This is a genomic window from Chitinophaga dinghuensis (assembly GCF_003259435.1).
Classification (GTDB): Bacteria; Bacteroidota; Bacteroidia; order Chitinophagales; family Chitinophagaceae; genus Chitinophaga; species Chitinophaga dinghuensis.
Window position 1 is genome coordinate 1 of the sequence record NZ_QLMA01000014.1, and the last position, 44,088, is coordinate 44,088.

Here is a 44,088-nt window from a genome sequence, read left to right on the forward strand (position 1 = left end):
ATAGTAATCCCACCATTTTAATAGTAATGGAGGGCTTATGTCCAGGTCATCCGATGTGGACATAATGCTCTGACCCTTTTCCACTAGTCTGATTGCTTTTACCTTAAAGGCAAAACTGTGTTTCTTTCTTGCACTCATAAAAATGCCCCCAAAAGTGTCTAAACTTTTGGGGGCATTTCAACAACAGCAGCCTCTTTTATTGAAACCTTGGAAACAGCATTAGAAAAAACCTTCCCTCCGGATCTTAAAAAGCAGCTCACAGCAATACTTATTCAACTATAGTTTTCCTCATTTTTTACTAAATAACCACTATCCAAATGATTAACACAGACGAAATGGATGTATACATCCGCACCTTTTTAGCGCGTGATCCTAATGGAACATTTGTACCTGTTTCAGAGTTTCCATCCAATACCCCATTCAATCTTTCGTGGGGTAGCAATGGCACCTACTATCAGGTTTATGAAAAAGCTAATCCTACACCTGTTTATGAAGGTAAGGATAGTACCTTTCTGATGAAGGGTATTGCTTCAGCTACCACCTTTACGCTCGTAGCGTATTTAGGGCAGTTGGTTGCATATAGCTCTCTGACCATTACTGTAAGTAACCCGGTGTTAAGTCCGGAGAGTATGGAAGTATATAATGATGCCAGGGTTAATGGTACACTCAGTGCCAGGCAAACGGTCAGCGATGCTGTACGCACTTCCTTTCTCACAGTGCAAGATCTCAGTACGTTGTCAAGAGTAAATGTAACTGACAGCCTCACGATGCCCGCCACTATTTTCGCTCCTAATAGCAGCATTACCGGTAATGTTGGTATCAATGGTAAGTTATTTTGCCAGGACTCCTTTAATACAAGTAATGCGGATGCCTATATGTTTGGCCGAGGAAGTCGTGCAAATATCAATGAAACTTCTCCTGCCGGTATTATCAATATAGCCCCTGCCGATGGCTTTCTGCTGGCTACTGTACCACCTCCGGCTTATATTGGCTCAGGAGCTACATTTGGTCCTGTATACGATAATGCCAGTATCGGCATTTGGTTTGAAGGAGCCACCTGTTGGTATGTCGCAACCGGCGCCTATGTAAAAACTGCTAAAGGCAATGGCATGGATGGAGGGCAATGGATGTGTACCCCGATCTGTATCCCCCTTAAAAGAGGTACCCGTTGGATGTATAAGTTAAACAATGATAACCTGAATAAGCAGAAAATACCCGGACTCCTTACCTGGGTGCCCATAGGACTTTCTGATACCATCATTAATACTGCCAATGGTGCCAACACTTCCGAAGACTTAATGATTCCTGATTTCCCAGAGACTGCCGCTCCATCCAGCAATATGCAACAAAATAAAAAGAATAAAGCTGTTGCATTTTTGAATTCGTTGGAAAAAGTAATAGGTAAAAATATTGCCGTAGAAGATAAACATATATTGTCAGAACAATTAATGGAGATATAAGAGATATATGGGAGGGGAGGTTATACGTATAAACGTTATGATTAAAATTGACGACTTGCCCCCAATCTTTCTACTTGATCCCTGATATCCTTTACAGTAAAGGATTTGGAAATACTTGAAAAAAGGAAAGGTCGGAGATATCTCCGACCTTTCCACTTTCGTGCCCGGAACTGGAAGATAAACGAACCAGTTCCTAGTGGTAGTAAAAAGTTTATACAGCCTACAGGTTTTAAATTTAGGGATTGCAAGAAATTTCGGGACATGTTTTGCAGGGGCAACCTTAGAGAAAAACTTAGATTACATGAAGGCAATTCAGCTTAAATAAGGTTTTTCAGAGGGGTCAAATTTTAGAGAAATAAAGTAATAGAAGTTTTGATATTTTGCCAGCATCCTTATTGTAAGATACTGGCAAAATGCCAGAAAGTAATTATTCACCTGCAGCTGCTGGTGAGAGGCTTACCTCATTATCCTCATTAAGACCTTTAATCTTAGCCAAGATATGTTTAGGTGATTTTTCACCAAATCTGACAATTACCTCAAGTGGTATTTCTACTATATTATTACCATCATCCACAACTACAAAAAGTTCCCATTCTGTCTGCTGTAACTCTTCATAACTAATACCTAAAGAGTTAGCCAGTTTTTGGTCTTGTTCTTTTGTTCTTGCCATAATAAGTGGTTTTTAGGGGTGTTTTAAAGATTACTAATTTAAGGAATTATTTGTGGTAAAAAGAATTTTTTGGTAGGATTGCTAATTAAAAAATGTAGAACAAAATTTGACAATCAGAATTGGCAGATGTGGTTTTGCTTGTACGGGAAGAATCAAATATTTTTAAATAATCTTGTTGTGGAATGTGGCAGCATGGGGAGGCTCCATACATCTCACTGCTGTGTAAGCCGGCCTTCAGGTGAATCTGGGAGCAAGCACCTTTTTCAGAAATATGAAAATGCAGCCGCGGTCTGTCTTTTTGATAAAAACGATTATCGAACCATTGAGGTTAACCATTAACTAGAGCTGATCACCTTACCAGTAAAGGATTTGGAAGTACTTAAAAAGTAAAAGGTCGGAATTGATTCCGACCTTTTACTTTCGTGCCCAGAACTGGAATCTCAACCAGCTGGTTATCTCCGGAATTGGTTTTTCCTGTCAGTTTGCTGACCAGGATAGGGCAACCTGCAAATACAGTCAAAGGAATGGATGTCAGTAAACTTCCTTGCAGGCTATTCAGATGCAGGGTTGTCATTATCTCGCCCAATATCGGGCTAACCGATGTTATGGGCGAACGAAGATTATTACGTATTAAAATTCCATTACGGTATCTAATCCTCTTTTCAATCCTTTGAACGTACCTACTTTTTCGATGGCGAGTAAAGCACCTTTTACATAAGGTTCAGCACTCGTACCTGCATCGTGCCTTATTGTAAGCTTTTCGTCCGGCAGGCCGAAAATTGTTTCAACAGAAATTACGTGACCAGGAAGTCTTAATGAATGTACCTGCACACCGTTGATGCTAGCACCTCTTGTTGCTTTGTTCCCAACGGTATTATCAATTGGTACTTTTATTTCGGGTTTCTGCACCTGCGATAAACGGTAGGCTAGTTCCGCGACCGTTCCGCTTGGTGCATCTATTTTGCTATCGCTTGCAAAATCTATGATTTCGTAATGAGGAATGTACTTTGCAGCGATTTCGGCAAACTTTTGTAGCAGCACTACTGTAATGGCAAAATTTCCCGCTGCCAGTACCGATGTATCGTTATCGTTAGCCGCCTGGTTAATTTCGGTATAATCTTCGTCCGTCAGGCCGGAGGTTCCTACAACAACCCGTTTCCCTTTTTTCAGAACCGAGAGAATATTGGTCTTGGCAATATCGGGTTTGGTGAATTCGACCAGCACATCAAAATCCACTTGCTCCAGTGCTTCTTCGATGGTTTCAAACACTGGGATTTCCTTACTTTCCAGATGGAGGATTTCGGCTAGGTTTCCACCCTTTTGAGAGCGAGATAACCCGCCAACCAATTCCATTCCCGCTTGGTGGTAAACACCTTTGCTCAATTCTGAACCTGCCCAACCGGTAGCCCCGGCTATAAATACTTTTATCATTGGTTCTAAATTTTATTTGTTCATTATTCTACTTCAAAAATTGCCTGAATGGAAACCGACGAACCCACAGGTAATGAATTAGCTCCGCTCGTATTCCGAGTATGTTTGCCTTTTTCTCCGAATACTTCTACCGTAAGGTCAGAGGCGGTATTCATCAGATCTGCGTGTTTGGTAAAGGTGTCTGTCGTATTGAATGTACCCACAAGCTGCACACATTGTTTTACCCGGTTCAGATCTCCGCCTACGGCTTCTTTCAAGATAGACAGCACGTTCAGCATTGTTAGCCGTGTGGATTCCTTTACCTGCTCTTCGTTTACATCAACACCCAATTTGCCAGGATTTACAATCTTACCGTCTTTCAACGCCACCTGGTTTATGTACACCAAATTGCCCGAACGCTTATACAACTGATAATTGCCTACTGGCTTTGGCAAGGATGGTAATATGATGTTCTTTTGCTTTAATACCTCGTTAATATCTGCCGCTTTTTCATTGATGGATACGTTATGCAGTGCGCTTGCTGATTGACTGCCCTTTAATGCCAATGAAACCTTTGCAAAATTCTTGCCTTGCAATGCTACAAGATAACGTTCGCTTTGGCTTGGTCTTTCTACTGTTTTTAGTGAAGTGAGGCTTGTGGTTCCCAATACTGTATTGCCTTGCGGAATCGTTTTGTCGATATTTTCATATCCCCGAATACCATTGGAAACGATAACCATACCGTGTACAGCAAGACTGTTCCAGAACGATTGCATCGCCAGTTCTCTTCCGGCTCCGCTTCCTGACGACATAAAAACAGTTGCAGGTTTCCCCTCTAAAGCGTGGTTTGACCACAAATCAACCGTCTTTGCAAGAAACTCGCTCATTCCTGTACTGATGTTTCCAAAATATACAGGTGAGCCAAAGGCAATGCCATCATAGGTTGCAAGTTCATTTATAGAAGCAACAGGAATATCTTTTAATTTGGGATTTTGCGAGGCTTTGACTTGTTTGATAATGGCCTTTGCATTGCCCTCGCTTTCTATGCCTCTTGCCAGTTCCTCTGCCATTTCGTAAGTGCCACCGTTATCCGAATGGATAAGAACCAAAATGCTTGCTTTATTTTCCTGTGCCATAGCTATATTAATCATTAATATTGATAGCACGCCTATCAAAAGGAAACGTAATTTTTTCATATCTAACTGTATCTGCATGCAAAATTACTTATGACGTTTTTATTAACTTTGCCAAAAATGATATGCAGAACGCCAAGCTGAAGTGTGGACTTACTGAAAAAAACGCCGGCCAATATACAGATGATATACCGAGCGATGCCTATATCTGGTTTGAAGAGAACTGGCAGCACGACGACTATGAACACAGCCACCAACGTTGCCAGTTAACTTATGTGGAAACAGGCTATCAATATTTTCACATTGATAAAAACATCTATCTCGTGCCTCAAAATCACGTTATTTGGATACCTTCAGACGTAAGACACCGGGCAACATCAGCCGCTAAAACTGTTAACCTAAGAGTGGTACTGTTTAAGACCGTTCCTGCCCAGGGGTTTTATCAGAATATACACGTTTTTTCTGCTCCTGCTGTATTAAAGGAAATGTTATTGTATGCTTCCAAGTGGAATAAGCTGCTTACAGAAGACGAAGAAAAGTCTGTTTTTCTGAACGCTATGCTCAGCAGCCTGCCATACTTCTGCGATGAAAGCGGTTCTTTGCAAATCCCTGTTCCCACCGATATTCGGTTGATACCCGTTTGTAATCATATCAATAAGAATTACCAGTATAATTTTGATACTGAAGAGCTTGCGGATATGGCAAAAATGTCTGTTCGCAGCTTACAGCGCATTTTTAAGCAGGAAACCAACATAACACTCCAAAAATATATGCAGCTCATCCGAATTTTAAAAAGCATAGAACTTATTGATAAAAAACAATATACCCTAAGCCAGATTGCGCATATGGTGGGCTACAAAAGCCTTTCTGCTTTCACATCATCGTATTATGCACTAATGCAAACAAAGCCCAAATCCAAAAAGTGATGATGTCCCACTCCCGATAATCAGAAATCCTCTTTCAACCCGTCTTTGAGTTTTCGGTGCTGAATGCACAGGTCGGCATACATTATTTAGCATTATAGAACCAACAGCAGTGGGAGAAAGCGGAGAAATGTAGATAGGAACGGAATTGAGATAAAAAAGAAAAGGTTGTAAGTTCAATACTTACAACCTTTTCTAGTGCCCAGAACTGGATTCGAACCAGCACACCCTTGCGAGCGCTGCGACCTGAACACAGTGCGTCTACCAATTTCGCCATCTGGGCAACTGATTTTTGTGTTTCAGGGCTGCAAAGATAGGAATACATTTTATTCTACCAAATATTTTTTAAAAAAGACCACAATGAGTTTAATTTGCTTACTTACTAGTAAGTAAGTATTTTTGTGGCGTGAGTATTAAATATTATGTCTGAAACAAAAGAAAAAATGGTCTCCCTCGCAGACCAACTAATTCGTGTACGCGGCTTCAACGCCTTCTCCTATAAGGATATCGCAGAACCGTTCGACATGAAAAATGCAGCCGTTCACTACCATTTCCCCGCTAAGGCAGATCTGGGTATCGGCGTAATCCAACACGAAAGAAACAAATTCGCCACCAATATCGCCAAATGGAAAAAACTCCCTGAACAAGAACAACTCCAACATCTCATTGAGGTCTTCCGCAAACATTGCCATGCCGGAAACATCTGCCTGATGGGATCTCTGTCGACCGACTACAATACCCTGGCGCCTGAAATGCAACTGGAAGTACAGGGAATGGCGGAAGACATCCTCCATTGGCTCTCGCATACCCTCGAAAATGGACGCAAACACAAACAACTCCATTTCCACGGAGAAGCGATAGACCGCGCGCTAATGATAATGACGAATCTCCAAGCTTCCCTGCTCATGTCGCGTGTGCTCGGACCCGAAATATTTACCCGGATTAGTCGCCAGCTACTGGATGACTTAATCCCCTAAAACCATTACTATGAAAAGAGTTGTAGTTACCGGACTAGGTGCTGTTACGCCGCTCGGAAATGATGTAAACACTTTCTGGAACCAGCTGATCGCCGGCGCCAGCGGCGCTGCTACCATCACCCGCTTCGATCCCTCTAAATTCAGAACCAGGTTCGCCTGTGAACTGAAAAACTATGATCCTTCCCTTACCCTCGATAAAGCGGAACTGCGTAAAACAGATCCCTTCACCCAATACGCCCTCTCTGCAGCCGCAGAAGCGGTCGCCGATGCAGGTATCGATTTCTCTGCCATGAATCCTTTTGATACCGGCGTTATCTGGGGCAGTGGCCAGGGTGGTATGCAAACCTTCGAAGAACAGGTAACGGAATATGTGCAAGGCGGCATGACGCCAAGGTTCAGCCCTTACTTTGTACCGCGACTCATAGCAAACATGGCTTCAGGTATGATCTCTATGAAGTATGGCCTGATGGGTATTAACTATACCACGGTATCTGCCTGCGCTACCTCCAACACCGCTATCATGGATGCGCTGAATTATATCCGCCTCGGCAAAGCAAAAGTGATGATTACCGGCGGCTCCGAAGCTCCCATCACGCCCGCTTCTGTAGGCGGCTTCTGCGCCATGAAAGCCATGTCCACCAGAAATGATGATCCTACCGCAGCATCCAGACCCTTCGATACCGAAAGAGACGGATTCGTAATGGGAGAAGGCGGCGCCGCCCTCATCCTGGAAGAATACGAACATGCAAAAGCCCGCGGCGCTAAAATCTATGCAGAAGTAGCCGGTGCTGCCATGACAGCAGATGCCTACCACATGACTGCCACCCACCCGGAAGGACTCGGCGCCTTCCAGGCCATGAAATTCGCCCTGGAAGATGCTGGCCTCAATACTACAGACGTAGATTATCTCAATGCACATGCTACCAGTACTCCTGTAGGTGATCTGAGCGAAATAAAAGCGATTACACGCCTTTTCGGCAATGATCCGGATCATCTGTTCATAAGCGCTACGAAATCCATGACAGGGCATTTATTGGGCGCTGCAGGGGCAATTGAAGCCATTGCCGCTATCTTGAGTATCGATAAACATATAATTCCTCCAACCATCAATACCACGAACCTCGATCCGGAAATACCTTCCAACCTCCGGATAGTCCTGGGTAACGCGGTGGAGAAAGACGTCAAAGTGGCGCTCAGCAACACGTTTGGCTTCGGCGGACACAATGGAATTGTTGTCTTCCGAAAAATATAATTTTAATGTCCGCATCCGGACATACTCTGACCCTTAGCGAACACTTATCTGCCAGTATCTTTCCATAATACGCTGATAGATAAGTGTTCGCATTTCTGGTATTCTTGTTGGCGACATACCCTAAATACTCCTTTATGTTGGTAAACTATCTGAAAGTTGCATGGCGTCACTTGCTGCAAAATAAGGTCCTTTCGTTTATTAATATCTTCGGCCTCGCCACTGGTATGACTTTCGCCCTGCTCGTTTATATGTGGGTACACTATGAACGGAGCTTTGATACATTCCATCAACATAAGGACCGTATCGCCATGATCATGAGAAATGTGCAGTTCAACGGCGTAAAAACTACTTTTCAGGCCACACCGTTGCCACTATACCAGGAGCTGAAAAACAGCTTTCCCGAAGTGGAATATACAGCCCGCACGTTCTACTCAGCAGATCATAGCCTGCTCGTAAATAATAACAAATTCCGTAAAAATGCGATGTTCGCAGATGCGGATTTTCTCCGCATGTTTTCCTTTCCACTCCTGAGTGGCGATATCTCCTCCGCACTGAAAGATCAGAATAATATCATCCTTTCTGCTGCTACTGCGAAAGCGCTGTTCGGCTCCCTGGACGTCATCGGCAAAACATTGCGACTGGATAATACCTACGATATGGTGATTACAGGTGTCGCGAAAGATGTTCCTGAAAATTCATCTATTAACTTCGACTTCCTCGTCAACTTTGATTTCTTTGCTGCGCAACAACATTTTAATGAGCGGGGATTATCATGGGGAGACAACGTTCTGCTAAGTCTGGTCCAGTTACGTGAAGGTACGTCTATGGCAACTTTCACAGAGAAAATAGAAAGACTTCTGGCGCAGAAAGTGCCTGAAACCAAAGACCAGTTCTTCACCGTTCAACCACTCCCTCGCTGGCATCTGTACAGCGATTATGCCAATTGGAAAAATATAGGCGGACGCATTACCTACGTGCGATTATTCCTGTTAGTAGGCATCTTCGTACTGCTGGTGGCCTGTATGAATTTCATGAATCTCACCACTGCAAGATCCGAGAAACGAAGCCGCGAAGTAGGCGTGCGGAAATCTGCCGGATCTACCCGCAAACAGCTCTGGGTACAGTTTATGGTGGAATCGCTGTTAACGTCTGTACTGGCCTTCCTCACGTCTGTTCTGCTATTGATACTGATTTATCCTTTTATCCGCGACCTTGGTTTTGAACACATACACCTGGATGCTTTTAATGTGCAGTTACTGGCAGTAATGCTGCTGATATGCATCGCCACCGGTTTTATTTCCGGCCTTTATCCAGCATTGTATTTGTCGGCCTTCAAACCCATTGCGGTATTGAAAGGCTCCTGGCGCGCTCCAGGCGGCGCTACCTGGTTCCGCCGCGTGTTGGTGGTTACGCAGTTTTCCATTTCCTGTATATTGATTATCTGCACCGTGATCATCTTTCAACAAGTAAAATATGGTCAGCAGCGGAATCCGGGATATAATGCCATGAACCTGATCAACGTACAGGCCAGCGATGATTTGAGAAAGAATTATGATGCGCTGAAGAATGAATTAATGGAGACGAATGTCCTGGAATCAGTGGCGCGCTCATCGCAACCAATGACAACACTGTACAACAGTTGGAGCGATTTCACCTGGCAAGGAAAGGACCCCGCCGCAAATATCGCGCTGGACGTCATCATGACAGATTTTGATTTCGAGAAAACAGTAGGACTCCAATTTACGGATGGTCATGCCTTCCGAAGAAATTACAGCACCGATTCAAGTGGTGTGATCATCAATGAAGCGGCAGCAAAAATACTCGGGTTTAAAAATCCACTGGGACAAACTATCGCAGAAGGCAATCGCCGCTGGACCATCATCGGTATCGTAAAAGATGTACTTCTCACCGATCCTTTCAAACCCATATCACCATTGGTTTTCCTCTTCAATACAGACCATCCGAACGCTGTGCTCTTGCGTTTAAAACCAAATGTAAATACAGCGGTAGCGCTGAATACGTTGAAACCAATTTTCGAAAAATATGATCCTGCCGTACCTTTTGCTTACACTTTCACTGATCAGGATTTTGCCAAGAAGTTCGCCACAGAAAAGCAAGCAGGTAAACTGGCCATCATATTTTCGGTTTTAGCCATATTGATTTCCTGTCTGGGTTTATTCGGACTAGCCATGTATGTGGCAGAAAGAAGAACGAGGGAAATAGGTATTCGCAAAGCCCTGGGAGCTTCTGTTATGAATCTCTGGATGCTATTGTCAAAGGAATTTATCTGGATGGTATTACTGGCTTGCACCATCGCATCGCCTATTGCCAGTTGGATGATGAACAACTGGTTGAAAAAATATGAATTTCATATCGCAATAAACCCTGTTGTATTGATAGGCACCGGATTGATAGCTTTACTGATTGCTATCGCGACTGTCAGTACACAATCCATCAAGGCTGCTCTCGCAAATCCGGTGAAGAATCTGAAGACAGACTGACACGTGTCTCCATAAAAAAATCCCTGTACAGCGAACTGTACAGGGATTTTATATCTTAAGTTGAATTATACTGCTACGTTAAATTCGCGCAGGGTATCATTCAGACTGGTTTTCAGGTCTGTGGAAGCTTTACGCTGACCAATGATCAGTGCGCAAGAAACCTGGTATTCGCCAGCAGGGAATTTCTTGGTATAAGTACCAGGAATAACCACGCTGCGAGCCGGTACGCGTCCTTTGTATTCAATTGGTTCAGGACCGCTTACATCGATGATTTTGGTAGACTGTGTCAGCACTACGTTTGCACCCAGTACCGCTTCTTTTTCCACAATCACACCTTCTACTACGATACAACGGGAACCTACAAAGCAACCATCTTCGATGATTACAGGACTAGCCTGCAGCGGCTCCAATACGCCACCGATACCAACGCCGCCACTCAGGTGAACGTTCTTACCGATCTGCGCGCAAGATCCAACAGTAGCCCAGGTATCCACCATAGTACCTTCGTCTACGAAAGCGCCGATGTTTACATAAGAAGGCATCAGGATACAACCTTTTGCAATATAGGCGCCGTAACGAGCAATTGCATGTGGAACAACTCTTACACCCAGATCCTTATAATTGGTCTTCAGCTTCATTTTATCGTAAAACTCGAACGGAGGCAGCTCCATGGTTTCCATTGGCTGAATGGAGAAATACATCAGGATAGCCTGTTTCACCCATTCGTTCACTTTCCAGCCGTTGGATGTAGGCTCTGCAACTCTCAGATGTCCTTTGTCAACCGCTTCAATCACCGCTTTGACTGCATCTGAATATACGGTTTCCTGTAACAGACTGCGATCCGCCCAGGCTGCCAGTATTTGTTGTTGTAAATCCATCGTCTATTTAAATTTTTTGCAAACATAATGCGAATTTTCGTCTCATGCAATTGTGCGGTGGAAAGGAGCGCCTGCGGCGCTGGATTTTTGCTCGCAGAGCAGCAATGCAGCAAAGCAGCAAAGGCTAATGTTATGTTGTTTGGACATTTCGGCCTGCAATGGCTGTTGTACAGCGCTGGATTTTTGCTCGCAGAGCAGCAATGCAGCAAAGCAGCAAAGGCTAATGTTATGTTGTTTGGACATTTCGGCCTGCAATGGCTGTAGTACGGCGCTGGATTTTTGCTCGCAGAGCAGCAATGCAGCAAAGGCTAATGTTATGTTGTTTGGTCATTTCGGCCTGCAATGGCTGTTGTACGGCGCTGGATTTTTGCTCGCAGAGCAACAGAGCAGCATTGCAGCAAAGACTTAGGTCATGTTTTTTGTCATTTCGGTATGCACTGACTGTTGTACAGAACATTTTTTTAAGATCGGATTCGATAAATTCTTTGCTGCTTTGCTGCCTTGCTGCTCTGCGAGCAAAACCATCCCCGCTACTCCGCTTGCAAAAAAATCGCACCAGCGAGCTTGCGAGCAAAAACACTATTTCACTGCGTCCTTTGCCCCATTGCGTCCTTTGCGAGCAAAATATTAATTTGCGCCCATGAAAATCGGATTTGACGCTAAACGCGCCTTTCAAAACAACACCGGCCTGGGAAATTACAGCCGTAGCCTGATAGATTCCCTGGTTCTGGGCTATCCTGAAAACGATTATTACCTTTTCGCGCCCCGGGAAACAACCATGTATTCATGGAAGAATCATCCCGATTTACACCTCGTCACTCCGGAAAAAGCGATCCATCGCTGGTTTAAATCGGCCTGGCGGAGCCGGTTTGTAGTAGATGAGCTGGCCCAGACCGGCATTGATATCTACCATGGCCTGAGTCATGAAATACCATTCGGGATACATACATCTGGTGTGAAATCGGTTGTTACGATGCATGACCTGATTTTTGAAAGGTATCCGAGCCAATATAATCCGATTGATGTCGTGACTTATCGCCGGAAGGCCCGCTACGCCTGCCAGTATGCGGATAGGGTAGTGGCTATCAGCGAACAAACCAAGGAGGATCTCATTACTTACTATAAAACGCCGGCGGAGAAAATTGATGTGGTCTACCAGAGTTGTGATCCGGCTTTCGCGCAAATCCATGGCCCTGAAGAGATCCAGGCCCTGCGTACCCGTTATCAGTTGCCAGAGAAGTATTTCCTGTATGTAGGTTCTTTAATCGAAAGGAAAAATCTGCTGGGTATTGTAACGGCCATGCATACACTCCGTGGAGCTGACAGGCTGCCGCTGGTCGTGTTGGGCAGTGGGTCGGCCTATAAGAAGAAGGTACAATCCTGGCTGGCAGCCAATAATATGACTGATCAGGTAATTTTTCTCAATGAAAAAGCCCGATTGGCAAATGCTGAATTACCTTTGCTATATCAGGGGGCGGTGGCTTTAGTGTATCCTTCTCTCTTTGAAGGCTTTGGGATTCCTATCCTGGAAGCGTTATGGAGCGGTACGCCAGTCATTACGTCCACAGGATCTTGTTTTGGGGAGACAGCCGGTCCGGCGGCCCTCTACGTGGACCCCTTAGATACGGCCAGTATCGCGGGAGCCATGAAGCAAATACAACACCAGCCAGCATTGGCAGAAGAATTACGTCAAAAAGGATGGCAGCATGCACAGCGATTTACCGCTGAAAAATGTGCAGCAGCCATGATGAACGTCTATTATAAACTGAAATAACCAGGTGAATGGAGATTTTTGAAGATGATATCAGCGCCGCATTGCCGGTACTACGCAATGGAGGACTAATCCTATACCCTACAGACACCATCTGGGGCATCGGCTGCGATGCCACAGACGAAGCCGCTGTGAAAAAGGTTTTCCAACTCAAACAAAGAGAGGAGAGTAAAAGTCTCGTAGTACTCCTGGCTGATATCCGGGATCTGCTGCATTATGTAGCCAATCCCCGTCCTGATATGGCCGAAATCATCGGCGGCTTTACAAAACCCACCACAGTGATCTATGAAGGCGCATTGGGCCTGGCTTCCAACGTGATCAATGCAGATGGCACCATTGCCATAAGGATCGTACAAGACCAGTTTTGCCGGCATCTCATTAAAAGATTAAGAAAACCGCTGGTCTCCACATCTGCTAATCTCAGCGGTGATCCATCTCCTGCCACCTTTTCCCAGGTAAACCCGGAAATTGTGAATGGAGTAGATTATGTGGTAAAGTACCGCCAGCAGGAGGATGCAACGCATACTGCCAGCCGGATTATCCGCATCCACCAGGATGGTAGTATAACCGTAATTCGCGACTAAAGGCGTTATTTCTTACATTTGCGCCCTGGTTTTAGCGAAAGGAACTACATTTAACCGGATTATAACTATATGATTAGCAACAAGCCAATGGATATTCCCTGCTCTTTGCAGGAAAGGAAAATACTGGAAAAGATAGCGCTGGCAGCTAAGGATCTGCGTCTGCCCGCCTATCTCATAGGAGGCTTTGTGCGCGATAAAATCCTTGGAAGAAGAACAAAAGATATGGATATCGTGTGCGTGGGAGATGGTATTGCCCTGGCACACAAAGTAGCTGAATCGCTGGGCGATAAGGTGCCTGTCAGCTTCTTTAAAACATATGGCACCGCACAGGTGAAATGGAATGAACTGGAAATCGAATTCGTCGGCGCCCGCAAAGAAAGCTACCGCCAGGAATCCCGTAATCCGGAAGTAACGGAAGGTACCCTCCAGGATGATCAGAACCGCCGCGATTTTACTATCAACGCTATGGCTATCAGTCTCCGTGAAGAAGATTACGGCTCGCTGCTGGACCCCTTCAACGGCATGGAAGACCTCGAGGCCAAAATTATCCGTACGCCGCTGGAACCTTCCCAAACCTTCAGCGACGACCCCCTGCGCATGATGCGAGCCATCCGCTTCGCCTCCCAGCTGCAGTTTACCATCGTCCCTGAAGCATTTGCCGCTATCCAGGAGAATGCGGAACGAATCCGCATTATCTCCCAGGAAAGAATCACGGATGAATTCAATAAGATAATGCTTTCCCCCAAACCTTCCGTAGGACTGGATTTGCTGTATAAATCCGGACTGATGAAAATTATCCTCCCACAAATGGTAGATTTGGTGGGCGTAGAAATGCAAGAAGGGAAAGGACATAAAGATAATTTCTATCACACCCTGCAAGTGGTAGACAATATCGCTCAAAATACACGCGACCTCTGGTTGCGCTGGGCGGCATTGCTGCACGATATTGCGAAACCTGCCACCAAGAAGTTCGAACCAGGCCATGGATGGACTTTCCACGGCCACGATGCGCTGGGTGGTAAAATGGTTACGCGTATCTTCAGCAAATTTAAATTGCCAATGGGAGATAAAATGCGACTGGTGAAAAAACTCGTAGAGCTCCACCTGCGCCCGATTTCATTGACAAAAGAGAATATCACGGACTCGGCTATTCGTAGATTGCTGTTTGATGCCGGAGATGATATCGATGGACTGATGCTGCTATGCGAAGCAGATATTACCTCCAAGAATAGAGTGAAAGTGAAGCGCTACCTCGAGAATTTTGAACTGGTACGCGCCCGCATGAAGGAAGTAGAAGAATCCGATCGTATCCGCAACTGGCAACCTCCGGTAACCGGCGAAATGATTATGGAGATCTTCGGACTCTCGCCAGGCCGTGTGGTAGGAGAGCTGAAAACGGCTATCAGAGAGGCTATCCTGGATGGAGAAATCCCGAATACTTATGATGCAGCGTATGCGTTTATGTTGGAAAAAGCAAAATCTTTCAACTTAACCCCTGTAAAATAAAATTGGTATTTTTACATTACATAGCTATTGCGTAATGAGTAACAACATTACGCGACATTGAGCGTTAAACCTTTATATATTTATCTAACTTATAACTTATTGTCATGCCGGTTTTGAAATTCAGAGTTTACTGGGAAGAAGATGAAAGCGTTTACAGAGATATTGCTATCAAGCCTACTCAAACGTTTTTACAATTTCATCAGGCAATCCTGCAAGCATTCGAATTCGACTCCAAACATAAAGCGACTTTTTTCCGCAGTAATGACAACTGGCAGCGCGGAAGGGAGATTATCCTGGAAATGGATAAAACCCCCCGTAAGGCAGAACCATTGCTTATGTCTGAAACCCCGATAGGCGCCGCAGTAAAGGACCCTAACCAGAAATTTATTTATGTGTATGATTTTGCCAAAAACTGGAGCTTTTTGGTGGAATTAATCGGTGTTTCCAAAGAGGAGAATATAAAAATCACTTATCCTACCTGCGTTCGCAAGGAAGGTCTGGCCCCTAGTCAATATGGTACCAAAGGCCTCGTAGGGGATAAGCTGGTAGAAATGGAAGAAAAATACGACCTCAATAAAGAAGGAATGGATGAAGAAGGATTTGGTGAGGAAGGTGAAGAAGACTCCATGGGCGGCGACCAGGCAGAAGAGATGGGAGCAGAGGACGATTTGATGTTCTAATATGCAAAAAACAGTCATTGTAATTGCCGGACCCACCGCATCAGGAAAAACGGCCATGGCTATACGCTTAGCCAAACTGTTCAATACCTCGGTGATATCGGCAGATTCCAGGCAATGTTATAAAGAAATTAGTATAGGCACTGCGAAGCCATCTCAGGAAGAGCTGGCGGCAGTGCCTCACTATTTTATTGATTCCCACAGTATCCGGGAAGAAGTCAACGCAGGCATGTATGAAAAACTGGCCCTTCAATACTGCCAGGAAATCTTCAAGTCCAGCGATGTGGCCATTATGTGCGGTGGCACCGGCTTATACATCCGGGCCTTCGCAGAAGGAATAGATGATATGCCGGAAATACCGGCAGCTGTCAGACAAGCCATCATGGCTCAGTATGAAGCGCAGGGACTTTCCTGGCTCCAGGAGGAAATTCAACGCAGAGATCCTGATTTTTATGCCATTGCAGAAGTGCAAAATCCTGCCCGTTTGCTTCGTGCCTTAGAGGTATTAGAAGCAACCGGAAAATCTATCAGCACTTTCCGTACAGCCATTAAACGACAACGCGATTTTCGCATCATCAAAATAGCTATTACTTTGCCCAAGGAACTGCTCCATGAGAATATCAACAAGCGGGTGGATCTGATGGCGACTGCCGGATTGGTGGAAGAAGTGAAATCGGTATTGCCTTATCGTAATCATAATGCCCTGCGTACAGTAGGTTACACAGAAATCTTTGACTACCTGGATGGCAAGCTGTCATTGGAACAGGCTTTAGAAGATATTAAAGTACATACCCGGCAATATGCCAAACGTCAGCTGACCTGGTTTCGTAAAGACAAAGAATACACCTGGTTTGATTCCAGAGAAGGAGATGAGTTAGAAAACTGGGTAACAGGACAGCTTTAGCTTTCACGAAAACGTCTTAAGGCGGCGCGAGCACCCACGAGGTATGGTCTACCACATTGGTAATTCCTTGTCGGCTTGCTCTCACTGCGCGTTATCACCCCTCAAAGAACGGTCTACCACATTGGTAATTCCTTGTCGGCTTGCTCTCACCGCGCGTTATCACCCCTCAAAGAACGGTCTACCACATTGGCAATTCCTTGTCGGCTTGCTCTCACCGCGCGTTATCACCCCCAGAGAACGGTCTACTGTATTCTCAATTCCTTGTTGGCTTGCTCTCACCGCGCGTTATCACCCCTCAAAGAACGGTCTACCACATTTGCAATTCCTGTCGGCTTGCTCTCACTGCGCGTTATCACCCCCAAAGACTGGTCTACCACATACGCAATTCCTTGTCGGCTTGCTCTCACCGCGCGTTATCACCCCCAAAGACTGGTCTATCACATTTGCAATTCCTTGTCGGCTTGCTCTCACCGCATGTTATCACCCCCAAAGTACGGTCTACCACATACGCAATTTCTTGTCGGCATGCTCTCACCGCGTGTTATCACCCCCAAAGGACGGTCTACGACATACGCAATTTCTTGTCGGCTTGCTCTCACTGCGTGTTATCGCCCTAAAGAATGTTCAATCGCATTCAAATTTTATTGGCGGCGCGAGCCCACCGCGCGTGAGCGCCCACAAAAAAAGGGATGCCGAAGGCATCCCTTTTTTTGTTAGACATCCGCTAAAATCTTAGAATTTAAACCCTACAGTCGCCATGATATTACTTCTCTTGAAGTCCACCATTGCAGCAGGAGGATAATAATCCGCAATATCAGTAGTATACAGCTGATAGAAATCTTTACCCTGCGTATAGCTATAAGTCAGATCTACATAGATCCCTTTAGTCCGTACGCCTAGTCCACCACTATATGTTTTGCGGGAAGCATCCACGCTCATGTTGTAACTGTCGTTGGAGTAAGGATTGCCAAACTGTGCAAAACCGCCGCGTACAGCGAAGATGCGGGCAAATTTCACTTCCGCGCCTACTTTGAAGTTGGAAGCGCTTCTGTAGAGGAAGCCGATGGCATCATTTACAGAACGTGCGCCTGCTTTATCATCAGCGAAGTTGTATTTGGATTTGCTATGGTTGACATACTCATAGTCGGCCGCCAGGAAACCGGTTACGGCATCCGGATCTTTCAGATTTCCGAAGAAATAAGAAGCACCACCACTGAGTCGGAGCGGAGCTGTCAGATCGTAGCTATAATCTTTCAGGAGACTATAATCGCCGGCGGTATTGTATTTCTTTCCGCCCCAGCCTTCCGTATCAGAGCCCAGGTCGCCACCTTGTGTGATGTTCATGCTGTATTTGGTAGGAGTGCGGAAGTTCGCGCCGATGCGGAATCTGTCTGTGATTTTGTAGAGGATACCGATATTGGCAGCAATACCGAGTCCGGATATTTTAGTATACTGGTTGTAATCGAAATATTTGAAGTTGTTATTCGGATTACCGGTATTATCATCTTCCGAAACGGAGAGTGTTTCCTGGTAGTTTACGCTTGGAACCACTAAACCTGCACCGATGTATAGTCTGTCGCCGTAATTGGCGCCGAATGCGAAGGTATAGTCATTCACGCCACCTTTTGTATCCAGTGATGCGCGTTGATAGATAGAGGCGAGACCGCCGGTCTGGCGAACCGGAGAGGCTTCTGAAAGCAGGTCGGTTTCACCTTTACTGTTGATGTAAGGATGAATCAGACCTTGTTTAAAGGCTAAGCCTGCGCCGGTAGGCGTATAAGAAGGGTCCATCGGGTTGAAGCCTGCGGCCCAGAGTTGATCTATCCAGTATTCCGTATAGGAAGTAGAGCTAGTCACTCCGCCGATGTTGATTCTGTTATTGAAATTCGCCTGGCGGTTGCTACCGATAGCGAAAGAGAAGTTATTCCAGCTATTAGGCCCGGATGCTCTGTTGGAGGCAAATACGAGGCCGAGGTTGGGCACCTGGAAATTGGTGCGGCTACCTTTCATATCTAATGGATCTGCACTGGGCAGATAGGAAGTGGTATTTTTGGAGATGCCAACGCCACCGGAGATGAGAAACTCGCCGGTTTTAAAAATGCCGATACCGGCCGGGTTGGAAAATGCGGATGAAAAGTCGCCTCCTAATCCTACAGATACGCCTCCTAATGCTTGCGTTCTGGCTGTTCCACTTGGCTGCTGATTGGAAATCATCAGTGCGTCTGTGGGAGACTGCGCCATAGCGGAAACAGTTAATAACAACCCTCCCAGAAGAGGATAGATGCTCTTGATCATAAATTAATACTTAAAATAGAAATGCAGGTACTTTCTCTTTGCTTAACCTAACGGGTCATGTTGGCTAAAAACGTTCTTCAACGTGCAATTCGTATGTGGGTAGAAAAGATAAGCGTAGTTTTTGAGGCTACGCTTATCACAATATGTTTTATTAACGACCACCTCTGGATGGACGGCTGCCGCCTCCACCACCGCCGCCGCCTACTCGGCCACCGCCGCCACCGCCACCGCCACCGCCGCTTGGAGCGCTGTAGCTAGGCTGAGAATAACTAGGTTGACTCTGAGGTCTGCTGTATTCCACGCGGGAAGGACGGGAAGATCCGTTATTGTTGCTAGGTTGGTAAACTGGTCTTTCACTTGGAGACTGCTGGAATACCCTGCGAGGTCTTTCTGTGGAAGCCGGAGTCGTATATCCGCCGCCGTTATTATTGGAAGGCTGATAGTTCACTCTGCTCGGACGACCATAACCAGTGTTGTTACCAATTGGCTGATAACCGCCTCTGTCCGGACGTGGCATAGAACCGCCGGCCATATTACCACTGCGTGCAGGACGATTATAATTGTTGTTTACCCTGTTGTATATAGGCGCGTAGGTAGAACGGCTGTAGTAACCGCCATAACCGCCGTGGCCATAGTAACCGCCCGCATAGTATGGGTAGTAGTATGGATTGTATGCATAGTAAGGATAACCCCAACCGCCACCATAGTAGCCATAGCTCCATGGACTGTAAAATCCACCGTATCCCCAACCGAGGCCAAGACCAAAGGAAGAACCCCAGTAAGGACTGTAGCCATATCCAAAGCTGGAATAAGGATAACCCATTCCATAGCCCATGCCGTAACCCATACCATAGCTCATACCATAGTTGAAGCCACTGGCAGACATGCCATCATAATAACCGTCCATGTAACTGCCTCTGTAACCACTGCCACCGCTTCCGAAGCGATCCAGGCGACGTTCGTAGTCACCCTGCTCATCACTGTAAGTTACATAAGAACCATCACCATCGTCTGCTGCAGGTACTGTACTATAGGTATTATCATCCTGGCGGGAATTGCCATTGGAATAATTACCGGCATAGGCAGGGTTCTGTTGCTGACGGGGAGAATAGTATACATCATCAGGCGTGGACATAGACCTATACGTGCTGGAACAAGCCCCGAGAGCTAATGTTCCTGCCAAAATGAAAAAATATGATATAGGTTTCATTTGAAATATATTTTATGCGTGATCTGTACTGTAAATCTACTTTATTTAAACGGATTTTAGCTGAACAAAGTTACAATATACAACCCCTTCTATATTATTTTGTTGCAACTATTTGCTGCTTTATGATTTTCATGTAGGTTTGTAGCATTTTCTTTTTGAATATTAGTCAAATATTACGCCAGACTATGATTTAATTTTCTTGATATAGGAAAAATTTTATATCAGGATAATTTTACAAACTTTTTGTTTAAATATAAGGAAATATAAATTAGACATTTTATTTATGAGTAAAGAGATCACCGCTCGTTCAGCTGATTATTCCCAATGGTATAACGACTTAGTGCTGAAAGGTGGACTGGCAGACTACTCTGCCGTAAAAGGATGTATGGTTATCAAACCATACGGCTTTGCTTTATGGGAAGCAATGCGCGATGTATTGGACCGCAAATTCAAAGAAACCGGTCACCAGAACGCTTATTTCCCGCTGTTTATCCCCAAAAGCTTCCTCAGTAAAGAAGCAGCGCACATCGAAGGATTTGCCAAAGAATGTGCAGTAGTAACCCACTACCGCCTGAAAAATGACCCGAATGGCGGCGGCGTAGTAGTGGACCCCGAAGCCAAACTGGAAGAAGAACTGATCGTTCGTCCTACTTCTGAAACCATCATTTGGAATACATATAAAGACTGGATTCAGTCATACCGCGATCTGCCACTGCTCATCAACCAATGGGCCAACGTAGTTCGCTGGGAAATGCGTACCCGCCTGTTCCTACGTACTGCCGAATTCCTCTGGCAGGAAGGACACACGGCACACGCTACTGCTGAAGAAGCGGTAGCAGAAACGACCCAGATGCTGAATGTATACGCGGATTTCGCAGAGCATTATATGGCAGTTCCTGTGGTACGTGGCGTGAAAACAGCCAACGAACGCTTTGCCGGCGCCGTAGATACCTATTGTATCGAAGCGCTGATGCAAGATGGTAAAGCCCTCCAGGCTGGTACCTCTCACTTCCTCGGTCAGAACTTCGCCAAAGCATTCAACGTACAGTTTTCCAACAAGGAAAATAAACTGGAATACGTATGGGCTACCTCCTGGGGCGTGTCTACCCGCCTGATCGGAGGCCTCATCATGGTGCATTCAGACGACCAAGGTCTGGTACTGCCTCCAAGAATCGCTCCGCTGCAAGTAGTGATCGTGCCTATCTTCAAAGGAGAAGAACAGAAAGCAAACATCGATGCAAAAGTAAACACCCTCATCGCCGACCTGAAGAAATTAGGCGTTAGCGTGAAATACGACGACAGCGATAATAACCGCCCAGGCTGGAAATTCGCAGAATACGAAATGAAAGGCGTACCTGTTCGTATCGCTATCGGTGCAAGAGATATTGAAAACGGCGTTGCTGAAGTAGCCCGCCGCGATAATAAAACGAAAGAAACACTGCCACTGGAAGGCCTGGCACAACGCATTCAGGACCTCCTGGAAGAAATTCAGCAGAACCTCTTCAACAAGGCTAAATCCTACCGCGATGAACACATCACCCGCGTAGATACCTTCGAAGAATTCAAACAAGTACTGGATGGAAAAGCAGGTTTCGTAAGCGCCCACTGGGATGGTACCAGCGAAACGGAAGAGAAAATTAAAGAGCTTACCAAAGCAACTATCCGTTGTATTCCGCTGAATAATCCGCAGGAAGAAGGCGTTTGCATACTCACCGGCAAACCTTCAAAGGAAAGAGTATTGTTCGCAAGAGCTTACTAATAACAGAGTGCATCCCTATATGCATTCAGGAAATAATTACAATGAGTGTAAATTCACTCATTGTAATTATTTTTAATTTCTTTCCCTCATTCCAAAAGAAAACCAGTAAATTTATCCGATGCCCTCTGTCCGTTACATATTGTTTTGGATGCTGGCCATCTTTTGTGTTAGTACGGTAGCCCGCGCACAGGGCCTGATGATCCGTAACTTCAACGTAAAAGACGGACTGGCAAATGCCACCGTTTATGCTGCGGTACAAGATAAAGATGGGTTTATCTGGTTCTCCACACCCACAGGCGTTAGTAAGTTCGATGGTAAACGCTTCCGCAACTACGCTAAAAAAGATGGCCTGACAGATAATGATGTGGTCAAACTTACCGCAGATTCCAAAGGCCGGGTATGGTTCTTCACCCTCAACGGGAAACCTTCCTTCTACTTCAATAACGTCATCCACAACGAAGAAAACGATACCACCCTTGCCTTCAATTCACATGGTCATTATCTTCAGTATGCCTTCGAAGGAGCAAGCGGAAACCCAATCTGGTTCCTCAACTCCAACAACAGAAGCCTGCTATATAACGGGAAGAAAATAACCTACGATAAACAAGGCCTCTCCGGTAGCGATGTCCGCTTCCTCCTCGCCCGCGACAGTATCTTCCACCCGTTACAATCCGCCTTCCGGCTGGAAACTTTGAAAGACCCCAATAACCCTGATCAAAAAATTATCTCCGTTCCCCCTTTCCCGGTAGATGATCCGGAATTCCGCAGCCGCATTAACAAACATCCGGTAGTCATCCTGAAAAACAGTCTCTATTCTTTCCGCTTTAAAGATGCCATCAGCTTCTTTAACGGCCCGGAATGGGGTATCAGGGAAGATATCAGCGATATCTGCCTCGATAACGATAATCTCTGGGTAGGTACCCAACGCGCCCTCTACCTCATCAAGAATTTCTTCAAAGGAGAACGGAAAGTAACCCGGCTCCTGGAAAATCACTACATCACCTCCCTGCTGAAAGACCGGGATGGCAATATCTGGATAACTACATTCGGAGATGGGGTGTACTATATTCCGTATAAAAACTTTTATTTCAGCTATCTCGATAATACCAACGGACTTTATTCTCACTCTATCTTCAGTATCTGCAAAGACAAAAAAACAGATCTGCTCCTGATAGGTCAGAACGCCGGTATTCTTAATACAATGGATGCACAAGGCACTATTCGCCAGTTCACTTTGGATACCACCACCGGCAGAAACAGCCTGCTCTCCATTCTGCCTTACAAAGAAAATAATGTACTCATCGCCACAGATAATGCGCTGTTTCAGTTCAACACCCTCACGCAGCGCCCCAGCCTGTTGCGTTCTGTGAAAATGCTGAAAGATGTGGACGTTTCCCCTTCCGGAAAAATCCGCATCGCTGCAAAGAATGAAGTCATATCACTGGATAACAATTATGTGATCCCCGATCTGGATATGGTGGTTTCCTCCATCGCTTCTGTTGATGATTCTACTTATTTCGTTGGTACCAATAACGGACTGTATTACTGCTCAGATAACAATCGGCAACTGGTAAGACCAGGAAATAATACCCACCTGAAACAAAGCATCAAGGACCTGAAATGGATTAACGGATTCCTCTGGATAGGCACCAGCGATCAGGGGATTTATGTGATGCATCATGATTCAGTGGTCAGGCATCTTTCTACAGCCAACGGTTTGGCTTCTGATATCTGCCAGCAACTCTACTACGATGGCGTCGGTAAATTATATGTGGCTACGAACAAAGGAGTCAGCGTAATCGATGTAACAAATCAGCAGATTGTCCGGAATATCACCTCCAATGATGGCCTCATGTCGGACGATATCAGAGGCGTTTATTCCGATGATGACATGCTGTATATCGCCACTTCCAATGGCTTATGCTATTTCAAGGGGAATAATCTCCCTGTAGATTCTGTACCACCGGTAATTTATCTCAGTAATATCCGGTATGGCGATAGTACCTTCATGCCGGCAAAGGATTTCATTCATCTGTACCAGCGGAAAGCCTCTTTTGAAGCGGAATTCGGTACAATTGTTTTCGATCTGCCGGATCAGGTGGAATATCAGTATAATTTCTCCGGCGACAGTACTACCGGTTGGGTAACGACGATGTCTAATATCATTCCGTTCCCAGACCTGCAGCCAGGAACGTACAAACTGATGGTGCGTGCCCGGAAATATAAGAGCGACTGGAGTCAGCCACTGAACCTCAATATCAGCATTCTACCGCGCTGGTACCAGCAATGGTGGGCAAGAGGAATACTACTGCTGTTGGGATTACTGGTAATTCTTTTTATCTTACGCTATATTGTACGCAGAATCAAGCAATCAGAAAAGAGAAAGACAGAATATAACCGGCGAATCGCAGAGCTGGAAGCCAAAGCCCTGACGAACCAGATGAATCCACACTTCATCTTTAATTCGCTCAATTCAGTACAACACCTGATTCTGGAAAAAGAAGAAAAACAAGCATTGAATTTTCTGGCCGACTTTGCCACACTGATGCGGCAGATGTTGAATAATTCCAGGAAATCGTATATCTCTCTGGAAGAGGAAATAGCCTTCCTCACCAGGTACCTGGAACTGGAGAAAATACGCTTTGCACATTCATTTAGTTATAAATTCATCCTCCAGGAATCCCTGAAGGACTATACCATCTATATTCCGCCTATGATCATTCAACCAATTGTGGAAAATGCGATCAAACACGGACTGGCGCCGAAGAATAGCAGCGGCTGCCTGGAAATAAGACTGGAAATGGTGGATGACCTGTTATATTGCTCTGTTGATGATGATGGAATAGGATGGGATAAGTCCAATACCCTGAAAAGTACAAGACTGGTAAAACACGAATCAACCGCGCTGAGCGTGATTAAGGAGCGATTGCAGATTATAAAATCTTTTAATGGAAGTGTTGGAAAGTTAGAAATTATTGATAAATTTAAATCGGGTTTCGGCAATAAGGAAGGTACCTTAGTTGAAATCCTGATTCCCATTGTTAAGATGTTATGAGTAATATAAAAGCTGCCATTGTCGACGATGAAGTCCGCAACATTCATATTTTGCGAAATATCCTTGAGAATTACTGTAAGGATGTCACTGTAGTGGGAGAAGCGCAGAATATCCATGAGGCGGCAGAAATGATTAAAAACAACCCCATTGATGTACTTTTCCTGGATATCGAGATGCCTCCGCATAACGGTTTTCAGTTGCTGGAAATGTTCCCTGTACTGAATTTTGAAGTAATTTTCATCACAGCCTTTCAGGAATATGCCTTGCAAGCCATCAAATTTGCAGCCCTCGACTATCTGCTGAAACCAATCAAAGTAAGTGAAGTAGAAGATGCGCTGGAAAAGGTGAAGAAAAGTAAGAAAGGGCGTTTGAATGAATTAGCCTCCATCCTGAAAGACTATGTAAAGAACAATGACAATGCCTTCTCTAAAATTGTAATCCCCGTTAACGACGGCTACAATGTAATTGACCTGAAAGATATTATCTATTGTGAAGCATTCGACAGCTATACCAAAATTCAGCTGATCAATAACGTGTCTCATCTGATCTCCAAATCATTGAAAGAATACGAAGAAATGCTCTCCGATAAAGGATTTTATCGCGTACATAAATCTTTCCTGATCAATATCCACCACATCGTTAAAATTATTAAAGGCCTCGGTACTGCCGTTGTCATGAGCGATCAGAAAAATATTCCTATCTCTTCCCGCAAAAAAGAAGAGTTCTTCACTCAGTTAAAGGGTGTGATTAATCTTTAATTTATATTTTTTAATGATATTTAAAAGCCGGTTAGCTTGCGCTTAACCGGCTTTTTTGTGCATTCACAAGGTAATTTTCGTCGTTGACGGGAAAGCATAGATAATATCATATGTATATCTTATTTTCAATATGGGTTTTCATAGATATGGCTGATTACCTGTGAAGTTTTTTCAGGCAATGCAGGTATTGCTTAAGATAAAAAGGGTCACCAATGGTGACTCTTTTTATTTGTATGAACTGCTTCGGGAGTCCATAAAAAAAGGCGCCTCTAAGTAATAGAGACGCCTTTTTCGTTTATACTGGCTTGACTAAAAGCTTTCCCTGGCAGCGCTGCCAGTTTGAATATTGTAATAATAGATATTGGTACTCTTTTCCGGATATAATCCGATCAGCTGGATGCTGGATTTTTTGTCCAGGATTCTTGCCAGATCATCTGGCGTAGTAACAGCCTGGTCGCCAGCTTTTATAATCAGGAAGCCGGGAGCCATGGATGTTTGTTTTTTCAGGATACCATTGCCGATCGCGCTCACCCAAACGCCCCCACGAATACCGAGTCTGCGTGCATCATCTTTATCCAGTGCGGAAAGATCTGCGCCTAAACGGTCGATCATAGTGGTTTTCACCACGTCAGTATTCCCGGAAAGGTTACGCAGCACCACGTTATCTGCCGTCATTTCTTTGTTATTACGCAGATAGGTGATGGTGATTTTATCGCCTGGTTTGTAGCGGGCAATTTGTTCTGTCATCTGAGACGCGCCAGGAATAGGTACGCCATTGATTTTTGTGATGATATCGCCTGTTTTGAGGCCGGCTGATTTGGCGGAACCGTTTTCCACCACTTCTGTTACCTGTACGCCAGGAGCATCTCTTCTGACACCCAGTTCTTTCAGCTGGTCGTCTGTAAGGGAGGCGATAACAGAACTTGGCATGTAGGAAATACCCAGGTAAGCGCGTTGTACGTTACCATATTTCATCAGGTCGTTCACTACTTTTTTCACCAGGTTTACCGGGATAGCGTAGGAGTAACCTGCGTAAGAACCGGTAGGAGAGGCGATAGCAGAGTTGATACCTACCAGTTCCCCATTGGTGTTGACGAGGGCGCCACCACTGTTACCCTGGTTAACGGCAGCATCAGTTTGGATAAAGGATTCGATAGCGCTGTTGCGGGAACCGCGACTCTTATTAATCCCAATGGTACGGGATTTAGCGCTCACGATACCAGCGGTAACGGTTGCATCCAGGTTTAATGGATAACCTACTGCCAGGACCCATTGCCCAATTTCTACGTTGTCGGAGTTGCCATACAGCAGGTAAGGCAATCCGCTTGCATCAATTTTAATAACGGCCAGGTCTGTGCTTGGATCGGCGCCAATCAGTTTTGCCTTATAGGTTTTACCGCTATTAGGCAGAGAGACGGCTATCTCATCGGCATCATCAATCACGTGATTATTGGTAACGATGTAACCGTCATCGGAAATCAGGACCCCTGAACCCGAAGCCATCTGGCCTGGAATGTAATATCTGCGGCCATCGCCGTTACCATTAAATTCATCGCCGAAGAAATCATCGCCAAAAAGATCCTGCAAAATAGAACGTTTACGTTGCAGGTTATTGCCGTTGGTTACCTGGCGGGGATTGATCTTTGTTTTGATGTGAACCACTCCTGGTACAGCGGTTTTAGCTGCCGCTGTAAAATCAGATGGGGGTAATGCGCCGCTGCTGTGTTCCGTGCCTGGCATATACCGGGCATAATTCACAGGTATGTCAGTAGAGCCATTCTGGAAAATTCCTGCCTGTCTGGGTTGGATATATTTGCTGTACACAAATATGGAGGCAGAAGCGGTCACAATGCTAATAAGGACAATTGTAACAATTTGCTTGAATTTCATATTATAGTGTGTTTAGCGATACGAATAAATTTGTAACTCGCACAATAGGTCAATTATAATGCCTTCGATACAAATTTAATAGTCGTGTTTAATCAAATATCCTTGTCAGTCATCACTTTAACAGTTTTTTATATCAATCGTTAATTTAAATTAAAGATTAACGGATATCAGGCTGACAACCCTTCATTTACTATCTGACAGGATAACAATCTGATGCGACATTTTGTTAGATCCCCAGTAAAAATGCCAGGGTATCCACACCGTCCGCATATTCACTGAGCGATGGTTGTTGTGCATAGCCGAAAGGTATAAAATCCTTTCCCACCAGGCATTGCAGTACTTCATCCTGTTGAAGCGTAGCGGCAAGTGTCTGAATATCATCATAATAGCCATAATTCAGTACGCTCAGTGGGCTGAAGAGAGATTCCGCTTCATGCAGCAGAATAGTGCCATTGGTGATGTAGGGACTGTTATTCAGCAGCAACAGGGCCAGGTTATAGTCGTAGTTGTTTTTGTATTTGTGGTGATCCATCAGGTCACTGTATTTGTTGAGGGCATCCAGTAATGGCTGGAAGTTATAGTCTCTCGGTACAAATATTTTGGTCACATTACGGCATCCCAGGCCAAAATACAGCATAATATCATCTGCCAGGGCCTCCAGTTCAGCCGGAGTTTCCGTGCCGGTTAATACTGCTGCCGAAGTGCGGTTATGACGAATGATATGCGGATATTTAGCGAAATAGTAATTGAAATAGCGTGCAGAATTGTTGCTGCCTGTGGCGATATATGCCTGACAGTCTTTCAGCATGTCCAAAACTTCCGTTTGGCCGGCTATTTCAGGGTACCATTCCTCCATTTTACCAAGGATATGTTTCATGAGGATTTCATCCTTACCGGAGAGCTTCAGTTTAACCTGATGGCCGCTGATAAATCCGCAGAGCCAGTCATGGAACCCAACGAGGGGGATATTACCGGCTGCCACAATACCCACTTTGCGGGGAGTACGGTCTGCTGTTACCGCAGGGTAAGCCTGCAGCCACTGCTGGAGTTTGGAAGGTTCCAGGAAGTATTGGCAGATATTTTCCAGCGCATTGTTGATAAATGCCGGGATAAACCATCCATTGGCGATATAAGCCCTCTCCTTAACCTCTTCCCATTCAGGGCTGTTTCCGGCCAGGTATTGGCCCAGGCGCACCAGCGCTGCTTCTTTTTCTGCTATATTCATGAATCTTTAATAAATAATGACTTGATTAAACCCGGAATATTATATTTTTGTCCACAAAATTAATGGCTTACTACTTAAACAAAAAGTTTACTCTATGGCAATTAAGATAACAGACGAATGTATTAACTGCGGCGCTTGCGAACCAGAATGCCCAAACAATGCAATTTATGAAGGCGGAGTGGAATGGGCCATTGCTGATGGAACCAGTGTTAAAGGATCATACACGCTGATGGATGGCTCCACTATGGATGCTGATCAACGTAATGCTCCAATTAGCGTAGATACCTACTACATCGTTCCAAATAAATGTACTGAATGCCAGGGATTTCATGAGGAGCCGCAATGTGCAGCTGTTTGCCCGGTAGACTGCTGTGTTCCGGACGAAATGTACCAGGAAACAGTAGATGAACTGCTGGGTAAGAAAGATAAACTGCACGTGTAGTTAATATATTCAAAAGGAAGCTAGAACCGCTCTGGAATGGTGCCAGAGCGGTTTTTTTATGCCCCTTTCCACATACGTATATGCCTTTGCCGTTAGGAATTCAGGAACAGACATAGTACCTTTCCGGTGACATAGATTAATAACTAAATCTTATTCCCTATGGCATTAAAAATTAATGATGAATGCATCTGGTGCGGCGCATGCGAACCAGAATGCCCCAACAACGCCATCTATGAACAAGGCGTGGAATGGTCCCTCTCAGACGGGACTTCCCTGAAAGGACAAGTAGTCCTAAAGAACAATGAACCGCTGGATACCAGCCAGCGAAACGCTCCTCTCAGCAACGACATCTTTTACATTGTACCAGACAAATGCACGGAATGCCAGGGCTTCCATGAATCCCCCCGATGTGCAGATGTTTGTCCCGTGGACGCCTGCGTCCCGGATGAAATGTATCAGGAAACGATGGATGAATTACTCGGTAAAAAGGAATTTCTGCATGCGGAGTAACACTCGATAGTTTTGCCGGAGCCCGGCCCCTGGCCGGACTCCCTTCTTCCCGCTATTATTTTCCGGCCTTCTTGTGCGGCAAAAAACTTTCCTTAACTTTACCCGCTTATAGCTCAGTCATCTTATGAAGAAAAATATTGCTTTAGTTGCCGGTGGCTACTCCGGAGAATATGTAATCTCAGTACAAAGCGCTGTTACCATCGAGAAAAACCTGGACAGCAACAAGTATGCGGTCTATAAAATTATTGTTACCCGCGAGGGCTGGACTTACACCGCCCCTGATGGCAAACAGTATGAGGTGGATAAGAATGATTTTTCCCTGCTGATCGACGGGAATAAAATCAAATTTGACTGTGTCTTTATCGGTATTCATGGCACTCCTGGCGAAGATGGCCGCCTGCAGGGATACTTCGAAATGCTGGATATTCCTTACACCAGCTGCGGAATGGTTACTTCTGCACTTACTTTTAACAAAAGCTATTGCAATAAAGTAGTAGCCGCATTCAATGTGGTGAATGTTTCCAAATCTGCTCATATCTTCAGTAACCAGCCTTACAATACACAGGATATCCTTCAGCAACTGCGTCTGCCGGTATTTGTGAAGCCCGCAGAAGGCGGTAGCAGTATCGGGATGTCAAAAGTAAAAACGGCTGAAGAGCTGCAACCTGCTATTGACAAGGCTTTTAAAGAAGATACTCAGATTTTGATTGAAGAGTTTGTGAAAGGGAGAGAACTGACTATCGGCGTATATCGCGCTGGTGGAGAGTTGCACGTACTTCCAATGACAGAAGTAGTAAGCAGCAAAGAGTTTTTCGACTACGAAGCTAAATATACGCCAGGCGTTTCCAATGAAATCACGCCGGCTCCTGTACCTGCAGAAATCACTACCCTTGTACAACAAACAGCTTCTAAACTCTATAATCTGTTGAACTGTAAAGGCATCACCCGAATCGACTTTATTTGGGACGAAGCCAATAATAAATTATTTTTCCTGGAAGCCAATACCATGCCTGGTCAGTCTGAAAACAGCCTGATCCCGCAACAGGTCAGAGCTGCAGGAATGACGCTGACAGACTTCTACGGCGCTGTGCTGGAAGAAGCTATGAAGCGCTAACCTGTAACTGATTTATCACTTTTAACGTAATAAACTGTGTTTAATTTTATTACTAAACGTTCTTTTGTAGTCAATCTGATAGCGGCTATAGCCATGTTTTTCCTGCTGGCTGTTATCTTCTTTACAATGCTTCCTATTATTACCAAGCATGGTAAGCAACTCACCGTTCCGGATGTAAAAGGTCTGAATGTAAAAGATGCCATTGCCAAGCTGGAAGCGGCTGGATTTGATGCAGAAGTGAGAGATTCCATCTACATTGATAGTATTCCGCCACTCGCAGTATGGGCCCAGACGCCCGACAAAGGGGCCGAAGTGAAAATGGGAAGAACCATTCACCTGACGGTCAACAAAACGGTAGCCCCTATGGTGGCTATGCCAGACCTGGAAGGTCTGACTTTCCGCAGTGCAGAAATGATGCTGAAAAGTTTGCGCCTGAACGTAGGAGATACCATCTACAAACCTGATTTCGCTACCAATACAGTACTGCAACAGCTCCTCAATGGTAAAACGCTGAAACCTGGTACCATGGTGGCAGAAGGGACTAATATTACCCTGATTCTCAGTAGCGGCAGAGGAAGCGTGGAGAACCCAGTACCTGATTTCATCGGATTGACCTATGCGGAAGCCAGGGAAATCCTCAGTGCAAGTAATCTCAACGTAGGTTCTGTAATTATAGATTCTGGCGTGTCAGATACTTTAAATGCTTATATCTACAAGCAGTATCCTACCCGCAAGAATGAAATAGGCGATTTCAATATGGTCAGAGCAGGGGAAGCCGTAGATCTGTACCTGTCTGCCACCAAGCCGGTGAAAGACAGTTCCGGAGCCGCTCAGCAGCCTCCTGCAAATGAGTAGGGAAAAATTGGTTATTTTTACTGGCAATCAACAATCATTAAAAAAGAAAAGTATGCAAAACATAACTGCTGAAGACTTAAAAGCGCGCCTGGATGCCGGAGAGCAACTGACACTGGTGGATGTTAGAGAACCACACGAACGTGCTGAATTCAATATCGGTGGCATTCATGTGCCATTGGGTCAGATCCAGATCATGCAAATTGATGAACTGGAAGGCCTGGAAGATAAAGAAGTCATCGTTTACTGCCGCAGTGGTAACCGCAGCGGTCAAGCAGCCATGCTGCTGGAAACCCAGGGCTTCACCAATGTGCTGAACCTGGCCGGCGGTATGCTGAAATGGAGAGAAATCTACGGTTAATCCGTCTTTTTGATATTTTTATCTGATAAATCCGGGGGCATTATGCTTCCGGATTTTTTTATACTTGTGGCATAAATCATTATCCCCAAATATCTTATGCTGAAAATTTTGAAGTTAACCTTGTTATTGGGCTTCGCACCAGTATGTCTGTACGCACAAAATCTTGAAACAGTGACCAGTACTCCTAATGGTAATGTTACGCCTTATCCCTTGTTCCTAACTGGAAACAGCAATAAGCCTGCTGCCGGCAATGGTCTGGGAGAAGTAGTTAAACTACAAATGAAAAAGATAGAAGAATTAACCCTGTATATCCTGGAGCAAAATAAACGTATTGAAGCCCTGGAAGCACAGCAGCAAAAGAAATAATCGAATACCCTAAGGGAACTTAGACCGGCGATCCTGACTGTTGAAAAAAAACAAAAATCCCCTGATGTCGCAGACGTCAGGGGATTTTTTGATCTGGCTGCTGTTATGATTTTATAATAGCGGTAGCTTCTATTTCCACCAGATACCGGGGATCAATCAATTTACTCACCTCCACCATAGTGGTAGCTGGCTTTATACTCTTAAAGAACTCGCCATGCGCACGGCCAAATTCCTCCCAGCGACTAATATCCGTTACAAACATCCTGGTTCTTACCACATCATGTAACGTAGCGCCAGCTCTGATCAATACAGCTTCAATTTTGGCTAAAATGAACTTCGTTTGTTCGTACGCGTTACCTTCTGCCACTACTTTTCCTTCATCTTCTGCAACGGTACCAGATACTTCAATAATATTTCCGGTTCTCACTGCGCGGGAATAACCCACTTTATCTTCCCAGGTGGCTCCGGAGGAGTAATTGATGCGAGTCATACAGTTGATATTTATGCTTATAAAGATAGTTATTTACTGTCGGCCGGGGTATTCCTGAATTTCACAACTTTTCCCAGCAAATCAAACCAAAATGGCGCTCCTAAAGAAATGGCCATGGCGGTCATGAACCATCCTGCCAATACCAACCAGATATTTGCCTGTAGTGGATGAGAGAGTCCGAGTCTGCCTACGGCAAAATCCCGGTGTATCCCCAATACGTTACGCGCTTCAGCAGCATCGTTGCGTAGCATCCCATACACGGCTACCACGGCAGTATCGGCTACAAATGCTTTCAAAGAGGTGTCTTTACGGAGGAAGGCGCTGTCTTTATACACCAGGTTATGCTGTTGTAAGGTATCCATCCTAGGATAAAAGGCGTCGCTGCGGCTGCTGGCCAGTTGCACCATTTCCTGGCGGACCGTTTTATCTTTCATGAGTATTCTGGCAATGGCAATGGTATCCACGTTAAAAACGCCGGCAACAAAAAATCCGATGATCAGCAGCCAGGTCTGGCAATGTTTGCGATACCAGCTGCTGGCCCTGGACATGGTTTCATTGAACCAGGCCTCCAGCTGTACCCGGAACTGAGGAATATCCTGCCCTGCATCTGCAAAAAGGTTTCGTATATGGGATACCGTATGTGTACCTAAATGGAGGCTATTCTCTTCCAGGGCGGCCGCAATGGTTTCTGTATCGCTGGTCCTGGCGGTGGTACTGGTACGCAGGAGATGAACGATGGTTTGTGAAAAAATAACGGGACTGATATAGGCTGGTCTGGAAGCGGCGGTATTTTCTCCCAGGTAGTGGATAGAAGGAGAGTTGTAGAATTTCTTCAGGATAGGGGCATCGGCAAATGGGTTGAAATAATGAACGATACTCCATCCTTTTTCGTAAAACCAGGTGAAAAACGTGAATTTTCCGAATTTTCCGAGGTCATCTGCATGGGTATCTTCATCCAGCATACGCCGCAGGGCCTTAGAAAGAATACGTGCCCGTAGTCCAAAAGCGCGGGCAATCATCTCCTGCAAAATAGTAACGAAAAGGGAATACAGCAGGTAAATGAATATCAGCCCCAGGGCTACGTCGATGGCAAGGTTACTAAACATACATAGGGATTTGGGTCAAAAATAGGGCATAGGTACGCAGGCGATTTACGTAGCTGGCGGAATAGCCTCAAAGAAACAGCAGCTGCCACCTACCCAGGTATCATCGCTGTTGAAGCCTACTCCAATCATCCTGCCTTTGCTGATGCGAGACAGGTTGTGTACAAGCATTGGACGTGCCGCACCATCCGGCCAGATATACATCATACGGATTTCACAGATGGCATTGCCATCCGGCGTAACGATGGCAGGATCATATTTCACCCGATGCTGCAAGATCCAGTTTTCCGGATCGCTGATAGCATTGATATCTTCTTCTGTTACATCAATTTTTACCCCCTGACCGGCAAAAGAGAATAAAGGTTTCAGCACATAGTTTTCCAGATCTGTTGGAATGACCGGTAATTGATGCAGGTACCAGCTTTTCGGAATGTAATCGCTGTGCAGCAATGGCATGGTATATTTACTGATCCGGTAAAACCAGTTGGGATGGGTGATCCATTCCACGTCCAGGTCCTGGAAAAGATTTACATGCTCGCCGAGCGTGGACTGCTGCCGTTGCAGATCATCGAAGATAATCCGGTTATAGATGCGTTTTACTGGCGTAAGCACACCATCCCTGCGATAGAAAAGCTGATTGCCTTCCTGTACCAGGTCTGTGATGCAGACAGCGCGTATTCCTAAATATTTCTCTGTGCTGTAAAAATCGATCTTTGTTTTTTGTTCTTCGGGCTTTACTTCCAGCAGAATTACTTCTTCCGGCGGAAGGTTACCGATGATCATATCCCGCAGGAGTTGGTAATAACTTTCGTCGTCCAGGCCGTTGAAATAGTTATTCAGTTCCGCCGGAATTTGAAAATGATTCCGGTATTGTTTGGCCATCACCTGTTGGAAAGCGTTCATGGTAGGAAAGCCTTGCAGTTCTATCAGCTGTGGTTCCAGTTCTCCGGCTTCGTTGCGGGTGACGGCGAAATCGATTACAATGAAATGAGGATGGTCATTTTCTCCGGGCACTCTGAGGGCAGGAGGGATGGCATCTTCCGTCAGTGTTTTGAAATCTGGGCGGAGTATGACATTCACTACTTCTTCGCAAGCCTGTACCAGCTTGGCGGTCAGGTCGCCGGGAACAAATACGGGCGTTTCTGCTACCCTGAAGGCAGGGGCTACGCCGGCATCTTCGGCCATTCCCTGTAGGAAGTGATGATAGGCCGAAGTGGTAAACTGTTCATTATAGGCTTTTCTTACGGAAGGAATCATAGTAAAATATCTTAGAAGAAAGTGTTTTCGTTATCATTATGGGCCGCTACCTGTACCAGTCGCTCAATGGTGGCCAGTCTTTCGCTGAGTGCGCCATAGATGGCATAGTCCAGGAATGCGGTGATGAAGCGGTCGTGCGTCAGCATGATCTTATCCGGATCGGTGAGCTGGGTAAGCATGCTTTCATACTTTTCCATGCCGTGATGGGAAATGACCTGTTCTTTCTTTTCTTCCTGTAACAGGTACATATGCATACCAGCGGCATCTGCTTCGGGATGGAACTGTGTTCCTATGAAATGATCATTGAATCGGATGGCCATGGTAGCGCGTTCCAGGGGAACGTGCGGCCGTTCTTTTTCAATGGCCAGTACTTTGGCGCCCATGGCAGCAAGATTTTCTTCATTGAGTTCTATCACCTGCCAGTTGCGGCTATCCACAATATAAAAAGGGTCCGGAAGGGCGGAGAAAACTTTCTCCTGCATGCCGGCAGCTGTTTTATGTACGGGGAAAACGCCGAAAGCAGGGGATTTGCGTTTGCACACATTTCCTAACTTGTAATAACGGCACATGATCTGGTAGGAGTGACAGATAAAAAGCATGGGCTTTTTCTGTTCATGGTGATTATTCCATGCCATCAGGTCTTCCACGAGGTGAAAATAGGCCTTTTCCCAGTCGCTTCCTTCACTGTCAACCGGACTTCCAGGGCCGCCAGTGGAGATGTAGATATCGTAGGATGTATCAGGTACCTGTTGCTCTAGTCTTACCTCAAATTCATCAAAAAGCAGATTAAGCGAGTGCATTTCTGCATATTTCAGCAATATCTCCCGGATACAGCGCATGCCTTCGTTCGGCACACCTTCGTACATATCCAGCACGGCTATTTTAATGGTTCGCATGCTGCAAAATTACAAATATCATGGGAGGAATCCTGCAATTAGCAGTTCGCAAGAAATTGTTGCTGAATGAAATCCGTTACTGCAACGAGGTCTTGGGTATCTTCATATACTTTCAGCTGCCTGTCTGCGCCGGTTCCATTTTCCAGAATACGGGCGGTAGCGCTGAGAATTTCCCTGCTGCCCAGGTCGTCCACCACATCGTCGATGAAGTCGAGCAGTTCAAAAATGAGCGCACGGGTATTGACTTCCATTTCCTTACCGAAATCGATCAGGTTGCCCTCAATGCCATAGCGGGAAGCCCGCCATTTGTTTTCATTGACCAGTGCCCGGTTATAGATAATGAAGTTCAGGTTTTGCATGCGCAGTTTATAGATCTTGGCGCATACGGCCTGGAACAATCCGGCGATGGTGATGGTATCATCCAGGGTCATAGGTACGTCGCAGATCCTGAATTCTACGGTATTGAAGAAGGGGTGTACTCTCAGATCCCACCATACTTTTTTTGCATTGTCGATACAATTGGTTTTTACCAGGAGCTGGATATAACGATCATATTCTTCAATGCTGGCAAAATAATCGGGGATACCGGTACGAGGGAATTTATCAAAAACCTTTGTGCGGAAGGATTTAAAACCGGTATTCCGGCCTTCCCAGAAAGGACTGTTGGTGCTTAATGCAAAGATATGCGGTAGAAAATACCGCACGGAATTAGCGATATGCAGGGCCATATCCCGACTTTCCATACCCACATGTACGTGCAGGCCGAAGATGAGATTGGAGCGTGCGGCATCCTGCATTTCGTTGACGATTTCGAAATAACGGGGATTGTCCGTGATCAGTTGCTGTTGCCAGTGGCTGAACGGGTGAGTACCAGAAGCACCGATGCTGAAGCCAAGATCACCGGCAATTTGTGCGATGGTCTTGCGGAGCAGGGCTACGTCTTCGCGGGCATCGTGGATATTATTACAAATGCGGGTGCCCACTTCTACTACGGCCTGATGAAATTCTGCTTTCACCTGGTCCCGTATCACTTTGTGGGCGTGCTCCACGATTTTTTGTTCATGCGATCTCAACTCCCGGGTTTTGGGGTCCATCACCATGTATTCTTCTTCTATACCCACTGTGAACGCATTGTACATATAGTGCTCCTATCGTTTTTATTTATACAAATGTATGTCGGGAAATCAATCGGCTGTAATTTTTTTCTGAATATCCCGATGGATAAATTTTCCCCAGGTGAGATTATCTTTTTCCGGCTCCTGTGCCATCGCTCTTTCAATGGCATATTGGGCGCTGGTTTCTACTATCCACTCGAAATTATCTTTCCCAATGGAGTGAATATCCGCGTCCGGAGCGGGATTACAGAAATCGATCGCATAGGGTACATCTCCTCTTACGGCAAATTCCACGGTGTTGAAATCATACCCCAGGTGCTGATTAAGAGCCAGGGTGGCCCGGGTAATTTCTTCCAGCACGGCTGGCGGTGTGTCGAAAGTTGCCTGGTACCGCTCATGATGCGGATGCCGGGGATTGTATGGCATAATATGTACATGTTTGCCACCAATGCAGTAACAGCGGTAATAGGAAGTGAAATCTATCTCCTCCTGCAACATCATAACCAACTGGCCGGTTTTCTGGTGTATATTATAAAATTCTTCTTTGTCGCTCAACCTGTATACGTCTCTCCATCCGCCGCCGTCAAAAGGTTTGAGGTAGGCAGGGAAACCCACATAGTCAAATATTTCCTGCCAGTGCAGCGGATAAATCAGGTTACGGAACGACTGATTAGTAGTATTGTTGGGCAGCTGAAAAGAGGGCAGCAGTGCGGTTCTGGGCACGCGTACGCCTATTTTCTCTGCCAGGGCATTATTGAAAAATTTATCATCTGCGCTCCACCAGAAGGGATTGTTGATAACAGCTGTCCCAGAGGCTGCCGCATTTTTAAGATATGCCCTGTAAAAGGGTACGTCCTGGGAAATTCGGTCTACAATAACGGCGTAACCGGAGCTTTCCCCCTGCAATACTTTGCCGATGGTGACAAATTCCGCGAAAATTCCCGGAGGATTTTTCCGGTTGATGCGGTCTACAAATGCCTGGGGAAAGGTGTTTTCCTGTCCGAACAGGATGCCAATCTTTTTCATGTGTTACCTGATTAATGAGAGATAGCGGGGAAGCATATTACACCAGGAAGGCCAGTCATGCGTACTTTCCGGGCGTATATCCAGCCAGTGGGTAATATCTTTTTTGGCCAGTATACCAGACATATTCTCGTTCTGGGAACGCGTAACATCGTTATCGGCCACGCCAAGAATAATCCCCATACGCCAGAGGGCCTCATGTTGATTATCACGCATAAAATCTACCGGATTACTAAAATAGACCTGGTCGTCGTAATAGCCATCCAGTCGGGAGCGGACATCAAATATGCCACTGAGCGAAAAAAGATAAGATACTATTTCCGGATGACGGAATGCAAAAGAGGTAGCATGAAATCCTCCAAAGCTGCAACCAGCAGTGATAATCCGCTGGTGGCCTGTTTCGGCAATCATCCTGGGATATATTTCTTCCATCAGTAGTTTGTCATAACGCTCATGGTTATACGCTCGCTCGGCGGGAGAAATATGCTTATTATACCAGCTGCTGGTATCGTAACTATCCGGACAATATACGCTGACAATTCCTTCATCAATAAACCAGCGGATAGCATCAATTAAGCCTCTGTCTTTACTTTCATAGTATCTGCCCATAGAAGTGGGGAACAATAGCAGGGGATAGCCGCCATGGCCAAATACCAGCATTTCAAATTCCTGGCCTATGTTAGGAGATGACCATTTATAGAAGTTTTCAGTCACGGTACAAGCTTTGTCTAAATTTAAAAAATGTTTCCCGAATTGAATATGCGTACCTTCATTTTATGATCTGGAATGATTTCGTTTATGCACCCGGACTGGACCGGGAAGTGCTCCTGGATATATACCAGTTCAACGAACAGCCGAAAACACTACTACTGTTGAACGACGGCCAGGAAGTCCGGAAAATGGACCTGGCGGGATTGCTGGACAATTTGCAGCTACCCGTAGCGGTGGTAGCGATTCATGCAGGTTCCGCGCGACTGCAGGAATATGGTGTTGCATCCCAACCAGATTATAACGGCGATGGCGCGAAAGCCGGTGTCTACACTACTTTTATCACCACTGTTTTACTCCCTGCGCTCTATAACCGTTTTCCTGACTGGAAATCCTTACCTGTGGCCTTCGCTGGCTTTTCCTTAGGAGGATTATCAGCCCTGGACATCGTTTGGCATCATCCGGAAATATTTTCCTTCGCCGGTGTTTGCTCCGGTTCTCTTTGGTGGCGGAATGTGCCGCTGGGGCCGGATTACAGTGATGCCAATAACCGAATCATGCATAAACTGATCCGCGAAAGTGACTATCAGCCGGGATTACAGTTTTTCTTCCAATGCGGAACCGAAGACGAAACCGCAGATCGTAACGGAAACGGCATCATTGATAGTATCGATGATACGCGGGATCTGATCCAGGAACTGTTATCCAAAGGATATACCATGGATAAAGACATCTGGTATGATGAAATTGCCGGCGGCAGACACGATTCCGTCACCTGGGAAAAGGCTTTGGCGGCCATGTTGTTGTTGCCGTTTTTCAATGATCCGGGTAGAAAATAATAATCTCCACTCTTCTGTTTTTCTGCCTGCCCTGACTGGTACTGTTATCCGCTACAGGCATAGATTCTCCCATCCCATTAATGGCCGTGATGGCCGACTGCGGATGTTTCCGCCGTACATATTCCGCTACTGATACCGCTCTGCGCATACTCAGGTCCATATTATACAAGGCTGTTCCTTTGTTATCAGTATGGCCGGTAATGGCCAGTTGTATGCCGGGAATAGCTGGAATATGGCGGAGCAGACTGTCCAGTGAAGCATAAAGAAGTTGATTCAATGCGCTGCTGTCAAATTTGAACAGGATATCCGGGATAACAAGCGTATCTGTTTTGGCTACAGGAACCGGCTTTTCCACCGCAGACTGGCAACTGATGATTTCTATGGAATCTATTCCCGGGTGTAGGCGACTATACCCTGTTATCACAAAATCATCAAAGCTGAATCCCATGTTATAGACGAGGTATTTGGCCACTTCATTGGCCCTGTCTGTGGCAATAATTTCGTTATACTGGGAATTAGGCTTCCGGTAGGAATATCCGGAGATATAGATCTTCTCCCGGACATCTTCTGGTTTAAGTGTGAACACGCTGCCTAACTGATCTGCATATACGTCATTGATTTCTTTGCGATTACCGCTGAAGAACTCTGGCGAAATGACCACTGTATCGCATTTGCCACTACGTTGAATCACTCGTAACGGCAACTGCAGCTTAGGTTTGAGGGCTGCCTGATTTAAGGATGCGCTGGGGCTGGAATAGGAATGGCGCCAGCGATCGTTGTAGAGTAATTTACGGATACTGTCGGCCATAGCGGTATTGTAAGTTTGCCCGTCGAGGGGAGTGACCGCAATACTATCGATATAACAGTACAGGTCGCGGGGATGCTTTGCCGTGGTGGGCGCACTGAAATTCCCCATAACCAGATAGCGGTAGTTTTCTGCCGCTGTGAAGGTGGCTGTTGAGGTTATCCAGCCTTCTTTCGGTTTATCAGGACTGGATTTAGTGAGATGAACAGTAGGTGTAGCGGCCAGTTGTACTGGAATATCCTGGAAGGTTTCAGTGGTGTCCAGCTTTATGTCAAGAAAAGTTGATGCATTAGCGGTATTTAACCAGAAAACTTCCAATTTATACCGGGTACCTTTCTGTAATGGATTGAGTAGCTGTGTTTTATAATATGGCCGAAAGCTGGTATTGGCGCGGTTTTCCATGATAAGTGTAACGGAGTGGTTGTTGGAAGGAATTTCTCCATTGTATATCACTTTACTAAAAAAAGGGGCAGTTGGATACCAGGCCCTCGGGGCACATTTGGCGGCATATTCGATGCAAATATTAACTTCATTGAAACCGGGGTTAGGAAGCAGATTTTGCGCAAATACGCTCATCCAGCTACAGCACAGCAACAAGGTGGTAAGGATAGATTTCATAAGGTTGGTTGATTAGCGTCTAAACGCGATAAAATTCTGTTTTATTTTGAGGTGGCCCCTGATTTTAAGATAAAGATTAAATTGTGTAAAAACTTGATAACCTTGCAGTTTCCGTTAACTTTTCAAATTGGCGCTACCCATCTGCCCCTGCATGCACTGACGGAAACCCTCGGTATGTTTATAGGCTTTCGGTATTTTCTGTTTCTGAAGAAGCGTCAGGGAGACGCGGTTCCTCAGCCCAATCGCATTTGGGCGATAATAGGAGCTGTTTTTGGAGCCCTTTTTGGCAGCCGGCTACTGGGGGCGCTGGAAAACCCGCCTGTATTGTTGTCTACCCCTAATATCCTGCTATATATCTACGCTAGTAAAACCATAGTGGGCGGTCTGCTCGGCGGGCTCGCAGGCGTAGAGATCATCAAAAAAATAATAGGAGAAACCCGTTCTACCGGCGATTTATTCGTATATCCATTGATACTCGCCATGATGATAGGACGTATAGGCTGCTTTACCATGGGGATTCATGAAGAAACCTACGGATTGCCTACCACACAGCCCTGGGGCATGTATCTTGGAGATCAATACCTGCGGCATCCAGTATCCTTATACGAAATAGTATTCCTGGGATTGTTGTGGATATCGCTGGCTTTGCTGGACAGGAAAGCGTCCCTGGTGAGTGGAGCGCGGTTTAAGCTGTTTATGGTGGCATATTTATTATTTCGTTTTTTACTCGACTTTATTAAACCCGGCTGGAGGTTTTCATTTGGCATAGGATCTATACAGATGGCCTGTTTGCTGGGGTTATTATATTATCTCCCGGATTTCATTTTTCCGGGCCGACTCATTCAAAAACGCCATTATGCCTGAGAAAAACTACACTTATTATGACTTCACGTTGAGCATCTGCAGCACTTGCTTACGCAGAGCAGACGCCAAAGTGATCTTCGAAGAGGGAAAAGTATTTATGGTAAAACGCTGTCCGGAGCATGGTATGGAAAAGGTACTGATTGCCACGGATATTGAGTATTACAAGAATACCCGTAACTATAACAAGCCTTCTGAGGCGCCGTTAAAGACCAATACCAATACCCATTACGGATGTCCGTATGATTGTGGTTTATGTCAGGACCATGAGCAGCATTCTTGTTTGAGTGTGATTGAGCTGACAGACAGGTGTAATCTCACTTGTCCTACCTGCTATGCTATGTCCAGTCCACATTACGGGCGGCATCGTACGTTGGAGGAAATAGAACAGATGCTGGATATTATTGTAGCTAATGAAGGGCAGCCGGATGTGATACAATTGAGTGGGGGAGAACCTACGCTGCATCCGCAGTTCTTCGAGATATTGGATATTGCGAAGCGGAAGCCTATCCGCCATTTGATGGTGAACACGAATGGTATTCGTATTGCGAAAGACAAGGAGTTCACTGCCCGGCTGGCGTCCTATATGCCTGATTTTGAGATTTATCTGCAATTCGATTCCTTCCGGCCGGAAGTGCTGGAACGTATGCGTGGTAAGGATTTGACGGATATACGAAAGCAGGCTTTGGAGAACCTGAATGAAGTAAACCTCAGTACCACGCTGGTAGTTACTTTACAGAAAGGTCTGAACGAAGATGAAATGGGGGATATCATTGATTATGCCCTGAAACAACGTTGTGTACGCGGGGTTACCTTTCAGCCAGTGCAGGTTGCGGGTCGTACGGATGATTTTGATCCTGCCACAGACCGTATCACGTTAACGGAAGTACGTCAGCGTATATTGGAGCAGTCGCCCATCTGGCAGCCGAACGATATTATTCCGGTGCCTTGTAACCCGGATGCATTGGCGATGGCGTATGCTTTGAAAATAGAAGGAGAGGTATATCCACTGACCCGTTATGTGGATCCGGCGGTATTGCTTAACAATTCTAAGAATACCATTGTATACGAACAGGATGAACGCCTGCATCAGCATATTTTGAAAATCTTCAGTACTGGAATATCCACGGATGCGGCTGTGGGCGATATGCAGTCTTTGTTGTGTTGTTTACCGCAGATACAGGCGCCGGGGCTGGATTATTCCAATTTGTTCCGGATAGTGATTATGCGTTTCATTGATGCTTACGATTTTGATGTGCGGGCGATAAAGAAATCTTGTGTGCACATTGTACATAAAGATGGACGCATTATTCCTTTTGAGACAATGAACCTGTTTTACAGAGATGATAAAGAGGAATACCTGAAGGCGTTACAGAAGGAGATGGGTGGCGCAAAGCAGTTGTTATCTCCCGATAAAAAATAAAAACGTATGAATAGATTCTGGAAGCTTACACTTTATATGGCGGGAATTCCATTGGGATTGGGATTGTTATTGTGTATTGGTGGGTCAGATGGACTGGCGTCTGCTGGCATATTAGGCTTGGCGCTCATCCCTATTTATATTATTGGTTCTATTGTGCTGGCGATCATGGGGCATACAGAAGAAGCGAAAGCGATGATATTGAGTTTAGGGTTATTGTTATTGTTGGGGCTTTCTATATGTGGACTGATGATTGCGTCTATGAATTAATGTGATAAACTGTAATAAATAAAAAGAGGATGTCTCAAAAGTAAAATGAACGTCCTGAGAATTGCTTATAAGGCTACCCGAATGAAAAGAGGCTGTATCATGATTTGGACTGCTCCCCAAAAGTTGGATAAAAAAATTAAGTATTTTGGAACTGAGCTCGGTATTTTACCGGGCTCATTCCATTTAGATTTAGTCTGATT

At 45.4% G+C, this 44,088-nt stretch carries 42 protein-coding genes and 1 tRNA gene; 23 read left to right on the plus strand and 20 right to left on the minus strand.

Annotation, left to right across the window (positions count from 1 at the left end):
* On the minus strand, window positions 1–138 hold a 138-nt coding region (locus tag CLV59_RS29540), incomplete at its 3' end, for a transposase (RefSeq protein ID WP_394336940.1).
* A gap of 179 nt (window positions 139–317) precedes the next feature.
* Between CLV59_RS29540 and CLV59_RS28360 the strand changes: the two genes are divergently transcribed.
* The gene (locus tag CLV59_RS28360; protein WP_111595494.1) at window positions 318–1,460 is read left to right on the plus strand and encodes a hypothetical protein; all 1,143 of its coding nucleotides are present in this window, start codon (window positions 318–320) and stop codon (window positions 1,458–1,460) included.
* Between the two features lie 427 nt (window positions 1,461–1,887).
* On the opposite strand, the gene CLV59_RS28365 is transcribed toward CLV59_RS28360, so the two are convergent.
* From CLV59_RS28365 to CLV59_RS28380, 4 genes are all read right to left on the minus strand, one after another.
* A complete protein-coding gene (locus CLV59_RS28365) occupies window positions 1,888–2,130 on the minus strand; it encodes a hypothetical protein (RefSeq protein WP_111595495.1) in 243 nt (80 codons plus the stop codon).
* A 379-nt stretch (window positions 2,131–2,509) separates the two neighbouring features.
* Window positions 2,510–2,704 (minus strand): hypothetical protein, encoded by a 195-nt coding sequence (locus CLV59_RS28370; protein WP_111595496.1) that lies wholly within the window; start codon window positions 2,702–2,704, stop codon window positions 2,510–2,512.
* 56 nt (window positions 2,705–2,760) lie between these two features.
* Window positions 2,761–3,561: a 4-hydroxy-tetrahydrodipicolinate reductase gene (dapB, locus tag CLV59_RS28375; RefSeq protein ID WP_111595497.1), complete on the minus strand. Its 801-nt coding sequence runs from the start codon at window positions 3,559–3,561 to the stop codon at window positions 2,761–2,763.
* 23 nt (window positions 3,562–3,584) lie between these two features.
* On the minus strand, window positions 3,585–4,736 hold the full coding sequence (locus CLV59_RS28380) for an Atu1372/SO_1960 family protein (RefSeq protein WP_111595534.1): 1,152 nt from the start codon (window positions 4,734–4,736) through the stop codon (window positions 3,585–3,587).
* Between the two features lie 62 nt (window positions 4,737–4,798).
* Between CLV59_RS28380 and CLV59_RS28385 the strand changes: the two genes are divergently transcribed.
* Window positions 4,799–5,599, plus strand: a complete 801-nt coding sequence (locus CLV59_RS28385) for an AraC family transcriptional regulator (protein ID WP_111595498.1) — start codon at window positions 4,799–4,801, stop codon at window positions 5,597–5,599.
* A 196-nt stretch (window positions 5,600–5,795) separates the two neighbouring features.
* Here the strand turns inward: CLV59_RS28385 and CLV59_RS28390 are convergent.
* Window positions 5,796–5,879: transfer RNA gene (locus CLV59_RS28390), tRNA-Leu, on the minus strand.
* A gap of 139 nt (window positions 5,880–6,018) precedes the next feature.
* Between CLV59_RS28390 and CLV59_RS28395 the strand changes: the two genes are divergently transcribed.
* From CLV59_RS28395 to CLV59_RS28405, 3 genes are all read left to right on the plus strand, one after another.
* Window positions 6,019–6,573, plus strand: coding sequence for a TetR/AcrR family transcriptional regulator (locus CLV59_RS28395; protein ID WP_111595499.1), 555 nt, complete (start codon window positions 6,019–6,021; stop codon window positions 6,571–6,573).
* Window positions 6,574–6,583: 10 nt separating this feature from the next.
* Window positions 6,584–7,825, plus strand: coding sequence for a beta-ketoacyl-ACP synthase II (fabF, locus tag CLV59_RS28400; RefSeq protein ID WP_111595500.1), 1,242 nt, complete (start codon window positions 6,584–6,586; stop codon window positions 7,823–7,825).
* A gap of 134 nt (window positions 7,826–7,959) precedes the next feature.
* Window positions 7,960–10,326: an ABC transporter permease gene (locus tag CLV59_RS28405; protein WP_111595501.1), complete on the plus strand. Its 2,367-nt coding sequence runs from the start codon at window positions 7,960–7,962 to the stop codon at window positions 10,324–10,326.
* A gap of 65 nt (window positions 10,327–10,391) precedes the next feature.
* Here the strand turns inward: CLV59_RS28405 and CLV59_RS28410 are convergent, their stop codons facing one another.
* Both CLV59_RS28410 and CLV59_RS28415 read right to left on the minus strand, forming a co-directional pair.
* Complete coding sequence (locus tag CLV59_RS28410) at window positions 10,392–11,204, minus strand: 2,3,4,5-tetrahydropyridine-2,6-dicarboxylate N-succinyltransferase (protein ID WP_111595502.1); 813 nt, start codon at window positions 11,202–11,204, stop codon at window positions 10,392–10,394.
* Window positions 11,205–11,246: 42 nt separating this feature from the next.
* The gene (locus tag CLV59_RS28415) at window positions 11,247–11,447 is read right to left on the minus strand and encodes a hypothetical protein (protein ID WP_146616346.1); all 201 of its coding nucleotides are present in this window, start codon (window positions 11,445–11,447) and stop codon (window positions 11,247–11,249) included.
* Between the two features lie 397 nt (window positions 11,448–11,844).
* On the opposite strand from CLV59_RS28415, the gene CLV59_RS28420 reads away from it, so the two are divergent.
* The 5 genes from CLV59_RS28420 to miaA all read left to right on the plus strand — a co-directional run bounded on the left by CLV59_RS28420 (window position 11,845) and on the right by miaA (window position 16,646).
* Window positions 11,845–12,978, plus strand: coding sequence for a glycosyltransferase family 4 protein (locus CLV59_RS28420; protein ID WP_111595504.1), 1,134 nt, complete (start codon window positions 11,845–11,847; stop codon window positions 12,976–12,978).
* Window positions 12,979–12,986: 8 nt separating this feature from the next.
* The gene (locus CLV59_RS28425) at window positions 12,987–13,559 is read left to right on the plus strand and encodes an L-threonylcarbamoyladenylate synthase (protein WP_111595505.1); all 573 of its coding nucleotides are present in this window, start codon (window positions 12,987–12,989) and stop codon (window positions 13,557–13,559) included.
* Window positions 13,560–13,628: 69 nt separating this feature from the next.
* Window positions 13,629–15,065, plus strand: a complete 1,437-nt coding sequence (locus CLV59_RS28430; RefSeq protein WP_245950976.1) for a CCA tRNA nucleotidyltransferase — start codon at window positions 13,629–13,631, stop codon at window positions 15,063–15,065.
* A gap of 104 nt (window positions 15,066–15,169) precedes the next feature.
* Window positions 15,170–15,745, plus strand: a complete 576-nt coding sequence (locus tag CLV59_RS28435; protein WP_111595507.1) for an IS1096 element passenger TnpR family protein — start codon at window positions 15,170–15,172, stop codon at window positions 15,743–15,745.
* 1 nt (window position 15,746) lies between these two features.
* Entirely contained in the window at window positions 15,747–16,646 is a 900-nt protein-coding gene (gene miaA, locus CLV59_RS28440) for a tRNA (adenosine(37)-N6)-dimethylallyltransferase MiaA (protein WP_111595508.1), read from the plus strand.
* Between the two features lie 732 nt (window positions 16,647–17,378).
* Here the strand turns inward: miaA and CLV59_RS28445 are convergent.
* Window positions 17,379–18,941 carry an OmpP1/FadL family transporter gene (locus CLV59_RS28445; RefSeq protein WP_146616347.1) on the minus strand — a complete coding sequence of 521 codons (1,563 nt, stop codon included), beginning with the start codon at window positions 18,939–18,941 and terminating at the stop codon, window positions 17,379–17,381.
* Between the two features lie 151 nt (window positions 18,942–19,092).
* Window positions 19,093–20,151 carry a hypothetical protein gene (locus CLV59_RS28450; protein WP_146616348.1) on the minus strand — a complete coding sequence of 353 codons (1,059 nt, stop codon included), beginning with the start codon at window positions 20,149–20,151 and terminating at the stop codon, window positions 19,093–19,095.
* Window positions 20,152–20,434: 283 nt separating this feature from the next.
* Between CLV59_RS28450 and proS the strand changes: the two genes are divergently transcribed.
* From proS to CLV59_RS28465, 3 genes are all read left to right on the plus strand, one after another.
* On the plus strand, window positions 20,435–21,910 hold the full coding sequence (gene proS / locus CLV59_RS28455) for a proline--tRNA ligase (protein ID WP_111595511.1): 1,476 nt from the start codon (window positions 20,435–20,437) through the stop codon (window positions 21,908–21,910).
* Window positions 21,911–22,028: 118 nt separating this feature from the next.
* Complete coding sequence (locus CLV59_RS28460) at window positions 22,029–24,965, plus strand: sensor histidine kinase (RefSeq protein ID WP_111595512.1); 2,937 nt, start codon at window positions 22,029–22,031, stop codon at window positions 24,963–24,965.
* Window positions 24,962–25,723 carry a LytR/AlgR family response regulator transcription factor gene (locus CLV59_RS28465; protein ID WP_111595513.1) on the plus strand — a complete coding sequence of 254 codons (762 nt, stop codon included), beginning with the start codon at window positions 24,962–24,964 and terminating at the stop codon, window positions 25,721–25,723. Before CLV59_RS28460 ends, CLV59_RS28465 begins: the two co-directional genes overlap by 4 nt.
* A gap of 309 nt (window positions 25,724–26,032) precedes the next feature.
* Here the strand turns inward: CLV59_RS28465 and CLV59_RS28470 are convergent, their stop codons facing one another.
* Both CLV59_RS28470 and CLV59_RS28475 read right to left on the minus strand, forming a co-directional pair.
* Window positions 26,033–27,613 carry a trypsin-like peptidase domain-containing protein gene (locus CLV59_RS28470; protein WP_111595514.1) on the minus strand — a complete coding sequence of 527 codons (1,581 nt, stop codon included), beginning with the start codon at window positions 27,611–27,613 and terminating at the stop codon, window positions 26,033–26,035.
* A 226-nt stretch (window positions 27,614–27,839) separates the two neighbouring features.
* Window positions 27,840–28,838: an acyl-CoA reductase gene (locus CLV59_RS28475; RefSeq protein ID WP_111595515.1), complete on the minus strand. Its 999-nt coding sequence runs from the start codon at window positions 28,836–28,838 to the stop codon at window positions 27,840–27,842.
* 94 nt (window positions 28,839–28,932) lie between these two features.
* Here CLV59_RS28475 and CLV59_RS28480 point away from each other — a divergent pair, with 94 nt between their 5' ends.
* The 6 genes from CLV59_RS28480 to CLV59_RS28505 all read left to right on the plus strand — a co-directional run bounded on the left by CLV59_RS28480 (window position 28,933) and on the right by CLV59_RS28505 (window position 32,483).
* On the plus strand, window positions 28,933–29,280 hold the full coding sequence (locus CLV59_RS28480) for a 4Fe-4S dicluster domain-containing protein (protein WP_111595516.1): 348 nt from the start codon (window positions 28,933–28,935) through the stop codon (window positions 29,278–29,280).
* A 159-nt stretch (window positions 29,281–29,439) separates the two neighbouring features.
* The gene (locus CLV59_RS28485) at window positions 29,440–29,790 is read left to right on the plus strand and encodes a 4Fe-4S dicluster domain-containing protein (RefSeq protein WP_111595517.1); all 351 of its coding nucleotides are present in this window, start codon (window positions 29,440–29,442) and stop codon (window positions 29,788–29,790) included.
* A 124-nt stretch (window positions 29,791–29,914) separates the two neighbouring features.
* Window positions 29,915–30,904, plus strand: coding sequence for a D-alanine--D-alanine ligase (locus CLV59_RS28490; protein WP_111595518.1), 990 nt, complete (start codon window positions 29,915–29,917; stop codon window positions 30,902–30,904).
* A 36-nt stretch (window positions 30,905–30,940) separates the two neighbouring features.
* Window positions 30,941–31,759 (plus strand): PASTA domain-containing protein, encoded by an 819-nt coding sequence (locus CLV59_RS28495; protein WP_146616349.1) that lies wholly within the window; start codon window positions 30,941–30,943, stop codon window positions 31,757–31,759.
* A 52-nt stretch (window positions 31,760–31,811) separates the two neighbouring features.
* Window positions 31,812–32,117, plus strand: a complete 306-nt coding sequence (locus CLV59_RS28500; RefSeq protein WP_111595520.1) for a rhodanese-like domain-containing protein — start codon at window positions 31,812–31,814, stop codon at window positions 32,115–32,117.
* A 96-nt stretch (window positions 32,118–32,213) separates the two neighbouring features.
* Window positions 32,214–32,483 (plus strand): hypothetical protein, encoded by a 270-nt coding sequence (locus CLV59_RS28505; RefSeq protein WP_111595521.1) that lies wholly within the window; start codon window positions 32,214–32,216, stop codon window positions 32,481–32,483.
* Window positions 32,484–32,586: 103 nt separating this feature from the next.
* Here the strand turns inward: CLV59_RS28505 and CLV59_RS28510 are convergent, their stop codons facing one another.
* From CLV59_RS28510 to CLV59_RS28540, 7 genes are read right to left on the minus strand one after another with little or no spacing between them, the layout of a single operon-like run.
* A complete protein-coding gene (locus CLV59_RS28510) occupies window positions 32,587–32,973 on the minus strand; it encodes a RidA family protein (protein WP_111595522.1) in 387 nt (128 codons plus the stop codon).
* 29 nt (window positions 32,974–33,002) lie between these two features.
* A complete protein-coding gene (locus CLV59_RS28515) occupies window positions 33,003–34,079 on the minus strand; it encodes a class II glutamine amidotransferase domain-containing protein (RefSeq protein WP_111595523.1) in 1,077 nt (358 codons plus the stop codon).
* Window positions 34,080–34,124: 45 nt separating this feature from the next.
* On the minus strand, window positions 34,125–35,333 hold the full coding sequence (locus CLV59_RS28520) for a hypothetical protein (protein WP_111595524.1): 1,209 nt from the start codon (window positions 35,331–35,333) through the stop codon (window positions 34,125–34,127).
* 11 nt (window positions 35,334–35,344) lie between these two features.
* Window positions 35,345–36,229, minus strand: coding sequence for a type 1 glutamine amidotransferase (locus CLV59_RS28525; RefSeq protein ID WP_111595525.1), 885 nt, complete (start codon window positions 36,227–36,229; stop codon window positions 35,345–35,347).
* Between the two features lie 38 nt (window positions 36,230–36,267).
* The gene (locus tag CLV59_RS28530) at window positions 36,268–37,368 is read right to left on the minus strand and encodes a carboxylate-amine ligase (protein WP_111595526.1); all 1,101 of its coding nucleotides are present in this window, start codon (window positions 37,366–37,368) and stop codon (window positions 36,268–36,270) included.
* Window positions 37,369–37,413: 45 nt separating this feature from the next.
* Entirely contained in the window at window positions 37,414–38,370 is a 957-nt protein-coding gene (locus CLV59_RS28535; RefSeq protein WP_111595527.1) for an ATP-grasp domain-containing protein, read from the minus strand.
* A gap of 3 nt (window positions 38,371–38,373) precedes the next feature.
* Entirely contained in the window at window positions 38,374–39,081 is a 708-nt protein-coding gene (locus tag CLV59_RS28540) for an alpha/beta hydrolase-fold protein (RefSeq protein ID WP_111595528.1), read from the minus strand.
* Window positions 39,082–39,143: 62 nt separating this feature from the next.
* On the opposite strand from CLV59_RS28540, the gene CLV59_RS28545 reads away from it, so the two are divergent.
* Complete coding sequence (locus CLV59_RS28545) at window positions 39,144–39,914, plus strand: alpha/beta hydrolase (RefSeq protein WP_111595529.1); 771 nt, start codon at window positions 39,144–39,146, stop codon at window positions 39,912–39,914.
* Here the strand turns inward: CLV59_RS28545 and CLV59_RS28550 are convergent.
* A complete protein-coding gene (locus CLV59_RS28550) occupies window positions 39,892–41,337 on the minus strand; it encodes an OmpA family protein (protein WP_111595530.1) in 1,446 nt (481 codons plus the stop codon). The genes CLV59_RS28545 and CLV59_RS28550 overlap by 23 nt on opposite strands.
* Window positions 41,338–41,439: 102 nt before the next feature.
* Here CLV59_RS28550 and CLV59_RS28555 point away from each other — a divergent pair, with 102 nt between their 5' ends.
* From CLV59_RS28555 to CLV59_RS28565, 3 genes are read left to right on the plus strand one after another with little or no spacing between them, the layout of a single operon-like run.
* Window positions 41,440–42,201 carry a prolipoprotein diacylglyceryl transferase gene (locus CLV59_RS28555; RefSeq protein ID WP_111595531.1) on the plus strand — a complete coding sequence of 254 codons (762 nt, stop codon included), beginning with the start codon at window positions 41,440–41,442 and terminating at the stop codon, window positions 42,199–42,201.
* A complete protein-coding gene (locus tag CLV59_RS28560; RefSeq protein WP_111595532.1) occupies window positions 42,194–43,621 on the plus strand; it encodes a radical SAM protein in 1,428 nt (475 codons plus the stop codon). Before CLV59_RS28555 ends, CLV59_RS28560 begins: the two co-directional genes overlap by 8 nt.
* Before the next feature lie 6 nt (window positions 43,622–43,627).
* Window positions 43,628–43,888, plus strand: a complete 261-nt coding sequence (locus CLV59_RS28565; protein ID WP_111595533.1) for a hypothetical protein — start codon at window positions 43,628–43,630, stop codon at window positions 43,886–43,888.
* Window positions 43,889–44,088: the final 200 nt, after the last annotated feature.

Coding starts and splice junctions, on each gene's coding strand:
- CLV59_RS28360 (WP_111595494.1), top strand. CDS start 318: ATGATTAACACAGACGAAATGGATGTATACATCCGCACCTTTTTAGCG.
- CLV59_RS28365 (WP_111595495.1), bottom strand. CDS start 2,130: ATGGCAAGAACAAAAGAACAAGACCAAAAACTGGCTAACTCTTTAGGT.
- CLV59_RS28370 (WP_111595496.1), bottom strand. CDS start 2,704: ATGACAACCCTGCATCTGAATAGCCTGCAAGGAAGTTTACTGACATCC.
- dapB (WP_111595497.1), bottom strand. CDS start 3,561: ATGATAAAAGTATTTATAGCCGGGGCTACCGGTTGGGCAGGTTCAGAA.
- CLV59_RS28380 (WP_111595534.1), bottom strand. CDS start 4,736: ATGAAAAAATTACGTTTCCTTTTGATAGGCGTGCTATCAATATTAATG.
- CLV59_RS28385 (WP_111595498.1), top strand. CDS start 4,799: ATGCAGAACGCCAAGCTGAAGTGTGGACTTACTGAAAAAAACGCCGGC.
- CLV59_RS28395 (WP_111595499.1), top strand. CDS start 6,019: ATGTCTGAAACAAAAGAAAAAATGGTCTCCCTCGCAGACCAACTAATT.
- fabF (WP_111595500.1), top strand. CDS start 6,584: ATGAAAAGAGTTGTAGTTACCGGACTAGGTGCTGTTACGCCGCTCGGA.
- CLV59_RS28405 (WP_111595501.1), top strand. CDS start 7,960: ATGTTGGTAAACTATCTGAAAGTTGCATGGCGTCACTTGCTGCAAAAT.
- CLV59_RS28410 (WP_111595502.1), bottom strand. CDS start 11,204: ATGGATTTACAACAACAAATACTGGCAGCCTGGGCGGATCGCAGTCTG.
- CLV59_RS28415 (WP_146616346.1), bottom strand. CDS start 11,447: ATGTCCAAACAACATAACATTAGCCTTTGCTGCTTTGCTGCATTGCTG.
- CLV59_RS28420 (WP_111595504.1), top strand. CDS start 11,845: ATGAAAATCGGATTTGACGCTAAACGCGCCTTTCAAAACAACACCGGC.
- CLV59_RS28425 (WP_111595505.1), top strand. CDS start 12,987: ATGGAGATTTTTGAAGATGATATCAGCGCCGCATTGCCGGTACTACGC.
- CLV59_RS28430 (WP_245950976.1), top strand. CDS start 13,629: ATGATTAGCAACAAGCCAATGGATATTCCCTGCTCTTTGCAGGAAAGG.
- CLV59_RS28435 (WP_111595507.1), top strand. CDS start 15,170: ATGCCGGTTTTGAAATTCAGAGTTTACTGGGAAGAAGATGAAAGCGTT.
- miaA (WP_111595508.1), top strand. CDS start 15,747: ATGCAAAAAACAGTCATTGTAATTGCCGGACCCACCGCATCAGGAAAA.
- CLV59_RS28445 (WP_146616347.1), bottom strand. CDS start 18,941: ATGATCAAGAGCATCTATCCTCTTCTGGGAGGGTTGTTATTAACTGTT.
- CLV59_RS28450 (WP_146616348.1), bottom strand. CDS start 20,151: ATGAAACCTATATCATATTTTTTCATTTTGGCAGGAACATTAGCTCTC.
- proS (WP_111595511.1), top strand. CDS start 20,435: ATGAGTAAAGAGATCACCGCTCGTTCAGCTGATTATTCCCAATGGTAT.
- CLV59_RS28460 (WP_111595512.1), top strand. CDS start 22,029: ATGCCCTCTGTCCGTTACATATTGTTTTGGATGCTGGCCATCTTTTGT.
- CLV59_RS28465 (WP_111595513.1), top strand. CDS start 24,962: ATGAGTAATATAAAAGCTGCCATTGTCGACGATGAAGTCCGCAACATT.
- CLV59_RS28470 (WP_111595514.1), bottom strand. CDS start 27,613: ATGAAATTCAAGCAAATTGTTACAATTGTCCTTATTAGCATTGTGACC.
- CLV59_RS28475 (WP_111595515.1), bottom strand. CDS start 28,838: ATGAATATAGCAGAAAAAGAAGCAGCGCTGGTGCGCCTGGGCCAATAC.
- CLV59_RS28480 (WP_111595516.1), top strand. CDS start 28,933: ATGGCAATTAAGATAACAGACGAATGTATTAACTGCGGCGCTTGCGAA.
- CLV59_RS28485 (WP_111595517.1), top strand. CDS start 29,440: ATGGCATTAAAAATTAATGATGAATGCATCTGGTGCGGCGCATGCGAA.
- CLV59_RS28490 (WP_111595518.1), top strand. CDS start 29,915: ATGAAGAAAAATATTGCTTTAGTTGCCGGTGGCTACTCCGGAGAATAT.
- CLV59_RS28500 (WP_111595520.1), top strand. CDS start 31,812: ATGCAAAACATAACTGCTGAAGACTTAAAAGCGCGCCTGGATGCCGGA.
- CLV59_RS28505 (WP_111595521.1), top strand. CDS start 32,214: ATGCTGAAAATTTTGAAGTTAACCTTGTTATTGGGCTTCGCACCAGTA.
- CLV59_RS28510 (WP_111595522.1), bottom strand. CDS start 32,973: ATGACTCGCATCAATTACTCCTCCGGAGCCACCTGGGAAGATAAAGTG.
- CLV59_RS28515 (WP_111595523.1), bottom strand. CDS start 34,079: ATGTTTAGTAACCTTGCCATCGACGTAGCCCTGGGGCTGATATTCATT.
- CLV59_RS28520 (WP_111595524.1), bottom strand. CDS start 35,333: ATGATTCCTTCCGTAAGAAAAGCCTATAATGAACAGTTTACCACTTCG.
- CLV59_RS28525 (WP_111595525.1), bottom strand. CDS start 36,229: ATGCGAACCATTAAAATAGCCGTGCTGGATATGTACGAAGGTGTGCCG.
- CLV59_RS28530 (WP_111595526.1), bottom strand. CDS start 37,368: ATGTACAATGCGTTCACAGTGGGTATAGAAGAAGAATACATGGTGATG.
- CLV59_RS28535 (WP_111595527.1), bottom strand. CDS start 38,370: ATGAAAAAGATTGGCATCCTGTTCGGACAGGAAAACACCTTTCCCCAG.
- CLV59_RS28545 (WP_111595529.1), top strand. CDS start 39,144: ATGATCTGGAATGATTTCGTTTATGCACCCGGACTGGACCGGGAAGTG.
- CLV59_RS28550 (WP_111595530.1), bottom strand. CDS start 41,337: ATGAAATCTATCCTTACCACCTTGTTGCTGTGCTGTAGCTGGATGAGC.
- CLV59_RS28560 (WP_111595532.1), top strand. CDS start 42,194: ATGCCTGAGAAAAACTACACTTATTATGACTTCACGTTGAGCATCTGC.
- CLV59_RS28565 (WP_111595533.1), top strand. CDS start 43,628: ATGAATAGATTCTGGAAGCTTACACTTTATATGGCGGGAATTCCATTG.